The sequence below is a fragment of the Ignavibacteriota bacterium genome (genome assembly GCA_016218045.1).
Taxonomy (GTDB): Bacteria; Bacteroidota; Ignavibacteria; order SZUA-365; family SZUA-365; genus JACRFB01.
In genome coordinates, this window is record JACRFB010000001.1 from 1 (window position 1) to 57671 (window position 57671).

General features: G+C 57.6%; 61 protein-coding genes (1 of these 61 running past the window's edge). 7 read left to right on the top strand and 54 right to left on the bottom strand.

Going from position 1 to position 57671, the window contains the following annotated elements:
• Positions 1-423: 423 nt before the first annotated feature.
• The 40 genes from HY962_00005 to HY962_00200 form a co-directional block, all read right to left on the bottom strand.
• Positions 424-1146: a class I SAM-dependent methyltransferase gene (locus HY962_00005; GenBank protein MBI5645285.1), complete on the bottom strand. Its 723-nt coding sequence runs from the start codon at positions 1144-1146 to the stop codon at positions 424-426.
• A gap of 30 nt (positions 1147-1176) precedes the next feature.
• A complete protein-coding gene (locus HY962_00010) occupies positions 1177-1560 on the bottom strand; it encodes a HEPN domain-containing protein (protein ID MBI5645286.1) in 384 nt (127 codons plus the stop codon).
• Positions 1550-1861, bottom strand: a complete 312-nt coding sequence (locus HY962_00015) for a nucleotidyltransferase domain-containing protein (GenBank protein ID MBI5645287.1) — start codon at positions 1859-1861, stop codon at positions 1550-1552. The genes HY962_00010 and HY962_00015 overlap by 11 nt, the downstream gene beginning before the upstream one ends.
• 117 nt (positions 1862-1978) lie before the next feature.
• Entirely contained in the window at positions 1979-3076 is a 1098-nt protein-coding gene (gene wecB / locus HY962_00020) for a UDP-N-acetylglucosamine 2-epimerase (non-hydrolyzing) (GenBank protein ID MBI5645288.1), read from the bottom strand.
• Between the two features lie 102 nt (positions 3077-3178).
• A complete protein-coding gene (locus tag HY962_00025; protein ID MBI5645289.1) occupies positions 3179-4396 on the bottom strand; it encodes a glycosyltransferase family 4 protein in 1218 nt (405 codons plus the stop codon).
• 7 nt (positions 4397-4403) lie between these two features.
• Positions 4404-5420 carry a glycosyltransferase gene (locus tag HY962_00030; GenBank protein ID MBI5645290.1) on the bottom strand — a complete coding sequence of 339 codons (1017 nt, stop codon included), beginning with the start codon at positions 5418-5420 and terminating at the stop codon, positions 4404-4406.
• 3 nt (positions 5421-5423) lie between these two features.
• Entirely contained in the window at positions 5424-6629 is a 1206-nt protein-coding gene (locus tag HY962_00035) for a hypothetical protein (protein MBI5645291.1), read from the bottom strand.
• Between the two features lie 66 nt (positions 6630-6695).
• Positions 6696-8108, bottom strand: coding sequence for a glycosyltransferase (locus HY962_00040; protein ID MBI5645292.1), 1413 nt, complete (start codon positions 8106-8108; stop codon positions 6696-6698).
• Between the two features lie 99 nt (positions 8109-8207).
• Positions 8208-10109: an asparagine synthase (glutamine-hydrolyzing) gene (asnB, locus tag HY962_00045; protein ID MBI5645293.1), complete on the bottom strand. Its 1902-nt coding sequence runs from the start codon at positions 10107-10109 to the stop codon at positions 8208-8210.
• A gap of 93 nt (positions 10110-10202) precedes the next feature.
• Positions 10203-11648, bottom strand: coding sequence for an O-antigen ligase family protein (locus tag HY962_00050; GenBank protein MBI5645294.1), 1446 nt, complete (start codon positions 11646-11648; stop codon positions 10203-10205).
• A 36-nt stretch (positions 11649-11684) separates the two neighbouring features.
• Positions 11685-12785: a glycosyltransferase gene (locus HY962_00055; protein MBI5645295.1), complete on the bottom strand. Its 1101-nt coding sequence runs from the start codon at positions 12783-12785 to the stop codon at positions 11685-11687.
• Positions 12778-13929, bottom strand: coding sequence for a glycosyltransferase family 4 protein (locus HY962_00060; GenBank protein ID MBI5645296.1), 1152 nt, complete (start codon positions 13927-13929; stop codon positions 12778-12780). Before HY962_00060 ends, HY962_00055 begins: the two co-directional genes overlap by 8 nt.
• A complete protein-coding gene (locus HY962_00065; GenBank protein ID MBI5645297.1) occupies positions 13926-14990 on the bottom strand; it encodes a glycosyltransferase in 1065 nt (354 codons plus the stop codon). Before HY962_00065 ends, HY962_00060 begins: the two co-directional genes overlap by 4 nt.
• 221 nt (positions 14991-15211) lie before the next feature.
• Entirely contained in the window at positions 15212-15862 is a 651-nt protein-coding gene (locus HY962_00070; GenBank protein ID MBI5645298.1) for an FkbM family methyltransferase, read from the bottom strand.
• 275 nt (positions 15863-16137) lie between these two features.
• Entirely contained in the window at positions 16138-16953 is an 816-nt protein-coding gene (locus HY962_00075; protein MBI5645299.1) for an FkbM family methyltransferase, read from the bottom strand.
• 144 nt (positions 16954-17097) lie between these two features.
• Positions 17098-18213 carry a glycosyltransferase family 61 protein gene (locus tag HY962_00080; GenBank protein ID MBI5645300.1) on the bottom strand — a complete coding sequence of 372 codons (1116 nt, stop codon included), beginning with the start codon at positions 18211-18213 and terminating at the stop codon, positions 17098-17100.
• Positions 18214-18252: 39 nt separating this feature from the next.
• On the bottom strand, positions 18253-19674 hold the full coding sequence (locus tag HY962_00085; protein MBI5645301.1) for a hypothetical protein: 1422 nt from the start codon (positions 19672-19674) through the stop codon (positions 18253-18255).
• A gap of 73 nt (positions 19675-19747) precedes the next feature.
• Positions 19748-20617 carry an N-acetylneuraminate synthase family protein gene (locus HY962_00090; GenBank protein ID MBI5645302.1) on the bottom strand — a complete coding sequence of 290 codons (870 nt, stop codon included), beginning with the start codon at positions 20615-20617 and terminating at the stop codon, positions 19748-19750.
• 39 nt (positions 20618-20656) lie between these two features.
• Positions 20657-21700 carry an acylneuraminate cytidylyltransferase family protein gene (locus tag HY962_00095; protein ID MBI5645303.1) on the bottom strand — a complete coding sequence of 348 codons (1044 nt, stop codon included), beginning with the start codon at positions 21698-21700 and terminating at the stop codon, positions 20657-20659.
• Between the two features lie 62 nt (positions 21701-21762).
• The gene (locus HY962_00100) at positions 21763-22707 is read right to left on the bottom strand and encodes a glycosyltransferase (GenBank protein MBI5645304.1); all 945 of its coding nucleotides are present in this window, start codon (positions 22705-22707) and stop codon (positions 21763-21765) included.
• Positions 22708-22772: 65 nt separating this feature from the next.
• Positions 22773-23561 carry a hypothetical protein gene (locus tag HY962_00105; protein ID MBI5645305.1) on the bottom strand — a complete coding sequence of 263 codons (789 nt, stop codon included), beginning with the start codon at positions 23559-23561 and terminating at the stop codon, positions 22773-22775.
• Positions 23562-23579: 18 nt separating this feature from the next.
• Positions 23580-24641: a glycosyltransferase family 2 protein gene (locus HY962_00110; GenBank protein ID MBI5645306.1), complete on the bottom strand. Its 1062-nt coding sequence runs from the start codon at positions 24639-24641 to the stop codon at positions 23580-23582.
• A gap of 51 nt (positions 24642-24692) precedes the next feature.
• Positions 24693-26186 (bottom strand): hypothetical protein, encoded by a 1494-nt coding sequence (locus HY962_00115; GenBank protein ID MBI5645307.1) that lies wholly within the window; start codon positions 26184-26186, stop codon positions 24693-24695.
• Complete coding sequence (gene pseI, locus HY962_00120) at positions 26162-27220, bottom strand: pseudaminic acid synthase (GenBank protein ID MBI5645308.1); 1059 nt, start codon at positions 27218-27220, stop codon at positions 26162-26164. The genes HY962_00115 and pseI overlap by 25 nt, the downstream gene beginning before the upstream one ends.
• A complete protein-coding gene (locus HY962_00125; protein MBI5645309.1) occupies positions 27217-27702 on the bottom strand; it encodes a GNAT family N-acetyltransferase in 486 nt (161 codons plus the stop codon). The genes pseI and HY962_00125 overlap by 4 nt, the downstream gene beginning before the upstream one ends.
• Before the next feature lie 37 nt (positions 27703-27739).
• Positions 27740-28771, bottom strand: coding sequence for a UDP-2,4-diacetamido-2,4,6-trideoxy-beta-L-altropyranose hydrolase (gene pseG, locus HY962_00130; protein MBI5645310.1), 1032 nt, complete (start codon positions 28769-28771; stop codon positions 27740-27742).
• Positions 28768-29940: a UDP-4-amino-4,6-dideoxy-N-acetyl-beta-L-altrosamine transaminase gene (pseC, locus tag HY962_00135; protein ID MBI5645311.1), complete on the bottom strand. Its 1173-nt coding sequence runs from the start codon at positions 29938-29940 to the stop codon at positions 28768-28770. The genes pseG and pseC overlap by 4 nt, the downstream gene beginning before the upstream one ends.
• On the bottom strand, positions 29937-30950 hold the full coding sequence (gene pseB, locus HY962_00140; protein MBI5645312.1) for a UDP-N-acetylglucosamine 4,6-dehydratase (inverting): 1014 nt from the start codon (positions 30948-30950) through the stop codon (positions 29937-29939). The genes pseC and pseB overlap by 4 nt, the downstream gene beginning before the upstream one ends.
• Before the next feature lie 35 nt (positions 30951-30985).
• Complete coding sequence (locus HY962_00145; GenBank protein ID MBI5645313.1) at positions 30986-32278, bottom strand: ABC transporter ATP-binding protein; 1293 nt, start codon at positions 32276-32278, stop codon at positions 30986-30988.
• Between the two features lie 43 nt (positions 32279-32321).
• Entirely contained in the window at positions 32322-33170 is an 849-nt protein-coding gene (locus HY962_00150; GenBank protein MBI5645314.1) for an ABC transporter permease, read from the bottom strand.
• Positions 33167-34144 carry a glycosyltransferase gene (locus HY962_00155; GenBank protein ID MBI5645315.1) on the bottom strand — a complete coding sequence of 326 codons (978 nt, stop codon included), beginning with the start codon at positions 34142-34144 and terminating at the stop codon, positions 33167-33169. Before HY962_00155 ends, HY962_00150 begins: the two co-directional genes overlap by 4 nt.
• Positions 34141-35271 carry an NAD-dependent epimerase/dehydratase family protein gene (locus HY962_00160; GenBank protein ID MBI5645316.1) on the bottom strand — a complete coding sequence of 377 codons (1131 nt, stop codon included), beginning with the start codon at positions 35269-35271 and terminating at the stop codon, positions 34141-34143. Before HY962_00160 ends, HY962_00155 begins: the two co-directional genes overlap by 4 nt.
• Positions 35268-36218: an SDR family oxidoreductase gene (locus HY962_00165; protein ID MBI5645317.1), complete on the bottom strand. Its 951-nt coding sequence runs from the start codon at positions 36216-36218 to the stop codon at positions 35268-35270. The genes HY962_00160 and HY962_00165 overlap by 4 nt, the downstream gene beginning before the upstream one ends.
• Before the next feature lie 2 nt (positions 36219-36220).
• Entirely contained in the window at positions 36221-37036 is an 816-nt protein-coding gene (locus tag HY962_00170) for a hypothetical protein (protein MBI5645318.1), read from the bottom strand.
• Entirely contained in the window at positions 37033-38631 is a 1599-nt protein-coding gene (locus HY962_00175) for a hypothetical protein (protein MBI5645319.1), read from the bottom strand. Before HY962_00175 ends, HY962_00170 begins: the two co-directional genes overlap by 4 nt.
• A gap of 17 nt (positions 38632-38648) precedes the next feature.
• Entirely contained in the window at positions 38649-39338 is a 690-nt protein-coding gene (locus tag HY962_00180) for a nucleotidyl transferase AbiEii/AbiGii toxin family protein (GenBank protein ID MBI5645320.1), read from the bottom strand.
• Complete coding sequence (locus HY962_00185) at positions 39319-39588, bottom strand: hypothetical protein (protein ID MBI5645321.1); 270 nt, start codon at positions 39586-39588, stop codon at positions 39319-39321. The genes HY962_00180 and HY962_00185 overlap by 20 nt, the downstream gene beginning before the upstream one ends.
• Positions 39589-39857: 269 nt before the next feature.
• On the bottom strand, positions 39858-40415 hold the full coding sequence (gene rfbC / locus HY962_00190) for a dTDP-4-dehydrorhamnose 3,5-epimerase (GenBank protein ID MBI5645322.1): 558 nt from the start codon (positions 40413-40415) through the stop codon (positions 39858-39860).
• A 63-nt stretch (positions 40416-40478) separates the two neighbouring features.
• Positions 40479-40892, bottom strand: a complete 414-nt coding sequence (locus tag HY962_00195) for a DUF86 domain-containing protein (GenBank protein ID MBI5645323.1) — start codon at positions 40890-40892, stop codon at positions 40479-40481.
• Complete coding sequence (locus HY962_00200; protein MBI5645324.1) at positions 40885-41292, bottom strand: nucleotidyltransferase domain-containing protein; 408 nt, start codon at positions 41290-41292, stop codon at positions 40885-40887. Before HY962_00200 ends, HY962_00195 begins: the two co-directional genes overlap by 8 nt.
• Positions 41293-41470: 178 nt before the next feature.
• Here HY962_00200 and HY962_00205 point away from each other — a divergent pair, with 178 nt between their 5' ends.
• Positions 41471-41866 (top strand): four helix bundle protein, encoded by a 396-nt coding sequence (locus HY962_00205; protein MBI5645325.1) that lies wholly within the window; start codon positions 41471-41473, stop codon positions 41864-41866.
• Positions 41867-41919: 53 nt separating this feature from the next.
• Here the strand turns inward: HY962_00205 and HY962_00210 are convergent, their stop codons facing one another.
• The 4 genes from HY962_00210 to HY962_00225 all read right to left on the bottom strand — a co-directional run bounded on the left by HY962_00210 (position 41920) and on the right by HY962_00225 (position 44447).
• Positions 41920-42555, bottom strand: coding sequence for an N-acetyltransferase (locus HY962_00210; protein MBI5645326.1), 636 nt, complete (start codon positions 42553-42555; stop codon positions 41920-41922).
• A gap of 103 nt (positions 42556-42658) precedes the next feature.
• A complete protein-coding gene (locus tag HY962_00215; protein ID MBI5645327.1) occupies positions 42659-43222 on the bottom strand; it encodes a hypothetical protein in 564 nt (187 codons plus the stop codon).
• On the bottom strand, positions 43209-43451 hold the full coding sequence (locus HY962_00220) for a hypothetical protein (protein MBI5645328.1): 243 nt from the start codon (positions 43449-43451) through the stop codon (positions 43209-43211). The genes HY962_00215 and HY962_00220 overlap by 14 nt, the downstream gene beginning before the upstream one ends.
• A gap of 96 nt (positions 43452-43547) precedes the next feature.
• Positions 43548-44447: a Gfo/Idh/MocA family oxidoreductase gene (locus HY962_00225; GenBank protein ID MBI5645329.1), complete on the bottom strand. Its 900-nt coding sequence runs from the start codon at positions 44445-44447 to the stop codon at positions 43548-43550.
• A gap of 131 nt (positions 44448-44578) precedes the next feature.
• Here HY962_00225 and HY962_00230 point away from each other — a divergent pair, with 131 nt between their 5' ends.
• Positions 44579-44977: a four helix bundle protein gene (locus tag HY962_00230; GenBank protein MBI5645330.1), complete on the top strand. Its 399-nt coding sequence runs from the start codon at positions 44579-44581 to the stop codon at positions 44975-44977.
• A 100-nt stretch (positions 44978-45077) separates the two neighbouring features.
• Here the strand turns inward: HY962_00230 and rfbA are convergent, their stop codons facing one another.
• From rfbA to HY962_00255, 5 genes are all read right to left on the bottom strand, one after another.
• Positions 45078-45947 carry a glucose-1-phosphate thymidylyltransferase RfbA gene (gene rfbA, locus HY962_00235; GenBank protein ID MBI5645331.1) on the bottom strand — a complete coding sequence of 290 codons (870 nt, stop codon included), beginning with the start codon at positions 45945-45947 and terminating at the stop codon, positions 45078-45080.
• A 94-nt stretch (positions 45948-46041) separates the two neighbouring features.
• Complete coding sequence (locus HY962_00240) at positions 46042-46614, bottom strand: hypothetical protein (GenBank protein ID MBI5645332.1); 573 nt, start codon at positions 46612-46614, stop codon at positions 46042-46044.
• Between the two features lie 323 nt (positions 46615-46937).
• Entirely contained in the window at positions 46938-48122 is a 1185-nt protein-coding gene (locus tag HY962_00245; protein MBI5645333.1) for a DegT/DnrJ/EryC1/StrS family aminotransferase, read from the bottom strand.
• Between the two features lie 80 nt (positions 48123-48202).
• A complete protein-coding gene (locus HY962_00250) occupies positions 48203-48514 on the bottom strand; it encodes a four helix bundle protein (protein ID MBI5645334.1) in 312 nt (103 codons plus the stop codon).
• A complete protein-coding gene (locus HY962_00255; protein ID MBI5645335.1) occupies positions 48433-49410 on the bottom strand; it encodes a GDP-mannose 4,6-dehydratase in 978 nt (325 codons plus the stop codon). The genes HY962_00250 and HY962_00255 overlap by 82 nt, the downstream gene beginning before the upstream one ends.
• A 157-nt stretch (positions 49411-49567) precedes the next feature.
• Here HY962_00255 and HY962_00260 point away from each other — a divergent pair, with 157 nt between their 5' ends.
• Positions 49568-49951, top strand: a complete 384-nt coding sequence (locus HY962_00260) for a four helix bundle protein (GenBank protein ID MBI5645336.1) — start codon at positions 49568-49570, stop codon at positions 49949-49951.
• 39 nt (positions 49952-49990) lie between these two features.
• On the opposite strand, the gene HY962_00265 is transcribed toward HY962_00260, so the two are convergent.
• The 5 genes from HY962_00265 to HY962_00285 all read right to left on the bottom strand — a co-directional run bounded on the left by HY962_00265 (position 49991) and on the right by HY962_00285 (position 53871).
• Entirely contained in the window at positions 49991-50527 is a 537-nt protein-coding gene (locus tag HY962_00265) for a UpxY family transcription antiterminator (GenBank protein ID MBI5645337.1), read from the bottom strand.
• A 118-nt stretch (positions 50528-50645) separates the two neighbouring features.
• Positions 50646-51401, bottom strand: coding sequence for a hypothetical protein (locus HY962_00270; protein MBI5645338.1), 756 nt, complete (start codon positions 51399-51401; stop codon positions 50646-50648).
• A 118-nt stretch (positions 51402-51519) separates the two neighbouring features.
• Positions 51520-52089 (bottom strand): bifunctional nuclease family protein, encoded by a 570-nt coding sequence (locus HY962_00275; GenBank protein MBI5645339.1) that lies wholly within the window; start codon positions 52087-52089, stop codon positions 51520-51522.
• Between the two features lie 24 nt (positions 52090-52113).
• Positions 52114-53082: an electron transfer flavoprotein subunit alpha/FixB family protein gene (locus tag HY962_00280; protein MBI5645340.1), complete on the bottom strand. Its 969-nt coding sequence runs from the start codon at positions 53080-53082 to the stop codon at positions 52114-52116.
• Positions 53083-53121: 39 nt separating this feature from the next.
• Positions 53122-53871, bottom strand: coding sequence for an electron transfer flavoprotein subunit beta/FixA family protein (locus HY962_00285; protein ID MBI5645341.1), 750 nt, complete (start codon positions 53869-53871; stop codon positions 53122-53124).
• A gap of 241 nt (positions 53872-54112) precedes the next feature.
• Between HY962_00285 and HY962_00290 the strand changes: the two genes are divergently transcribed.
• The 4 genes from HY962_00290 to HY962_00305 form a co-directional block, all read left to right on the top strand.
• Positions 54113-54583, top strand: a complete 471-nt coding sequence (locus tag HY962_00290) for a hypothetical protein (GenBank protein ID MBI5645342.1) — start codon at positions 54113-54115, stop codon at positions 54581-54583.
• A 119-nt stretch (positions 54584-54702) separates the two neighbouring features.
• On the top strand, positions 54703-55962 hold the full coding sequence (locus HY962_00295) for a TolC family protein (GenBank protein MBI5645343.1): 1260 nt from the start codon (positions 54703-54705) through the stop codon (positions 55960-55962).
• 62 nt (positions 55963-56024) lie between these two features.
• Positions 56025-57641, top strand: a complete 1617-nt coding sequence (locus HY962_00300) for an efflux RND transporter periplasmic adaptor subunit (GenBank protein ID MBI5645344.1) — start codon at positions 56025-56027, stop codon at positions 57639-57641.
• On the top strand, positions 57638-57671 hold the 5' portion of the coding sequence (locus HY962_00305) for an efflux RND transporter permease subunit (protein ID MBI5645345.1). 3320 nt of this gene lie beyond the right edge of the window; the window shows 34 of its 3354 coding nt (coding positions 1-34); the start codon lies at positions 57638-57640; its stop codon lies beyond the right edge, outside the window. The genes HY962_00300 and HY962_00305 overlap by 4 nt, the downstream gene beginning before the upstream one ends.

Below are 57671 nucleotides of genomic sequence, written 5' to 3' on the forward strand. Positions count from 1 at the left end.
GAGACGTTCCCGAGACGTTCTGCAAGACGGAGCAATCCGAGTTTGTTCCCGATGAGTTTCTGTTGCGTGGTCATCGTCACACGGTCCTTTCATGTGGTGGTTGATGATACGCGTCTGTCAGATATTATCCTAACTTGTACAGCTATGGGCATGCCCACACGAGTGTTCACACATTCTGTTGATTCCTGGAGTGAGAAATTCACATCCCAGGTACTCGACTTTTGAATGCCGCCCCGCCTAGCGGGGCTCTTTGAATCGCGCGGTGCCGCGAGAATCTCACGCCTTCCGGCGTGGGTTGGTGAATGCCACCCCGCAAAGCGGGGCTCAGTGTGAAATGACGGCCTTACAGCTTTACCCCTTTACCTCTTTACGCCTTTACCTCTTTACGCCTTTACCTCTTTACGCCTTCACCCCATTACGCCTTTACCCCTTTACAAGCACCCCGACCAAATGTGTTCGTAAAAAAGGTATGGAAGAGAGAAACGGGTACAGCATGCGCGTCAGAGGACCAAGACGGCGCGCGAGATGCGGAAAGACTGTGACACTGCGGATGGAGTGTGAATAGTTCGGGAAATACGAGCGGACGCTCTTAACCGAGATTCCCCGGACGTTGGGATTGGCCGGATTGTTCACACGGAAATCATACCACACAACAGCACCTCCGCGCCGCAGAACGCGGTCGGTTTCCAAGGCCATACGTACACGCATCGACTCGTCGAGAATCGAGCTGAATACTGTGAAGATGAGAACAACGTCAAACGTCGTGTCCTCGAAAGGCAATGCCGTGGCATTCGCAGTGCGGACGTCGAAATCCGGATGCCGCTCCTTCGCTTCGGCGATGCGATCGTCGAGAAGATCCACACCCGTGATTCGATGGACCTGCACACCTGCCGTTACAAAGTCCTGCATCACACTTCCACCGCCGCAGCCGATCTCGAGCACACGAACAGCAGCCAGATCCAAACCGACACCCGCAAGCATGCGGCGGATGATATCCATGCGCTCGCGTATGATCGCCGCATTGCCCGGATTCCCGCGGCTCCATTTCCCGGCGCCGTGCCCCGCGTCATGATACCCGCGGTACACATCGGCAATACGACGGGATTCGATATTATCGATTTGTTCCTGCAAGAGAAAAGTAGGCACTTTTTGAGGCGGGTACCGAATCACCGCTATTTACAAGCGTTCAAACACGCTGCGAAAGATCGCATAGATTGTGGATGCGTCCGCGTATGCCTCATCTGCCATTTCAGCATCTGCATCCATCCCGGGGTATCGATACCCGATCGAATAGTCTGTGAGACGCGCCAAGTGTTCCCGCAATTCTTCAAACTCAGGATACACCGCGAGTAATATTTCCAGGAGTGCAGTGAGATCGTGTGTTCGAAGAACATGCATCTCCTGCTCAACGATGAGTGCCTTCATCATTTTTTCAACAGCTTGCTGACAATGAAAGCACACGGCATCGAAATTTGGGTCAATCTCAACGGCGTGCTCACGTGTTGCAGTGTGTACGTCGCGATCCGCCTTGAGCAACCATTCACGTGCTTCAGCTTTCATACAGCAGCGTGCCATGCGAAAAAATATCGCTGAGAAATGAATCACCCTCGGACATGCGGGCTCGAATTTGCTTCGGCGTGCGAACAATGAGGTCGCAGGCAAATGGTGGACGTGTGCTGATACGTATACAGGCAGCCTGTTTCGCTGGATGCAACTCCGTGTTCATGATGACAAGCATGTCGACATCGCTCTCGTTGGTGGCACGACCATCCGAGTACGAGCCAAAAAGCCAAATGGCAATAGGACTGTATTGCCGGATGATCGATCGACTGTATGCTCTAATGTCTTCGGGCTGTACCATGGTTAAATAATACTTGGTATGTCATCCAGAAACAATTCGCTCGTGAGGTAGTCCGCGTGCGCTGGCACGCGGAGGCGCGATGGCAAGTTGCGTGCGCGCGTGTCGGCTTCGACAAGCTCAGCCTGACACGCGCCACTCCCCACTCCCCACTCCCAACTCCCGAGCGCTCTCCAGCACCGCCACTACCCTCTCCGCGGCATGCCCGTCTCCGAACAACGCAGGTCGTGTTTCCGGCCACCAGTGTGTTGTGGCGGCGATGTGTACCGACCGCGCGTCGAGGTCGAGAACGCGATTCCAGCCGGCGTCGACGGTTTCGATCCACTCGGTTTCCGTGCGCAAGGTGATACAGGGGACGCCGTGAAAATACGCCTCCTTCTGTACACCGCCACTGTCCGTCAACACCATTCGCGCGCTTTGTAATGCCGACATAAAATCGATATATCCGAGCGGCGCAACAGGCAGCACGGCGGGAGGCAGTCCTAGCCCATGCGCGCGCAGTTGTTTCTTCGTGCGCGGATGGACCGGGAGAAGCACCGGAAGCGGAAGTGCGCCGAGAATGTCGAGTGCAGCACGCAAGCGACCTGCATCATCGACTGTGTATTGTCTGTGCAGCGTGGCGAGAAAATACATACCGCTCTCGAGCGCATGTGTTTCCGGATACCCGCGCCGCGCCGCGGCCGCCGCGTAATACCTGGCCGCGTCGTACATCACGTCGCCGGTCAGAACCGCGCGATTCGCCAGACCCTCGGTGTGCAGGTTCTTCAGCGCAGTGTCGGTGGGACAGAAAAGAATATCCGCAACATGATCCGTCAGCACACGATTCTGCTCTTCCGGCATGGAGCGGTTGTATGAGCGCAGGCCTGCTTCCACGTGGGCGAGCAGACGGCCCTTCTCCTTTGCCGCAAGCGCGGCGGCCAATGTCGTGTCGGTGTCGCCGTACACGAGCACAATATCGGGCCTGTACTGCTCGATGGCCGCCTCGTATCCGGCAAGCATCGCGCCTGTGCGCGCGTTTGGCGCGCCGCCTGTTATGCCGAGATTCAGATCCGCCTTTCTGAGACCCATCTCGCGGAAAAACACGTCCGACATCCCCTGGTCGTGATGCTGCCCGCTGTGCACCAGTATCTCCTCATGACCGGCCGCAGCGAGCGCCCGGGACACTGGCGCCGCCTTGATGAACTGCGGACGGGCGCCTACGGCGGTGAGTAAACGCATTGGGCGAACGTGAAATCTGGAAAGTGAATCGTTGAATGTGGAAGGTGGAAAGTGGAAAACAGACAGGAGGAGCGGTAATGTCGACGCGGGTTGATGGCCGTGTTATTGAAGCCGGAATGCGGCAGTGAGGTGGGTGATGAAGTGCGAGACGATTGTATCGCGGCTGTAGTGGCGCTCGACGGCTGCACGGCCGTTCGTACCCAGACGGGCTCGAAGCGCAGGATCGGCAGCGAGGCGACGGACGGCATCCGCAAGTCCGTCGATGTCGCCAGGGGAGACTACGAGGCCTGCAGTATTCTCCCGTACGATTTCAGCGGGCTCGCCGTCCGCAACCAGAATCACTGCCCGCGACGCCGCCATCGCTTCATACACCTTCGAAGGAACCGCCCCCGGAATGGTGGTCTTGAGCGGCACCAGGGCAATATCGGTTGCCGCGAGAATGCCGGGGACTGTGTCCGCTGAAACAGCATCATGAAAACGTACACGCGTCAGATCGCGTTTCGCCGCACTGGCGACAAGCGCCGACTTCTCCGCTCCGTCACCAAAAAGATGAAATGTCACGGGAAGATCACGCAGCAACTCCGCGGCATCGAGCACCTGGTCCAGCCCCTGGGCAACACCATGCAGACCGCAGTAGGCGATGAGACACTCACCCCGACCCTCCCCTTTTTCCGCAAACGCATATTTCGGAGCATCAGCTCTGAATATTTGCGTATCAACGCCGTTGGACAGGTGATACACGGGTTTGTCCGGCACCACGGCGGCGACATGGTCCACGATACCGCGCGCCTGCCCGGTTACCATCCAGGCGGAACGGTAGAGCCAATTCTCGAGGCGGACCCCGAGGCGGAACACAAGACTGCGCCGATCGAGACGGCCGAGCGCTGCAACCGTTTCAGGCCACAGGTCCGACACATTCACGATCAACGGCATCCGCTTGATGCGGCTCAGCCACCATCCGCTGAGCCCCAGAAACAAGGGCGGACTCTCGACGAGGAGCACGTCGGCGCGGGGCAGCAGCAATGTACCGGCGATCATCGACGAGAATACGAAGGAAAATGCACTGAGGAGGCGCGCAATAGTTCTCGTGCTGTTGCTGGGGTACATGCACACCCGCTGCACGGACACCCCGTTGCGTATTTCCTTCGACCATATCCCGCCGTATCCAGGGTACACCTTCCCCGTCGGATAATTCGGCATCGCGGTGAGGACCGTCACTTCATGCCCCCGCGATACCAGACGCTCCGCGAGTTCCGACAAACGCTTCTGCGGCGCGCCGATCTCGGGCGGATAATACTGCGTCAGAATTGCGAGGTGCATGTGGCGGTCAGCGGGATGGAGACGCTTGTACCAGCGGGCGCGGCGGCTTTCCGGTGCGTTGCAATACCTGCGTATACACATCCAGAACCCTCCCCGCGATCAGGCGCTCATCGAGATCGAGAACCGCTGCGCGTCCCGATATGCGCGCGTTTCTGCGCAACACGTCGATGAGTCCCGCGGCAAGGGCTTCCGCATCTTTCTGCGGGCACACGTGACAGCCATCCACACCGGCGACGCGGAACGCGACATCACCGACATCCGTTGCGACCACCGGCAGATCACACGCCAGAGCTTCCTTCACAACGTTGGGAGACCCCTCGTGCGCGGATGTGAGGAGCAGGACGTCGCACGCGTTCATATACAGCGGCATCTGTTCATACTGCACGCCGTGGGCGATGATCAATCGCGCATGCGGGAATGTCTCGCGCACGCGCGACATCGCCTTCTCCGCCAGCCAGTGCTGCTTTATCGGTTCCGCCGGATTTGCGGCAAATAGGACCAGATGATCCGATATCGGGAGCCGCAGTGCGGTGCGGGCCTCCTCGCGCGCAATCGGCCGGAAGTGGGCGAGATCTATGCCCGACGGCGCGAGAGTGAATGAACGCCCGGGTATGTGACGGGCAAGAGAATTCGAGACAAGGATAATCGCGTCCGCATATCGCGACACGAACATGCTCACGAATCGCAGGACCCGGCCTTGTGTCGTGTAACGACCGCTCCGACCGACCACGCCCTCGAGATCGCTTCCCCGGTACGTGACAACGAGCGGGACGGGTGCAGGCAGGGTCACCAACGCGCTCTGTCCCCACTGCGCGTGTACAAGATCATACCCGCCGTTGCGGATGCGGCTCCGCACGTCCTTTCGAATACGCGCGTAGTTCAGCGGATTGCCCCCGCCCCGGAAGGAGTACACATCGATATCGACGCCGAGGGCACGGAGTGCTTCGATGTGCCGTACCACAAAACGCGCTCGTTGGGGCTCGCTCTCAGTTGGCCATTCGGAGGTGACAACAAGGACGCGCATCTGTTATGCCCGCGCCGTGTGTCGCAAACGCGACATAAGTCTGTCCCATATGGGGATCACTGCCGGAGCGGCCAGCAGACTGATCATGCCGTAGAGAGGAGCGGAATATCGGGCGATCCCCGCCATGACGGCGCTAATGGTCCACATATACCCGATGACAAGCAGGAGCATCCACAAGGCGGGATCACGGGACGCCCCGATGGATTTTCTCCGTCGCCGCCACAACCAGAGACCCGTGATCGCACCCACCCACCACGGGAGATGAAGAAGCAGTGTTGGTGTATCCCAGCGCCCTGTATCGGACATGTACCAGGCCCGCGCAAATTTTCGCGCGTAGAGCGTGGTAAATGCAACGGGATCCTCCCTCAGCCAGTGTGTGTTAAAATCGATGATCCCGCGCAGCGATCGTTCGGGCGCATCGTAGTCCGCAAGCAATTCATCGGCAATTCTGTTTCCCTTGTTGCGTTTGAAGCCGTCGAAATACGATTGATACGCGGTGGGCATCGCCGCGAGCCCCTCCTTCCCGAGGGATCGTTGCACGAGGGTCCAGGGAAGCATGGCCAACGCCTGGCCTGCTGTGAAAGCGACAAAGGTAAAAAGGACGACGGTCAACACACGCCGTGTACTGTGGTGCGCTTGTGCGGCCGCGCATACAGGAACCAGCGCAAGGACGATGAACTGCGAGTTGGCGCGGATCAAGGTTGCGCAGCCCATGAGGAGCCCGGCGAGAAACATCATGCGGTAGCGTACCCCCGTCTCGCGCTGCAATTCCCGCGCGAAGAGCAGCAGCGAGGAGAGGAATGGGACGATAAACAGAATCGCCGCTTCCTCCATGCCGACGCCGAGGATGAATATCGGTGCGGCCGCAAGACCCGCGCCTCCCAGAAACGCCATGCGTACATTTCGTGTCAACGCGTACGCGAGCAGAGACGAGAGTACCGCCGCGACAAGAACCAGCCATGTATCGAACAGGATTTTTCCCGTCCAGTATGGCAGCCCCAGCGCCGCAGTGACGGTGTATTTTACGGCGAGATAGTACGAAAAGCCGGGCGGAACGTTGATCGATCCGGGATATCCGCGCTCGAGGACCTGATGCATCGCCGGTGTGTGGTCCTTGTTCGGGATCGTCACAAAGGTTCCTGTTGATGCCGCCACAAACAGACCGAGCGCATGCACCGCTACCGCAGAAACCGCAAGGCGCGTCAGCATACGGCGCAATGCGGCAGGGTCCGCATTGTCAGCAAAGGGAAAGGGCCACTCTCTCATCGACAGTGCTTAGTGGAATTTTATTCTTCGCGCGGCGAACAACACCATACGCAGTAAAAGCACTCCGTGACGCCATCGCTGAATGTTTGTATCGCCGTACGTGCGTTCGCGATATCGTATCGGCAAATCGACGATTTTTAATTGTTGTTTTGATGCCCCGAAGAGCAGGTCAAAATCGCCGAATGGATCGAAATCGCCGAAGTAGGAGCGATTGTCCACAATGCGTCTATAGTCCTTTTTCCACAGGACCTTTGTTCCGCACAGCGTGTCTTTCACCGGCTGTCCGAGCAACCACGAAAATGCAACGCTGAAAAATTTGTTTCCCAGGAGATTGAAGAAGCGCATGGCGCGGTCCTGCATGGGATACACGAGACGCACGCCGTTAATGAAATCGCCCTTGCCTGAAACCAGTGCCTCGTAAAATCGCGGGAGATCCTCCGGTGGAACGGTGAGATCCGCATCGAGTATCATGAGCACATCACCTTCGGCAATATCGAATCCTGCACGGACGGCGTCGCCCTTGCCCCGGCCCGGCTGTGTGATAAGCCGGCAACGCTTGCCGGGATGCCGTTCCATTTCGCGTTGTATTGCGCCGGCGGTATCGTCGGTCGAATTTCCCTCCACAAAAAGCAGCTCGGTGCCTGCGCCCATTTCCGGCACACGCGCGAAGATATTCGGAACGTTCCCCTCCTCGTTGCGCGCGGGCACAAGCACGGTGACTATCGGATCTGCCGGACGCTGAACAGGCAGCGGACGCGCCACCAGAACATTGGTGAGACACAAGTGTGTCAAGGGCCACAGTCGAAGCAGCCAGCGGTTTGCGAGCCGGGCGACCAAGGGCACAGGCAAAGGACACAAGATTTCCCTTGTGCGCCGTATGGTTTCGAAACCCGAAAGTGCGAGGAGGCCGGCAATGTCGTCGCCAGTCAACCAGTTCTGCGCGAGCACCGGTTTCGCAAGACCCAGCATCTCGGCAAGACGCAGCACTCCTTCCCAGAGCCGGCTGTACGAATTGATGATGACACGTGTGCCGGGGTGACAGCAGGGACGAAGCCGTTCGAATACCGCCTGCACGTCCCACAACTCGTTCACAAGATCCGATAGTATTATTGCGTCGAATACACCAAGATCCTCGAAGGTGTGCGCATCTGCATGATGGAATTCCAGATCCGGATGACGCAGTCGCGCGGACTCGATCATCCTGCGCGAAAAGTCGACACCAACGCCCCGCGATGGCGACACCGACGCGAGCAGGTCGCCGCGACCGCAGCCGAGTTCGAGAACACGCAGACCGGGCGCGATGTGGAACGCGTACAGGCCGGCTAGCCGAGCGTGGTAGTATCCTCCCCACCCCTTCCAACTGTGAAGGCGAGTCTCGACATCATCCCAATGCGCGGAGCGCGCCGATGTATGTGCCGCCATTGCCGGATCAAAGGCAATGGAAGCTTCATCCTTCGTGGACGCGTGTGGTGGATCGGTGATGGCGCTCAGATGCATGGGGTTTCCTCGGGGAGTGCTGTGCTACACGAGCGCCCGGCCGTGACGCCGAAGCCAGATCTCGAGTGAGAGCAGCATGAAAACTCGCTGGTAGGTTTTATATCTGCTGATTTCGACGCTCGCGGCGCGCGCTGAGCGGAATCCCGTCAGAAGTTGCGACAACCACTCGGCAGTGAACAGGCGGCCGACATGGGACGCAGGCCCCGTGAGGAGATCCAGAACCCAGTCGTGCAGCGATGCGTCAAAAAAAGTATCCAATGGAATCGCAAATCCCTGCTTCCGCCGATGCGCGATTTCTTTCGGGAGATGTTGCTCCAGCATTTTCCGCAGGGGGAGTTTCCCCTCGGAGCCATTGTGTTTCATTGATGACGGGATTCGCTGGGCCGCGCCGACTATATATTCGTCGAGCAACGGAACACGGATCTCGATGCCGGCCAGCATGCTTGTCATGTCCACTTTTTTCAGCATGTCGCCGGGGAGACTGTACCGCATGAGCCATTGACCGATGGCAGCTTTTGGATCGGACCACAGCAGTTCTTCGTATGGCTCGAAAAGGCGAAGAATGGGTTTCGCTTCGGCAAACAACTCCTTGGAGGCCGGCGAAAAGCCATTCCACAGATCGGTGTGCGAAAAATAGCAGCGCATATCGGCAAAGATCCCGGCAAGACTCCATCCCGCGTACGTTGAAGCGCGACGCAGGTGGCGGTATGGTGCTGAACCCTCCCGCACGAGATGCGTGAGCGAGCGGCCGAATCGGCTGTTCAGAAGATGCAGCAGCGGGCGCACGCTCAAGATTCGCGTGAAGTACGCAAATATCGGATACCCGTAGAAGAGTTCGTCCCCGCCATCACCCGACAACGCCACCTTGACATGCTTCTGCATTTCTCTGCAGAGGAAGTACGTGGGAATTGCGGAGGAATCGCCGAAGGGTTGATCGAAATGCGCGAGCAGACCCTCCATCTCACTGCTCGAGAAGCCCGTGTTGTTCAGGTGCAGGGTGCAATGTTCCGTGTGCACCGCGGCAGCCACATGCGCGGCGTGGATCGACTCGTCAAACCCCGCTTCTCCGAACTGGACGGTGAAGCTGCAGATGGGGTGTGGTAAGATGCCGCTCGCAACGGATGTTATGAGGGATGAATCCACGCCGCCGCTGAGTAGAACGCCCAGCGGCACATCGGCAATCAACTGCCGCCGGACGGTCAGATCGAGACACTCCTGCAACGTATTCTTCGAGTGCGCGGATGTGGTGGATTCGAAGGACCAGAAACACTGCTTCCGGAGCTGGCCGTTCTCTACGATCAATGTATGGCCGGGCAGCAGCGCCTCTATGTGTAAAAATCCGGTGGCCGGCTCTGGAATGAAGGCGAGACTCAGGTAATCGAGTATCGCCTGCACGTCCTTTGTGTCGTCTACCGCCGGGTGCCGCAGAACCGCCTTGATCTCGCTGCCAAACACAAATGCGTCTTCCGTGCGGGAAAAATAGAGCGGCTTGATGCCGATGCGGTCGCGTGCGAGAATCAGTCGATGGTGTATGACATCATAGATCGCGCAGGCAAACATGCCCTGCAACATGGGGATACACTCCGCGCCGTATTCCTCGTACATGTGCGGCAGAATCTCGCCGTCGGAACGGCCGATAAAACGGTGTCCGCGTTGTATCAGCATTGCACGGAGTGTGTCGTGATTGTATATCTCGCCGTTGAAGATCACGACGACATTGCCATCCTCCGACACATGGGGCTGTCTGCCCGCCTCACTGAGATCGATGATGCTGAGACGGGTATGGCCCAGAAAGGCGCCCGGGCCCACCCACACACCCTGCGCGTCGGGTCCGCGGTGAAGCAACGACTGGACCATGCCGTCTCCGATGACACCATCGGGCTGCCTGTGCGCATCCTGATACACGATGCCGGTTATTCCACACATCGTACGGTCCTGTCGTAATGATGAAAACCGTGGAACAAAAAATGAGCCGCACGCCGGCCCGATAACGGCAGCCGGTTGCATCCCTGAACGGGATCAGACACGGTCCTGGTCACCGGCTTCACGATAATTGGCGAGAGCGGTTGCCACCCAGAAAAATATGGCAAATGTTGTGACGCGTGTCCCTGCGTGAAGAAACATCGCCAGCGACCATCCGATCAATCCCGCCACAATGCCTCGTTGCCAGTTGTAGCGGGCATTCCGGAAAATCTGCATCAGCAGATACCCGAGTACGATAAGAGCCGCCAGACCCAGGAGTCCGTGTTCACCCAGAAGCCGTGTATATTCCGTGTGTGCGTTGATGCCTTGCACACGACCAAGCGAGCGGAGTTCACGGCCCATGCCCGGACCCACTCCGAGTATGGGATTCTCAAGAAACATGGCAATATCCTGTTCCGCAAGCACGTCACGCCCAGTCTCACCTTCTCGTTCGTACCTCTCCTCCAATGCGCCCTTCGTGAACACGTCCAGAGCCGGCAGGACGTATGTCATGAAAGGATATAATATGAGCGCTGCAATAATTGTGAATTGAATGCGTCGCTTTTTGTCGGCGAGTGAAAAGGGAATGGCCAGGCAGAAAAAGCCCAGCAGGTTGTATACACCGCCGCGGGAAAACGTCATGATGCTCTGAACGACGAGCGCGACGGCGGTGATCAGAAAGGTGAGGCGTATGCGGGCAGGGAGTCGTGCAATCATCACGGAGGAAATGAGTGCGATGGCGCCGAAGGAAAACAGAAGTGACACCTGATTCGGAGCAGCGCCGCCCGACGCAAAAAAGTTGGAGGACCGGCCGTAGTTGACGCCCACCAAAAACACGTTGTTTGCGGATATACTCCAACTGGCAAGTATCGGGAGTGTCGACCAGAAGAGCAGGATGAGCAGCGAGCGCTTGTCGAGATTGATACGGGAAAAGTGATATATACCGAGAACGGAGACGGCATGCGGTACCAGTGCATATGCGATCTGCTGGCGGGCGAGTCCGAATTCAGCGTTCACCACCGTAAGCAAGGCCGAGGGAAGCAGCAGGAGAAAAAACACGAACCCTGCGCGTATTCCCGGACGTACGGCGGGGATACGCCTCATTCCGATGAGTAAAATCAGAAACGACAGATATTCAGGAAAGAACCAGAACACCTGCGCGCTCGTTACGCGCCAAATCACCGTGGAAGAGATGGCATAGCCCATGACGGCCAGCATCCCGTCGGTTGAGCGGCTCTTGAAAACAATCAGGAGTGCGACGAGGCCGACTCCGAAACCATGCGCCGTCGCGACGGCCTCCGAAAGGTGCATGATAAGGCCGAGCGCCACGTGCCCGAGCATGAGCATCACTGTGACGAAGAAAGAATACGGAAAAGCGCCGGGCTCCTTCGCAAGACCTGGGAGCAAGGCAACGCCATCATTCTGAAGCAGTGCCTGCTGTGTCTGGCTCCCCGCCTGCTTGGGCGACGGGGTAATGCCGCGTGTGATGTGCCGGTTAAACACAGGTGTATCGCTCCGCCTGACGTTGTCGGGGACAGTTCATGAGAAGTCCGATGATGGGTGTAAGACGGACCAATATATATCACGGAGAGTTTGCACAAGACTGCAAACATTCCGGCGCATGGCAGCGGCGCGACAGCGGCGCGAGAACTCCTCGCGTGTATATGCCGAATCCATGAGAATCGACATTGCAACCGCGAGTGCAAGTTCGTCACCCGGTTGTACGACCAGTCCGAATCCATCCGGCAGAAGTGAACGCACATCACCGACATCGGTGGCGACTATCGGCAACCCGCAGGCCATCGCTTCGAGCACAACATTCGGTGTTCCTTCAACATCGGATGTGGACAGGAAAACATCCGCCTTCTCGTACCACGGGCGCATGTCCTCGGACGCCCCGGGGAACTCGACAACCTCGCGCAGTCCGAGTTCGTCGCGTCGATGAATAAGCCGTTCGCGCTCCGGCCCCTCGCCCACAATCACGGCGCGTAGGTGGTCGCCTCCATGCGCGTGCAGACGCGCGATCACATTCAGAAAAAGATCGAATCGTTTGACCGGGCGAAGGCTGCCCACCCCCAGCACCGTCACCGGCCGATCATAGCCGCGATCGCCGGGTGTGAACCAATCGGTATCGACAACATTCGGGAGAAAGCGTATCCGTTCCCGCGGCACACCCGCGATAATGGCGCGCTCGACCGCTGCTCTGCTGTTCGCGCACATGACGCGTGGCAGCCGCAGCGACAACTTCCCGAGCATCCCGCCGATGGCCTCGACTTCGTTCTGCACCTGGCTGCGTATGGCGCCGATCTCCCGGACGCCTGTCATGCGGGCGGCGAGTGCCGCATACATGTTTGTAAAGAAGTGTCCGCTCTGCAGCACTTCCGGTTGCAGTCTGCGCACTTCACGAACGATGGCGCGAAGGCGTCCGAGGCGGGACCCGTCCCCGCCGACGTGCACGATTTCGACACCCGAACGCAGAAGCGGCTCCTCCCAGAATTCACCTTCTGTAAGAGACAGTACGGAGACCTGTGCCCGTTCGGCCTGCAGCACGCGCAACATGTAGGCGAGCTGTCGTTCAGCACCCCCGCAGCCCAGTGTTCCCGCAATAAAACATATGCGCCTGTTTGACAGATCAGGCATGACGCAGTTCCCCCCATTGTTGTGATAACAACTGATGTAGCGTGGCGCTGTACGCTTCAAGCGTAAATTGTGCCGCTGTCTCGACCGCCCGTCGCGACATCTCGCGGTAGGCCTCCGTATCACCGATACAGCGCATCACCGCATCCGCAAACAGATGTGGTTCCCTCTCAGGAACGATACAGCCGGCACCGGTCGACAGGAGTAATGGAAGCACGGAGACCGGCGTGGTTATGACGGGGAGTCCGGTCGCCAGCGCTTCGAGCACGGCTTTCGGAAAACCCTCCGACATCGTGGGAAAGAGAAACAGGTGTGCCTGCCGCAAGAGGTGCAGGACATTGTCGTGTGAGAGACGTCCGTGGAAGGTCACCGCGGCATCGAGTCCAAGCGCCGCGGATATCGCTCTGTATTCCTGCAGCCGGCCGCCTTCACCAACAACCTCCGCGCGCGCGGACACCCCTCTCTCGCGCAAAACTGCAACAGTGTGAAGCAGTACATCCGTCCCTTTCCCGTGCTCCTGTCTGCCGACAAGAATCAGTCGCGGTTCGTCGACCGGAACGGATCGTTCCGGCTCCGAGGAACCGCGGAGTTCGCCGGCTGTTATTGTAGTGGAGAATATCCATCGGACCTCGGGATTCCGGCGTGACGGCGAATCGGCGCCGCCGCCGGTTGCGAGCATCACGTTACGGCCGCCTGCGACCGACTCCATAAACGCATGCCAGAAACGTTCGGCGCGAGTGCGCGTCTCGAACCAGTTTCCACAGTGCCGCACATACAACGGTTTGCGAAGAAGCCAGGCAAGCAGCATTGCAATCGAGCCGGTGTCACACGGGACGGGTGTATGTACCGCGTCGTGCGCGAGGATTTCCCGGAGGAGACGTATGATATTTTTTGCGATCCATATCGGAAGTCCAAGCTTGCGATAGCCAAGGATGGCAGGAGGCGCCTTCGACCGCACGATGCGCATCGCGTGCCCCGTGAGCGGAATGTCTCCATGCCGCGCGTCACTGTCATCACGTTCGAGGAACAGTGTCGTGGCATCGAACAATTCCGAGAGCGCCCGCATCTGTATCGGGAATCCACCATCGGAAACATAGCCGTCCTTTCCGAGGCGGCAGCGCTTGTAACTGACGACAAGCAGTTTCATGCCGGTGTGTCGCTCCGCTGCAGCAACGTAAGCAGGTCGCGCGCGAGTCCGCCGTATGTGGACTCAAAACTATACCCGTCTTCCACCTGTGCGCGCGCCCGCAAGCTCTGTTCCTCCGCAAAGGAATCGTCATCCATAAGGCGAAGGGCGCCATGCGCCAGATCGTCATCCGTGTCGCCCAGAAGCAGCCCGTGGTCCTGCCGGAGTCCCATACCATACACGGCGTCGGGCGATGCGACCACGGGAACGCCGCAGGCCATCACCTCCACGAGCCGGCTCCGGAATCCGTAGGTGCCCTCCCACGGGCACAGCACAGCGCGCATGGTGCCCAGCAGCTCCGCCGGGTGCTCGACGAATCCGGTCACATGTATCCGCGGGTCGACGGTCAGCGCCGACAACTCGTCCGGCGGATTGGCGCCGACTATCCAACATTCACAGTCCGGATACCGTTGCCAGATGAGTGGCATTATCCGGCGGGCGACCTGTGAGGCGCTTCTGCGGTTCACGTCGCTGGAGAGACTCCCCCAGAAACCGATGCGATGAGGCACGGCCGGATTATATGTTTTGGGCCACAACGACAGATCCGTGCCCATCTGCGCGAGGAATACGGGTGTGCCGTCGACACGCGGCCGCGTGTACTCGGCCTCGCCGGCATTGATTGCGATAAGCGCGGTAAAATCACGCCAGGCGGCTTCCTCCCGCATCTTGTAGCGCTGAACGCGGGATTCGATATCGCGCGCACCCGCTGCCGACAACTGCCGTCGCAGCGATTGCCACAGGACGTCGTGCATGTCGAGCACGGTGGGTACATGATTGTCCGTAAATACGCGGGACGCGCGATGCGCGTGCCAATACTCGAAAAGTACAACATCGAATGCCGTGGGATCGAGCACTGCGGCTATTCGTGCCGGCGAGAACTCCACTTCCCCCAACACGTAATTCGATGCTTTTAATCCTGTACGCTTCGAGAACACGCGGCCGGCGGCCTTATAATACAGCCGATGGACGATGCTTCGCTGCGTTTTTGAAGGCAGGAGTATTAAGCCGTCGACGTGGTGCATCCATTGTTGCCTCACATCGTCCATTCGAGCCGGTGGCGCAAAAGTCACTGCGGTCACGGAGAAAACATCCCGGAGAGCACGCAGTGTGTAGCGTACACGCTGTTGCTGTCCGGCGTGCCCAGGAAATGGCGCCACATGGGTGACTAACAACAAGTGCGGCTTATGCAACATTTCTTTCAAGGCAACTTACGACTAGCGGATTAGTATCTGGTTGAACTCTTTCAATTAGCGATGTTAAACTCTTCTATATACCTCTCCCACTCTGCAGCGCGTTCTTTTGGATAAAGAAAATAATTTGTGCTGCCTTCAGACACCCGATTGATGGCTGTGGTCCTACGTAGCACGCCTGATTCGTCGATTAATAGCCAACAATAGGCTTCAGACAACGCTGTTTGAACAGTCTCCCCGACCTCATTATTTAACACCTCAATAATCATTGTAGGACGCGATCTTCTGATGATGGTGTTCATGCCCAGTAAGACCTGAGGCTCATGAGTTTCAACATCAATTTTAACAGTAACCGCTTCTCCGTCCCTTATATTCAGGATTGAATCAAGCTTGGCAACCTGGACCATCGATGTCAACTTCAACTTCGGGTTGCCGAGCATTGCAATCGCATCACCCTCTCTGTCGTAATTTAAGCTCGCAACTCCATCATAATCTGATAATGCCATCTGATGCACGTTTACATTATTGTAGCCGTTTCCTTGTATGTTTCGGTACAATGCATGCGCGTTACTTTGTAGCGGCTCAAATGCATGAACCAAAATTCTCGGATTAGCAGCCGCTGCTGCAATGCTGTACAGTCCTGCGTGTGCACCGACATCGACAGCCAATGTTGCGGACTTGCATAGTTTCGCCCACAATTTCATGGAATGTGGTTCACCACATCCTGATAGGCCATCCCAAAACATATCGTTTGCATCTGAATAGACGTAAAACTTACACTCATCACTCACTCTCACAAAAACCCTGCCCGAGTAACGCAAACTTCTCTTAAGTCGTCGAGAAGGACGAAAGGGCCTAACACATTTGAACAGCATATTTTTCCCGGGCAAAATGTTTACCAATCGGGCTATTTGGCGTAAAATACTCATCTGATTCATAACTAATGGTTGAGACGCTATTATAATCTTTGTTACTCCAATCACTTTGATAATTTATTTTCTTCTTTACTTAACACACAGTCGTACTCGATCGCGTTGCGTGATATTTTTGAAATGGTGATGGGGTGGATACAGGATACCCTAAAATTATAGGATTGATAAACACCCAGCTCTTCAAGCATACTTGCTGCATTTACATATAGAGCGCCAGCGGAGAGTTCTGACTGCAGCACTTGTATCTCATGCACGTGTTCGCGCACTCCTGCAAACACCTGCGCGTTATAGCCCTGTGTATCCATCTTCAACATGATGCGCCGATTCGGCAGGCCCTCGGTGCATTCCTCCCATAGGTCATCCAAACGGCGCAATTCCACCTGCTCGGTTGCAACGATATCCATCCCACTGCCGACTATGTCCGTGTACTCGGGTCCTGGAGTGAGAACGCTGCAAAGCAGAGGGTTGCGTGTTCTGTTAAACGTAACCGTACCAGTCTCCTCGCCAAGAGCGCAGCACTTGACGCGCCAGCGAGCGTCACCCTGCGCCGTTTGTTGCAACCGTGAAAACAGGTCGGCCGCAGGTTCGAAGGAGATGATGTCGCCGGTGTAGCCCAATTCCCGCAGACCTTGTCCGTACTGTCCGACATTCGCCCCCACATCGAGAACCAGGTCTATGGCCCGCGCCTTCAGAACCTGCTGCAGATGCTTGCGGAACATGGCGCGATGGACGCCGCGCTGCCATAAAAACCAGTCCACGCCGCGTGGTAGTACAATGCCTCCCTTGCCGTTACGGAGAAATTCGTACCCTGCCGCGCCAATCAGCCTTTTACCAAGAGATCGTATAAAACTCGTCATGATCATGTTTTCCCGTGGCTTTGTATGCCACATTGCATATCACACTCGGGACACACGGCCCGGAGCAGGTATAGCGTGCCTCGTAGCCGCTGAGTGTCTAACACACTGTTAGATTCTAGACGGACGTTATAGTGGAGGGTCTGGAAATGCTTACTGCCGTGCCACGGCTGCGCACGCTTCAGAAACGGCGTCAAGATCGTATTCCACGTCGGCATGCCTGCGTTTGTTGACGCCCCGTACTTCCCGGTCGATTTCACCGTCGTGAAGAGCACCCATCGGCCTCACCACAACATGGTCGTATCCGAGTGACGCGGATAGGTCCGAATAAAAGACATCGGCGTTATGATTCGCCAGTTCGAGAATGCGGCACCCTGCTGGTGCGAATACCATATTGCTCAAACCCGCGCCATGAGGACCGGCAATACATTCAGCGTGACGAAACGTATTGACTTGTTCGACAAAGCTGAGTTGTGCAGGATCGATAACAGTGAACCCATGCCGCTTCACGACACGTAACAGCGCCTCTTCGTTGCGCACGGCACGCTTCACTGCCGAGGCGCGTGACACATAAATACGGCGCGCCGCGCCGCCCTTCGAAACGAGGCGTTCAAACACCGTTGTCCGCAGCCGCTCCAGATGATGGAGGGGAATACGCCACGAGACCGAATTGCAGACAAAGGATGGTATTATCGCCGTGGCCAGGCCGAGTTCCTCCGCGGTATTCACATATTGCAATTGAAAACCACGCGGAAGACACAATTCCAGCGACTCCCGCACTACCGGACCTACAGTCGCGGGATGTACTATCGTGAGGGGTTCCCCACGCGCCTCCAGAGTGTACAACCGGAGTATGCCGTCGATAAGCCAGTGATAATAATTCCGGCAGTCCGATGTTGCGATGTAGGCACTTGCACCCTCAACTCTGTGCGAAGGGCGGTGCCGTTTCCCCGCATACACAGCGGGTGGAAGATACCAGCGGTACTCGTAATCCCCATCGGCAACACTGTCTCCATATCTGTCGAAAATCCGCCCGTTCGCCGGACGGAGAACAACATCGTCGACAGCGACACTATAGACGGAGTCCTGGGCAACTCCGTGAACTATGTTTCCATGTTCCTGCGGCGAGTGTCCTGATGCGGGGCTCAACAGGTGCACACGTGAAATAGAGGCCGTTTCCGCCCCGTAGATCCGCGTGCGCGCCGTCACGAGGCGTGTCCCCATCATTCGCTCGAGAGCAACAATGGTTCCGCGGAGAATGTGTTTCATACGTTTAGGCAAGGTCCGGCCTGTGTGTGATGACAACCATCATCCACGTCCTGTGCCTGCATACGAGCGCACTATGTCGAGCAACACGGCTGCAACACGCTCGCCGGCATGGCCATCAAGCAGGTTTCCGAACACGGCACCCATATACGCCTGCCGTTTCTCGTGTAGTTCCGCCGGATTCTCCAGCGATCGTTGCAGCATGGCATGCATGTCCTCTACCGATCGCGCGATCATTGTTGCGCCACTTTCGGCAATGGGTTTGAAGTGATCGAAGTCGATGTGCCGGCTCCAGCGGTCCGCATGTGCCAGCGTACTCCCCGGAGGATCGAAGCCGATGTTGATGACCGGTTTGTCGAGCATGAGAAATTCGAGTGTGACGGTGGAGGCGGCATTGATGCTCACGGCGGCGTGATGCAGAAGACTCGTGTACATCTCCAGATCGTCATACCGTGGAGTCGCCCAGCGTTCGTCCCAACCCGCGGCGGGAAATACGACGTCGGGAAAACTGCGGCGTGAGAAGGCGCGCATTTCTTCACCGAGGCCTTTCACATATACGCGGACGACAAGTTGCGGCACATCCTTGACACCGAGCTTTTCGAGCATGCCGATAACGGTCTCGATGTGTTTTTCCTCCTCACGAAAATGAAACGTCACACCGGTGGTCCACAGAATGAACGGACGTGCCGGATCTATTCCGAGACGCGCACATAATTCCTGCCTCGGAAGTATATACTGCGGATCGAAGTGAAAATCGAACTGCGGTGTACCGGTGACATGAATAGTTTTCTCCGGGATGCCGGGATACAAGTCCAGCAATTGCCTCTTCATCGGTTCGTGCCAGACCAGATAATGGTCGTACGGGACAAAGATGCGGCTGCGCGACGTCAGATTGTCCCAGGAAAAAATAAAACCCGCCACGCGATACCCAAGGCGACGAGCAACTTTCGCCGGTAATTCGCCCGCCTGCCCATGAATATGCGAGGTATTAAAAACCAGATCCGGAGCGAGACGGCGGAAAAGATCGTCGAGTTCACGCGTGGGTCGGAAAAACCAGCTTAAGGCCTGTTCCAGGCGTGTCATACTCGAGAGAAGCGGCCTGAAGGCCAATGTGCGCAGTACCGCGCGTTTGAGCCCGAGTTTGATCCTTGCACTGGTACCGTGTGCGCGCGCATCAGCGAACTCCCACACGTTTTGCGCGACCTTGCTCCATAACCATCGAAAATGGGCATCGTGAATCAGCGCCCTGAAACGCACGATCCAGCCGCGTTCCGGATACTCTGTCAACTGCACGATTTCGTCGATATACTGTCGCGCGGGAGCGAAGAACGCTTCGTCTTCTATCACTGTCAACACGGTGAGACGCGCATGTTCGTGGAGTCGTCGCAGGACGCTGGAGTACAGAAAGTTGCGAACGGCTTCACCGCGGACGATGATCAGGACGATATGTGGGCGATGGGGCAATGGATGGGCTATGTTGAAAGTTGAAGGTGGAAAGTGCGTGCCCGCCGAAAGACTGAAGGCGCGTAGGCGGGGTTTATACGCGACGGAGGCGTTCGCGGGCAATCGATTCTTCAGGATAGACCTGTTTGATTCCGTCGCCGAGGGCATCCTCAACGGCGCGTATATAGGTGACGAGACGTTTAAATCCGCCGGGCTCGATGGATGCCGCCTGATCCGATCCCCACATGGAGCGATCGAGGGTGATGTGGCGTTCCACCGCGCACGCCCCGAGTGCCACCGCCGCCGCCGTGGTCGGGAGACCGACCTCATGCCCCGAGTAGCCCACCGGACATGGGAACACATCGCGCAGCGTCCTGATCATGTTCAGATTCAGTTGTGTGTTGGGACACGGGTAGGTACTTGTTGCATGCATAATGAGCAGCCGTTCGACGTCGAGCAAGGACACGGCGGACCGTATCTCGTCCATGGTGGACATGCCCGTCGATAACAACAATGGCTTCCCCGTCCCTCGCAATTTCTCGAGCAGGGCAGTATCCGTGACGGCGGCGGACTGCACCTTGTAACACGGAGGATCGAACGATTCCATAAAATCGACGGCCTCCTCGTCCCAGCACGAGGCGAACCAGTCAATGCCGCGCGCGCGGCAGTGTTCTGCAATGTCCTCATACTCCTCTTTCCAGAACTCCACTTTATGCCGATACTCGAGATATGTTATATAACCCCATGGAGTCTCGCGCATTTTGGACTTCTGGGCCTCGGGAACACACAACTCGGGAGTACGTTTCTGAAATTTCACCGCGTCGCACCCGGCATCACTGGCAGCATCGATCAGTCGTTTTGCGTTGTCGAGACTGCCGTTGTGGTTGATGCCGATTTCGGCGATGATATACACGGGGTGGCCGTCACCGACGGGCCGCGAGCCGATCTGCAGTGTGCGTGTCATGCTGGGGAATTTGAATGATGTGTCGCCGTTGACGTGAATTCAGAGTGTGACAGAATACGAATCCGCTGTGTTGCCCAGACGCAGGGCTGTCTCGATAAGATGCAGCGATGTAAATCGATCGTCGATATAGTAATCCGCGCCCGGCTTTCCCATGTACAGCCGGTGATACTTCACACCCCAATCCTGCATCTGGCGCTCTGTTACCGCACGCCAATCCAGACCGGTCATGGTGCCGCGCGCCGTATACAGGAATATGGTATTCCCCGCGTCGTAGAGACGGTTGACAAGAGCAATCGAATCGTGGATGGGGCCGGCGGTGTCGTACCGCATGTCGCGCACGATGGTGGCGAGTACCCCGTCGATGTCGAAGGCAAAGGTTCGTCCGCGAACATCGGGCAGCACACCCGTGCCGGCCTTCTCGAGATCGAACAGGTCGTCGATGTCGAAGAAGTGATCCATCAGGTGTCCGCGAATGCGCGTCCCCGACATCAGTCCTTGTTCGAGTATCACACTGCTTCGCACCACGTCGATGCATCCGTTGTGATAATATACACGCGGGAGTTGCTGACGCGGCATATTGTAGGGTTCACGAAGATCGGACGACATCACCGGGACGAGCATGTCCGCGTCTCCAAGAGTCCACATTTTATACGGCGTGATGGGTACCGGCGAGATGCTGCGCACCGAATCGAGACTGTTGTCGGAGGCGAGTTGCTCGATACACGCGGTGATGTCCCGCGTGTCGCGAATTGGATACGTGGGACGCAGATGGACGCAGATATCGGGAATCGCGCCCTCGTTCTCCTTCATCCATGTCAGCGTGTGATGGAAGACTTCCAGATCCGTGCTATTGTCCTGCGCGAATTCGGGCGGACGCAGGAAGGGCGTCTCGGCCCCGTATTCACGGGCGATCCGCGCATACTCCTCGCTGTCGGTGCTCACCAGCACGCGGTGAATTGCCTCGCAGGCGAGCGCCTGTTCGATGCTGTGCGCGAGCAAGGGCTTGCCCTTGAACGGATAAATGTTTTTATCACGCAGACTCTTCGAGCCGGCACGCGCGGGAATGAGGGCGAGAACGTTCATCGTGTTGGTTGGGACGGTGGGTGTGTCAGGTGTAAACGTGAAACGGATGCCTCCTTGTCACGTTATGCGAATGTCTCGGGACTGCGTCGACGCAGTCTGAGTACATATATCCACGATCTCAGACTCGATACGCGGCACGCATACCCCGGAGCTATGGTCATCATACGCAACATCGACAGCACGCCCCTCCAAAGGGACGGTGACTGCAATGCGTATTTTCTGTATCCATGCGCGAGGATGCGACGCGCCGTACGTCGTCGCGACCGGTCGGCCGCGGTGTTGCCATCGAGGAAGCGCAAGGGGAGAGCGGCGAATTCCCTGTAAAACGGCAAAGTGTCGGCATCACTTTTATTCGCACCATGCATACGGAAGGCGGCATAGACCGCCTCCGAGAGAGTGATGCCGCGCACTCGAGCCACACGCATCAGCAATTCTCTGTCCATTGTGTAACGCAATTCTTCTTGGACCGTCCGTCCCACTTCGTCGAGACATGCGGCAGAATAAAACGTCGCCACTTGATGCAGCCGGTACGAGGTTCCTGTGCTAAAATCGGCGGGTGTTCCCCCTTCCACATACGGAAGACGAGGTGATGACATGATGCAGGAGGCGCTGTCCATGTACACAAAAGCGCCCGTCACCGCTCCGCATGTCGGATCCGCCTTCCAGCGCTCGGCGGCATCGCGCAACGCGCCGGGCATCAGCATGTCGTCGCTGCCCATGAAGGTCAGAAGCCGACCCTGCGCGACGGCAAAACCCTTGTTCACCGCATGGGCCTGTCCGCGGTCGGGTTCGCTGACCGACCAGGTCAGAAGATCCCTGTACGCGGCGAGAATGTGTGGCGTGGTGTCGTTGCTGCCTCCGTCAACCACGATGCACTCAACATCGTCGTACGCCTGCAACAATACGCTCCGTATCGCCTCCTCGAGATATTCACCCTGTTGATACGATGGGATGATGATGCTGAAACGAGGGTCTCCGGGCTGTCCGGGTTGAGAAGTGTCTACCATGTCATAGGGCCAGCCCGCGCGTGGCGACAATGGGGCCACCATACGGCGGCATCGCTCGGCATATGTCATGGCACTATGTACTGCTCCCAGAAAGTCCTATCCCATTTTGCCCATGCGTGGCATCCAAACGGGAGCGCCCCACCGTTCATCGCCACCCAGTGACGGGGATTTTTTTCCACGGAGAAGCGGGAAGCGACCTCGATCGGCGCGATGGAAAAGTCGGGATCGAACAGAGGTGCACGCAACGACCAGAAGAGGTCTTCATTGAGACGATACGCCGCGGCGTAGCTTTCGGCACCCCGGCGCATCGCGCGGCGGATGCTCCAGAGTTTCCGATACTGTTTCCACTTCGGGAGTATTGCAACATCCGCGGGAAATGCGGCGCCGGGAAGAGCGCCTATTCGAGCCGGGCCGGATTTTTCGAGCACCTGCAAACACGCCGTGACACGACGGAGGCTGAATCCGCCGTTACCAACAAACACGGGCGAGCTATCATCATCCTTGTGCACGTACACGGGTGCCCCGATATAGTCGTACCCCGCGTCGCACCAGTGGTTGAGATCGTCCGCAAAAACCAGCGCGTCCAACTGGCAGATGAGAATGAACTCGTAGGCAGCAAACCTCCGATAAAAATTCGGCGTGAGTAACAGTGTGCTGTACGCGTCGATGCTGGTAAAAAATTTGTTCGGAAATACTATGGGAGAAAACGGAAAGTCGCCTGACACACAGTGTTCGGGAATAATACAAAATGTATCCCACGCCGCGAGATGCTTGCGGAGATGACGCACCGTGGGTTCTTCCAGTGGATCGATCATATCCCTATACATGGGTATCACGATTGCGGCACGTGTCATGCTGCTAACGTCTGACACTTATTCTGTGACCGACAAGTCGAAGTACCGGCGCCTGTAATCACGGTAGCCCTCGAGCTTGCCACGTATACTCGATCGCAGCAACGAGATCTGCATCCAGTGTGTCAGACCGAACACACGCAGCATGCCCGGCTGATTGCGGTTCCCGACACAGAGGTCGTACGCGGCAAACAGCCAGGCGGTGGCCGGCGACCAGTAGTTGCGCGCTGTAAACAACATATTGTTGCGCGACCATTGACGCACCGCGGCAATTGTCCGTGCACGCTCCTGCAGTCCCTGCGGGCGCGGGGTTGCCTTGTGAAGACCTGTGTACCGTGTGGAATACTCGATGTAATACCCTGCCCGCACAAAGCGCCGGCAGAGTTCGGTTTCGGAACGATAGCCAATACCGTTACTTGTATAAAATGTTGGAAAAAATCCCACTCTCCTGGCGATGTCCGTACGGAACGCCTGACACGCACCCTTCACATGGTCCACCCGGTGTTCCATCCCATACGGCAGATAATACATTCGTGTCGAGACGCGCCCCCATCGTGATATTTTTCCGGCTGCATAGGTGTAGCGGGCGATCCGATACCACCAGCGCCGCAGTCCGGAAACCCCTCTTTCGAGCTCTACTTCCCTGTGTCCGAGTCCAAGCACACCCAGTGACGGATCGCCTGCAAAACGCTCGATCATATATCCGAGAGTATCCGGGTCCAGCATCTCCCAGTCGTCGTCCATGCTCAGGATGATATCCGCGCGGGCCATACGGCAGCCGATGTTACGCGAAATAAAATCACCCTGTTCCGTTGTGATTACATATATAATTCTGGGATCACCCGCGGCGAGAGCACGCATCACCGCTTCGGTATTGTCTGTGGAGGGGCCGTTATCCACCACGATGATCTCGAAGCGCTTCTCGTTCTGCATCTGCAGCGATACAACCGCTTCTTTCAACACCTGTCCCCGGTTATATGTAGGTATAACCACGGAAAAACGAGGAACCTCGCCACCGTCCTGATTCAGACGAATGATTGTCCGGCCGTTGCCATCGTGTGTTTCGTGTAACGTATGCATCATTCTCTGCGGCGGCACTCAGACGGATGGTTTCCGGTGATGATCATACAGATGTCATCCGGTTTGTAATACGAGTCGGAGAAGTTCATCCACAGAACATCCACGGTGAGGAAATGGCGAATGGTCGTCATCACTCTCACGTGAGAGAGGATGCCCTGCTGTTGCGTCATCCAGCCCACGGAGAAGTGTTATCAGCTCCCTTCCTTCACGAATCGGAACAGCGACCTCATCGATAAGATCAATGGGCTCATCCATTCCATGTACCAAGAGCCGCCCTGCCGTTTTTCCGACTCCTGCCGCCAGATACAATCCCGTGGAGGATGCGGAGAGCACCACACGCACTGTGGGGCAGCGGAGAAGCTCCGGAAGTGTCGCGTCGGTGTATCCGAGAAGCCCCGTGTTTCCGAGTGCGCGCAGTTCCGCGCAGACCGCGGATTCACCGATCCTGTCTCCTACATGATGTTCCTTGATAAGGAAATACCACTCCGGGTTGGCGGTTGCAACAGGTAGCAGCAGGGAGAGCATGTTCCGAGTGCCTTCGACGAGCCGGGGGATGGCTTCGACAAACTGCGACAGGACCAGAACGACCGGGCGGCCGCTGCTCTGTCTGCGGAGTACGGCGTCGCGCTGCAGATCGGCCGCGATATCCGCACCCTCGAGAATTAGATCGAATTCCGCGTTACCCGTGATGTGTATGTTGGGCACATCGTCATCGGGCAGATAAGACAGGAGCATCCTTTCATCGGTCCGGTTCCACACACACACGGTGGTCGCCAGATACGGATGTTCGTGGATGGTGGAAAAACCGTGATGATAATGCAGCACGGGAAGTCCGAGTGACCGCGCGGCGGTGAGCAGCTCGCTGCAGGGTGCAAACCTTTCGTGCGTCACGACGACGGCTCTTGCGTGTACGCTCCCGAGATATCTCCCGTATGCGGTGATTCGTTGTGAGACGCGGAGCACACGGAGCCACAACGACAGCGGATTGATCCACACACCAGCGAGACTCAGGCCGCTGTGTTGTATCAGCGTCACGGTGAGGCCCATCGCGACGCGAAATGCACGGACGGCACACCGGATCGCGGCACGTTTCGACGGAGCATGATTGATATAAGAGGACAACCTCGCCGGCACACCCGCCGCGTCTGCCACTTCTCCGTTTCCGCCTTGCGGACCGAAAAGGACCGCGTCGACTCCCGCCGAGCGCGCACGCTGGGCGAGCAACTCCATCGTACCGCGGGCATTGGTCAATATCTGGTGATACGCGAGTACCACGGGATGATGGGCCGTCTCTCGGAGATCTACCGGACGTGTGAGTATGTAAGCGGCAATTTTACGTACCGCGCCTATTGTATCTCGAAACAGGCGGGTTAATCTCAAACGCAGTGGAAATGGATAGACGAGTTCCATACCCAACGCGAGCACCTCGGGATGACGATGGCGCAATGAGGCGACAGCGTCGCGATACATCAGCCAGCGATCGTACCACGACGACGTATCCGGCGCAGCAGCGCGCTGCCCGCCTACGCGCGCTCTATCATGTCCCACGATAAAGGTGTCCCTGCTTCAATATCGTACAGAGCACGTCCGCCGAGGATTGCCGCGAGATGTTTTGGCGCAATTCCGTGTGCGGGCCGAATGGAGCGGACGTTTTCCCGTGTGAATACTTCTCCGGCTCGTACGGGCGCAACGACAAAGAGGGAGCGCCGGAATGAACGGCTCGCGGCTTCCGCGTCCTGCACCGTGTAGTTGACGTGTCCTATCGCCTTCTCCGCAACACGCACCGCGTCGACCATGGCCCGGAACTCGTCGGGCTCCAAGGAAAAGGCGCTGTCGGGTCCACCGTCGGAGCGGTGCATCGTAAGATGTTTCTCGATAATTCTCGCCCCGAGCGCAACAGCGGCAACAGGCACGGCGATTCCCGTGCTGTGGTCGGAGAGACCGACCGGCACTCTGTACCTCTGCGCCAGGTCTGGAATGGTGGCAAGATGCATGTCGTCGGGTTTCGCCGGGTAAGCACTCGTACATTTCAGGAGGGCCACCTCCTCCGCCCCGGCGGCCGCGATGGCCTCCATCGCCTCGTCTATTTCCTCGAGCGTGGCGGCCCCGGTCGACATCAAGATCGGTTTTCCTGTGCGCGCGATGGTGTCAAGCAGGGGCAGATCCACAAGTTCCAGTGAAGCCACCTTGTATGCCGGGGGATCCAAGCGTTCGAGAAAATCAACCGCGGTATCATCAAATGGTGTGGAGAACGCAAGCAGCCCTGCCTCTCGTGCGGCGGCAAACAACTCGGGAAACCATTCCCATGGTGTGTAGGCCTCACGATACAGATCGTGCAGCGTACGACCATCCCATAATGTTCCCCCGGCAATCCGAAAGTATTCTTTGTCGGATCGGAAGGTGATGGTATCAGCAGTGTACGTTTGGAATTTTACCGCATCAGCACCAGAGGCCTTTGAGGCGTTTATTAAATTGATCGCTGTACCGAGATGTTGATTATGGTTGGCAGATATTTCGGCGATAATGAAAGCACGGCTAGCGCCACCAATTAAATAATGATCGATGGTGATATTATCTTTCATAACGCTGGTTTTGTAATAATAAGGTGGTTCGCTTCTTCCCCATTAATTGTGACCAGTCCATGCAACGCGTATCCGGCGAAGACAACCATCTTGAGTGAGCGCTCATTGTTTAACTTTACGAATGCATGAATGCGCTCAACTGGCGTATTCGAGAACAGCCAGTGGGAGGCTTCAGCGAAAATGGACTTACTCAATCCCCTACCGCGCTGTTCTGGGTCTATCGTAATTGATATTGTCCCTTCGCCATTGTCTATTTGACATCGAATCACTCCGATTGCTACACTATCAGAACTTATCGCCATAAGTAAAACTGTATTCTCGTCATCAATCCTTCGTGCAAGCCAGGACAGATGGTCCTCCCAGGGAATGGGTTCGGAGGAAAAAGAAGCAGCTCTGACGTCGGGATCGTTTGCCCACTCAAAGAGCAGACGCGCGTCGTCCATGGTTGCGCGGCGGTAATGGATTTGTGGATCAGAGGTCATACCGGTTGCCTGGAGTGAATGGAACAGGGCAAAAAGACTACATCATCGACGCGAGTATATCGAGCACACGCTGCGTGCCAAGGCCGTCTACGAGCGCACGCGCCTGCCGCGCGATTTTTTCCCGTACCTGCGAATCGTTCAGGAGCAGACGAAGTGCGTCAATCACGTTGGCACCATCATCGGGCGTTACAAGCATTGCCGCGCCTCTCGCGTCGATGGCGCGGGCTGCTTCGCGCTGATTCTCGGCCGTGATCAACGCCACCGTGGGCACACCCAGATACGCCAATTCCAGCAGAGTACTCCCAGCAGCAGAAACCGCAACATCCATGCCGCGCATCAGCAGCGCCACGTCGTGGTGATCCCGATGTACTGTCAGGTTCAGCCCGGCATTCGATGCGGACTGTATCCACCCCGTGTCGTGCATATATCCGCCTCCTAGCAGTACATGAACGTTTGGCAGCGCGCCCGCGTCGCGGCACAAGATCTGCACCACACGTGCCGTGATATTTGCAGGGTCACTCCCGCCCAACGTGATGAGCAGGCGCGCGGGGTGCGCGACAGGCGCTCGATCCGAGACTGGTGCGGCGAGAAAAGCCCGGCGCAGCAGTGCGTAATCCGGTCCGAGCAACAACGTGGCGTCTGGCCGGGAAGATGTATACAATACCTCGGACGCGTGGACGTTTTGATTCACTATGATATCGACCGCGTACGGCGCGGCCGCGCCCGTGTCGTCCATACACAACACGCGGTGTCCCTCCGCACGCAGTGTTTCGAAATACGAGGAATGAAACTGATATCCATCGACGACGATCCACCCGGCATGAAAGGCCGCGGCTTCACGGTGCAGCGCGGTGGCGTCCTGCTGCGATCCCGCCTCCGCTTCGATGACGTGCACCTCGGCGCCTTCGGCGAGATACTGTTCGCGCACACTGGACGGGAGTTGCGCGGAGCAGAGCAGCACGGCGCCGCCTCGATCGATCACGGCCTGGGCGCATGCGAGCATACGTATCGCATGCCCGTGTCCCATCGTTGCGCCGGCATCGGTCCTGATCGCGATGCGTAATTTCAATCCTGGTATTCCCCGACAGCGGCATGCAGGGAGGCGACAACATGATCCCACTCGTCGTCGCGCAGGGAGGGGAACATGGGCAGACTCAGGCAGCGGGCGTAATGCTGCTCCGCGACCGGACAATCTCCGGGTGCCGAACCGAGCGCACGGTAATATGGCATCAAGTGCACAGGTATATAATGCACCTGAGCGAACACGCCCCGCGTGCGCAGATTATCGTACAGCTCGCGGCGCCGCCCGCTGCGAATTACAAAGAGATGCCATGCATGATCGCGGCCGATTTTTCCGTATGGCAGCTCCAGCGGGAGGTCCGCGAGGGCGGAGTGGTAACGGTCCGCTATTCTCCGCCTCTTCTCGAGATTGTCCTGCGCGCGAGACAACTGCGAGAGACCGAGCGCGGCCTGAATATCGGTGAGCCGGTAATTATACCCCAGTTCCTGCATCTCGTAATACCATCCCCCATGCTGCTCATGCATGAGCGCTGGTTCCCGCGTGATGCCGTGCGTGCGGAGCACACGAAGCCGATGGTACAACTCCTCGTTGTTGGTTGTGATCATCCCGCCTTCACCCGTGGCGATATGTTTTACGGGATGAAAAGAAAAAACTGTAAGGTCCGCATGTGATCCGTCGCCGCAGCGGCGGTTGCTTCCGACCGTATCCAGAAACGTCGCCCCTGGCGAATGACATGCGTCATGCATGATCCACATACCGTGCTCCCTCGCGATGGCGTGTAGGGAGGGTAGATCCGCGGGCAAGCCCGCGTAGTCCACCGGGATGATACCACTGAAAGTGCCCGAAGGGGCGGACTCTATCATTGTCCTGACACGGCGCGGATCGAGAGTCCAGCTCCCCTCTTCGATGTCACAGAATGTGACGTCGCCGCCGCAGTAGCGGACGCAGTTTGCCGATGCCGCGAACGTCATCGGCGTTGTTATAACACGCGTCCCTGCGTGCACTCCCAACGCCTGGGCTCCGAGGTGGAGAGCGGCGGTACCGTTGGCAACCGCAACCGCAAAGCGGCTTCCCACATACGTCGCAAAGGCGGTCTCGAACGCATCGACCGCCGGTCCCTGTGTGAGGTACTCCGACTGCAACACCTCGATCACCGCGGCGATATCCGCTTCGGTGATCTCCTGGCGCCCGTAGGGTATGCGCATGGGTGTGTTCATGCCGTAAATCCCGGATCGACATGCAGACGTATCAGGTGGCGCAATGTTTCAACATCGAGCCATTCGGTATTGGTCCCGCTGTTGTACTGGAATCCCGCCGGCACGGCGGTGGCGTTTTTTGCGGTGCGAAAATCGTCGATGGGCCATATCGGCTGTGTCGGAAGAATGACGTAATGCGTCCCGAGGTCCCAGCAATAAAACGAATCGGATGAGGTGATCATCTCCTCGTGAATTTTTTCGCCGGGACGGATCCCCACAATTTCGGTACGGCATTCGGGCGCAATGGCCCGGGCGAGATCGAGAATCCTGTACGACGGGATTTTCGGCACGATCAATTCCCCTCCCCATGCCTCATCGATCGCGTGTAATACCAGATCGACTCCCTCGCTGAGCGGGATGTTGAATCGTGTCATCTCGGGATGTGTGATGGGAATGACGCCCGTGGCCCGCCGCGCGAGGAAAAACGGGATGACGGAACCGCGAGAGCCCATGACGTTCCCGTACCGGACGACCGAGAAACGGATGTCGCGCCCGCCCTTGATGTTGTTCGCCGCGAGAAACAGTTTATCGGAACACAGCTTGGTTGCTCCGTACAGATTGATCGGCGCAGCGGCTTTATCGGTCGACAACGCAACGACACGTCGCACACCGAGTTCCAGCGAGGCGGTGATCACGTTTTCGGCGCCGATGATGTTTGTCTTGATAAACTCCATCGGATTGTATTCCGCCGCGGGCACTTGTTTCAGCGCCGCCGCGTGTATCACGATCTCGATTCCTTCCAGGGCGCGGCGCATACGGTCGAGATCCCGCACGTCGCCGAGGAAGAAACGGATCTGCGGGTAGCGTTCGTGAGGATACATCTGCGCCATCTCGAACTGCTTCAACTCGTCCCGTGAAAAAATCACGAGTCGTTTCACGGAAGGATATCGTTCGAGAAGCGTGGCCACGAACTGCTTCCCGAAGGATCCAGTTCCGCCGGTGATGAGAATACTGCTGCCGTCGATGGTCATCGGATGTTTCCGGGTGCGGGATTAAGTGTGATACGTTACGTGAGATTCGCCGACGATTGTTCGGCCCAGGAGAGAAGGATGCTGTGAAATCCGCGTCGCGCATTCCCCCGTTTGGATGTGCTGTCCGTCACGGTGAATTGCAGCACGGTGCCGGGCGAGTGTATATCGGCGGCGGTCACACCCAGGGGGCTCGCAAAGTTCAGGTACACGACATACGTCCCGTGCCCGAGCACACGCGGCGGGATTGACACGCTGATGCGATGCCGCCCTGGCGGCAGGCTGTCGAAGGGATTGGGCAGCCGGTCGAGACTGTCGGACTCGAGAACTGTGGTGCCGTCCACCGTGGAAAGTGTGAGGTAGCCGTATAAGCCGGGTACGGGCTCGCGTGAAATGCAGTCGAGACTGAGTGTGATCCCGTCCTCTGCCTCGAACCAATCCGTCTCCGCGCCGTGCGCGTTTATCAGCGCGGCGCCCTGCACCTCGAACTGCCGCTCCTCGGATGCGGCAAACACCGCTGTCGCTCCGCCGGCCGCAGTCGATTGCTGCGACAGGTAGCGTTCCACAATCTCTTCCGAGGGCCCTGATTGCACAATCGTCCCGCCCTGCAACCACACCGCCTTCGGACAGATCTGTCTGATCGCATGCATATTGTGACTCACGAACAGCACAGTACGGCCACTTCCCGCCACATCACCCATTTTGCCGAGGCACTTCTTCTGGAACGCGGCATCACCCACGGCGAGCACCTCGTCCACCACCAGAATTTCCGGATCGAGATGCGCGGCGACCGCAAACGCGAGACGGACGTACATACCGGAAGAGTATCGTTTCACGGGTGTGTCGATGAAGCGTTCGATGTCGGAGAATGAGACGATCTCATCGAATTTCCTGGCGATTTCCCGTTTCGTCATGCCGAGTATGGCACCATTGAGGTACACATTCTCCCGCCCCGTCAGCTCGGGATGAAAACCGGTGCCGACTTCCAGCAGACTCGCCACACGCCCGCGGATCCGGATTTCCCCGAGTGTCGGAGCCGTCACGCGTGAGAGGATTTTTAACAGCGTGGATTTCCCCGCGCCGTTCTTGCCGATGATACCGAGCACTTCGCCGTCATACACGTCGAGTGAGACATCACGAAGCGCCCATATCCTGTCGTCGGAGGATCCGGACCGCGCTTGAAATTCCTTCCCGATTTTTGCGTTCGGATCCGGACGGCCGCGCAAACGGGCCCACCAGCTCTGTATATCATGCGAGAGCGTCTTCCGGCCGAGTACACCCAGCCGGTACTCCTTTCCGAGTCCCTGAATGCGTATGACCACCGTGCTCACAACTGCACCCGGTGTTGACGATGAATCGGCATGCCGTGATATATCATACGGTATCCATGAAGGTGCGCTCGACTCGAGTAAACAGCAGCACTCCCGTGACAAGAATGATCAGAATGATGCCGCCGCTCATGAGCAGGTGATCCGCGCGAAATACTCCCACACCGAGAAAGGCATACCGCATGCTCTCGATGATCGGCGTCATCGGATTTGCGAGGAAAAAGGGCAGCCACTTATCCGGCACGCTCGACAGCGGATAGACGACGGGTGTCCCGTACATGAGCAGTTGTGCTCCGAAACTGATCAGGAAGCGGAGATCCCTGTATTTCGTCGTCAAGGAGGCGACAATGATACCCAGCCCGAGCCCTAGCGCGGCCATCATCAGGAGATAGACGGGCATCATCAAAACATACACATTGGGCTCGATCCGACTTCCCGTCGCGCCGTAATACAACAGGAATGCGAGGAAGAAAACAAATTGGAGAAGAAACGCTATGAGGTTGGTGATTACGATGGAGAGCGGCACGACGAGCCGCGGGAAATACACTTTGCCGAAGATCGGGGCGTTGACGATGAAGGTGTTCGATGTTTTGACCAGGCATTCCTGGAAGTACGACCATGTGACGGTCCCGGCCATGTAGAATAATATCGGCGGCAGTCCATCGGTGGAAATCCGGGCGATGCTTCCGAACACAAGTGTGAACATCACCGTCGTGAACAACGGCTGGAAAAAAAACCACAGGGGGCCAAGAATCGTCTGTTTGTACAGCGCCACAAAATCGCGTCGCACGAAGAGAGCGAGAAGATCGCGGTAGCGCCAGACTTCGCGGAGATCGAGATCGAGGATCCCCTTTCGCGGCCTGATGAGTGTCGTCCATTCCGTTTGTGTTTTCATGCGGCATCTCCCGCAGGAAACACCCGTGCATGAACCCGCCGTTTCACCAAGGAGGGAAATGCGCGCACAAGCTCCCAGCGCACGCGGGCTGCGTGGGGTCCGAATGCACGGACGAGCGTGGAGAGCTGTGCGGCGGTGAGAAGCGTCTTATTCCTCACTCCGTTGCTCATCCATGTGCGCACAAATCGGCGAATGGCCGCGTCTCGCGCGCCGTTTTCGACGGCGGGCCACGAAGAGATGGTCCCGATTACCATTGCGGCCTCGCGCAGATGGAGTCCTGATCTGCTGCTTGCATCACGTACGGTTGCGCCATGTGTGCGAAAGTGGTTGAGCGGGTCCGCGACAAAGGCCACGTGCGCCTCCGCGGCGATGCGTGCATACAACATCCAATCGGCGCAGAGCCGGAGCGTTGTATCGAAACCGCCATGCCGGAGAAACGCCGAGCGGCGCAACAGCACGGCACTCGCATTTGGTATCACATTCTTCTGCAGGAAGTACGCAAGCAATCCGGATCCGCGCATCGAGAAATCGCCCGACCAGAGAGTAGGATTGAGATCATCCGTCCACGACTTCCAGGATCGTGTTTCATCGCCGTTCTCGTTGATACCGGTGGATTGACACCACACGAGATCCACTCCGTCGGATGATGTTGATGCTGCGAGCAGCCGGGCGATCATGGTCGGATCGCAGTTGTCGTCCGCGCCCGCGAACAGCAGCCACTCGCCTGTTGCGAGGGCGGCGCCGTCGTTCCATCTCCGATACGGCGATCCGCTGTTCTCGTCGAAGTACACGGCGCGCACGCGTGTATCGCCGGTGTAGCGCTGTATTATTTGGCGGCTGTCATCCGTCGAGGCATCATCCAGAATAATGACTTCATCCACCGGGGTGGTCTGTTGGAGAATGCTTTCGATACGCCCGGCGAGATACCGTGCGTAGTTGTAATTGGGAATGATGACGCTTACACGCTCGATCACTGATCCTCCGAAGCGCGTAGGACACCGCTCCTTTCCATCTCTTCGAAGGATTCGCGCAGTGTTTCGGTTGCAAGCGCCTCCTGCTCCGAAAACCACGCCCAATACCGCCGCAGTCCTTCCTCAAGGGACGTCCGTGGACCTCCCTGCAGCCAGGCATCACATCGCGTGGTATCCGCGATTGCGTGACGTATGTCGCCCACACGATAGCGGCCCGAAACGCGAACTCGAGGTGTGCGTCCCGCCGCTGCGCCGAGCCGATCCACCAGCGTGCGCAGTGACACGGCGTCACGGCTCCCGATGTTCATGATCGAGTACGGCGGTCTGTCCCCGACCGCAGCCCGCACAAAGGCGTCCGCGACATCGTCGACATAGACAAAATCACGCATCACCTCGCCATCCTCGAACAGCTCAATTTCGAGATCTCGAAAGAGCAGGGAACAGAAGATGCCGATGATGCCGGTGTACGGATTCCGTAGTTCCTGTCCGGGCCCGTACGCGTTTTGTATGCGCAGGATGGTGTGATGCACGCCGCTTCGTGCTGCACTATCCACGATCAACTGCTCCTGCCACCATTTGGTCAGGCCATACACCGAGGTCGGATTGCATGGGAAATCCTCCTGCATGGCGACGGGGTCGCCCGGGGATCCATCAGCGGCGATTGCGTTCCATTGCCCGCTCGACAGGCGATCGAGGGTGCGTTGGGCGGGAAGCAGCCGGCCGTCATGCACACGAAGCATCCCTTCGCCGTACACGGCGCGGCTCGAGGCGAGCACGATGCGCGACAGATGCGGCGCATGCAGCGCAAGGGCGTCCAGCAGACAGGCGGTGCCGTCCACGTTGTGTCCGACATAACGGGAGCGTTCGTACATCGACTGGCCTGTGCCGGTCTGCGCCGCAAGGTGGATGACCACATCGACATCGTGCAGTGTGTCCGCATATGCCGTCGTATCGCGGATATCGGCGCGAATGCAGCGCGCTCTGTCGGAGAGCCACGCAGGGAATGTCGTTCTTCCGGCATGCGCCTGCGCTTCGAGTACATCGATACAGGTGACCGGAACCGATTCGGGTAGCGACGCAATGATGGCGCGTCCTATAAAACCGGCGCCGCCGGTGACGAGAATACTCATCCGCGTTGTACCGGCAATTGCTTCTGGTAATAATCCACGGTGGCGCGCAGGCCGTCGTTCCAGGTCATCGACGGTTCGTAGCCGATCGCCTCGCGCGCCCGCGCGATGGCGGCAAAGGAATGCAGGACATCGCCGAGTCGAGGCGCCGCGTATTGCTGTGTGATGGATGTTCCAACGATGCCGTTGATATCCGACACGAGGCGGTTGAGCGATATCCGTTCATGGCAGGCGATGTTCATCACCGCGCCCCCCACATCGTCCGAGGCGGTCGCCGCGAGGATGTTTGCGGATACGACATTTTTTACAAACGTAAAATCGCGCGTCTGCTCGCCGTCGCCATAAATGACCGGAGCGCGGCCCGCGAGCATGCCGGTGATAAACTTCGGGATCACTGCCGAGTACTGCGAGTTCGGATCCTGTCGCGGCCCGAACACGTTGAAGTATCGCAGGGCGACGGTTTCCAATCCGTACAGTTGATGAAACACCTGCATGTATTTTTCACCCGTGAGTTTCGACACCGCGTATGGCGAGAGCGGGTTCGGGTTCATGCCTTCATGTTTCGGCAACTCGGCGCTGTTTCCGTATATCGATGACGAGGAGGCAAAGACGATGCGCTGCACGCCGAGGTCGCGTGCCGCGTTGAGCACGTTGAGCGTTCCATTGGTATTCACTTCATGTGTCGTGATAGGATCGGCGATCGAGCGCGGGACGGAGGGGAGCGCCGCCTGATGGAGAATCACGTCCACGCCGCGCACGGCCTCGTGTACGATGTGATACGAACGAATGTCGCCTTCGAGGAGTTCGATGGCCTCGCGCACATCGGCGAGATTTTCCCGCTTGCCCGTCGAGAAATTGTCGAGCACGCGTACGTGTTCGCCGCGAGCGAGGATTTCATGGACGAGGTTCGAGCCGATAAATCCGGCGCCGCCCGTGATGAGATATTTCATCGTCAGGATTCCTGTCTGTGTGTGTGGCGGAGTATGTCCGCCGGGATGGTCAATTCCCGCTCGTTGAGCAGTGCAATGGCGGCGCGCATCTGTTCCTCCGCGCCAAGGTCGGCCTTCTGGTGGTTGCGATTGATATCACGAAGCCAGGGCCGCTCCTGAAACAGCGTGTCGAGCGCTTCCAGTGACGGGGGCCCGTCGGCGAAAAACCCGAACACTATATTCAACAGTGCATAATCGCTCGGGTAATCAAGTGTCAGCCTGACATCCGCGAGAGTGCGTGGAACGGCGACCTCCACCATTCGGACATCGAATAATTCCGGGTGGCGATAGAAGTACGGTGTTACGTGTTCGCGTTCATAAGGGTCCTTGGCGTCAGCATGTGCGCGCTTCAGCGCGGCGGCGGTAAATGCCTCCGCATGCAGACCGAGAGGTATGCCGGTCAGGCGCGCATAGTCCCCGCCACTCTCGCGCAATTCCGTCACCAGACGGTCGAGCATCCACGGGAAGATACACGGGTTATCGCCCGTCAAACGGACAACAATATCAAATGTGTGGCGTGTGTTTGCGGCCGCATATCTATCGAGCACATCGGCTGCATCGCCGCGGAACACGAGAGGACCGAATTTCTCCTCCAGAACATCATCCTCCCGGCCTGTCGTCGTGGCGATAACGCTTTGCGCGATGCTGGTGCATGCACCAGCGCGTGCAATAATATGTTCAACCGAGCACCGCCCCCTCGGGGAAGGCAGCGGCTGCAGAACCTTTCGTGCGAACCTCTGTGATCCGCACCGTGCCTGTATTATTGCGCCTGCTCTCATGAGAACGTGGATGGGGAAAGTGGATTCACGCCGATGTTGCCCTTTGCTGCCGCGGGAGTGCCACTACCCGTCGCGACCGCCGGTGTGCGTTCGACTGTGTGTACCGCGGCCAGCAGAAAGCTGATCGATGCCACCGCCATGATGTCCGGATACTCCGCATAGGGTCGAAAGGCGAGCGACACTCCCACCAGAGAGAGCGAGGTTATTGCCGCCGCGACAACCGCGCTACGCGCGGGGCCGTCCGTCTGTTCCTGCACGCGACGAAACAGAACGTAGACGGCACCAAGAAGCAGCGCCGAACCCAACACGCCCCATTCCATGGCAAATCCGAGAAGGCCGGAAATGGGCCGGTGCAGGGTTGTATATCTGTTCTCCCCAAAACTCTGCCTGAGCGCCTCGTCGTACCGGGGCGAGGTGAACGGCGGCATGACGGGAAATTCGTTGTCTTCCCTGTACGGCAACGACAGCCGTTTGGCCGCAGCATGGCTGGCGTATGCGGCCGGGCCCTCGCCCAGAAGCAGCCGGACAGGATCATTCACCGCCTGGCGCAGTGCATTTGTATATAATGCGCGTTTCGGCAGGGATCGAAGATACGCATCCCAGTTGTATACAATCAGGACCAGCACGACCGCCGCGATAAAGGGAAGCAGGGCAAGTGCGGCCGCCCGCATCCGACCGGCGCGCGTCCCGCGCAGGCCGTCCAAACCCATCAGACATCCGGCAAGTGCCAGGCCCGGCAGCGCATGTGCGTTTTCCCCCATGGCAGCGGCATACGCAAGAAGCGCCGCGGCTCCCGCATGCATCCACGCGCGCGCCCTCACCGCATACACGCTCCAACCAGCGGCTGCAATGAACAGAATCATCGCGGCATAGTGCGCACCTCGAAGACTGGCCGAGTTATAGTCCGGATCAGTCCACTCCATCAGGATGGGAATATGCAGACTTGAGGCGGCGGCTTTCGAGAGCATATACAGGGGTACGCCGTATTGATCGAAGGCACCGACTGCAGCGGGATAGAGGAGCACGACACTCCCCAGGGCCAGGAGCACAAGTCCGCAGTTTCGAATGGTCAGCGTGTATTCGTCGCCGGTCCATGTGAGATACGACAGACTGTACACTGCCAGCGGCACCGCGAACATTGACGCTGCGAGCGCCAGGAACGACCACCTGTCAGTGGAATCTCCAAGGCGCAGCAGCCACACCACGCACATGTACAGTCCGATGGCAAGTACATAGCCCGCGCCCTTCTCCACAAATGCCCGGTGCACGAAGCTCCGAATATCGTGCCGTTCTGCATACAATGTGCTTATCAGCATCACAACGCCGGAGACAAAGGCGGACAGAATCGCCACGCGGTGATGCGGGCCCAGACAGGCGATGAGAAAACAGGGCACGAGTACCGACGGTCGGCGGCTCAAAAAGCCGGCGAGCAGCGCGACACCAGCCCAGATCAAACCCATGGTGAAATCGAAACCCGTCCCGATGTTCATCCATGGTGTGGGCCGAAGCAGCGTGATGGAGGCGATGTAGAGAAAGGCGGCGGTAAATACGACTGCGGAGCGAGGGAACTCACGAGAGGCCGAGAAGGCCGCCATTACACGGATGCGCCCCATTATCCGAGATCTTGAAATCCGTACAAACTCGTGAGCATGCGGGCGTACCATTCTAGCAGTTCATCATACACAAATGGTTCCTTCGTCGCCGGCCAAAGGATAGTCGCCTGTTGTACCGCTCCCAGGTTCGACTCTATCGCATATGCGGCTGTTGCGGGATCGTCGAAGATTGCATCCTTGCGCACGGCATCTGCATATACGGCGGCGAGATCGAAGGTTGCTGCATCCCGTCCGAGGAAGAACAGATCGACGAAGTCCTTCGGTTCAGCGCGGGAAGCCATCGCCGTGAGTTTGTTCGAACAAATATTGCGAAGCGTATCGATGCGGATCTCCCGACCTCGATCCATCACGGCGGTGGGGCGCGCCTCGTCAAGAGAGAGAGGATCGCGAACGATGTCGACCTTGGTCTCATCGATTCGATACGTGAGAATGTACTCGCTGCCTCGAAGACGGACTGCCCGCATTCCGAAGTGCAGGCGGAGTTCGTAATCGACCTCATGCAACGCCTCAAGATCGCGCGAGAATAGATCAATGTCGTTCGAAAGGCGGTGGTGGAGGTAAAACACTGAAAGCGCGGTTCCGCCAGTGAGAAAGAAGTGCGACCGTATCGACTGCAATGCGAGCAGTTCCACAAGAACGGCTCTTTGCTCCGGTGTTTCGTAACAGGTTTTATCCTCTCGCAGATCCATATACCTCCAATAACCGCTCCCATTTTTTCCTGTCGGCGGAACGCGCGGGCAGATCCGGCACCACTTCACGGATTTCGTCCAGCGTGAACCATACAAATGTCTCCTTGACACGTGCATACTGCAGGAAACGAAGCAGTATCCAACGCCGCAAAGACGCGTCTCCACTGAGCAGCACTTGGCGCAGTTTCTCGGCATCGCGAAACTGCGGCTGATCCCAGAATAGCGGTATGAGGTAGTTTGTATCGCTCATAATATACACAGGAGGAACGGAGGAATCGGAGACTTTCACCTTCGGAACTTCGGAGGGCAGGCCCGTTCCCCGTTCACTGTTCCGTCGCCCCTCGACAAGCTCGGGGTGACACGGGTGTTGTCTCGTGTGTCAGGCTGAGCTTGTCGAAGCCGACACACGACAGATTCAGTATGACGGCGGGTCGTCGCCCCTCGACAAGCTCGGGGTGACACAGTATTTACATCACGCACGATTTCTCGCGTTCCCCGTTAACCGTTCCCCGTTCCACGTTAACCGTCCCACACCGGCAGTGTCGTAATATCCGCGAGACGCAGTCCTGATGTATCCTTGCGCGACAGCAGGGGATCGCCGTCGAGCGGCCATTGTATACCGATATCAGGATCATTCCAAAGCACCGAACCGTCGGTCTCGGCGTGATAATACTCCGTGCACTTGTACGCAAAATCGGCCACATCCGACACGACGTAAAATCCGTGCGCAAATCCTGGGGGAATCCAGAGCTGCCGCGTATTTTCCTCGGAAAGTATACAACCGTACCATGCGCCGAAATACGGCGAGCCGCGACGGATGTCGACCGCCACGTCATACACTTCGCCGCGTGTGACTCGAACGAGTTTTCCCTGCGCATACGGATGCTGATAGTGCAATCCACGCAGCGTGCCCTTCACCGAACGCGACGCGTTGTCCTGCACGAATCGTACGGCACGCCCGACCGCCGCTGCGAACACATCATCGCGCCACGTCTCCATGAAGAAGCCGCGAGCGTCGCCGTGTTTTGTCGGCTCGATGAGGAGGACGTCCGGGAGTGTTGTTTGTGTGATTGTCACGGGAAGTTGGACACAGCTTGTGTCACGCCGAGCTTGTCGAGACGCGACGGGACGATTAGACGATTAGCAATAGCGTGTGAGCATGGAGTCGGAAAACGTCCGTAGATCGTCGAGATGATCGCGTAGTATTGCTTCGAGCAGGGTGATATCGATCTCGTCATTTTCGTGAACGGCGAGGTTTCGAAATCCGACCATGCGTTTCAGTTCTATTGCGTGACGGTTCTCGATTATCCCTCTCGTGGCAAGGACGACGAAACCATCACCGGAAGACGCCGGCACACCCAGCCGTTCTTCCGCCAGCACGTGCGCCATCATATCAACGCATGCCTGAATAGCCCGTTGGAGATTCAGGACAACGATATCTGCAGTATCAATGTTCGAGACGGCCGTCGGAACGCCCCCGGTGACTGTATCGATCCGCACGAGACAGCGCGCGACAATTCCCGCCTTTGCTGCTATGACAACTGCATCAACCATGGGCACGCGCCTTCGTTGCAGCGACGATTGCATTCATGATGATCTCAAAATCCTGATACTTCCCCTGCTCGGCGAGTCTGTACAGAGCTGTGCGCGTGGGAGAACGCGAGAATAGGCACAGACCACGACTGAGAATCTGCTGGGTTATCAGTTCTCCGGCGGTGTTCAGAACGACCAGGTCTACGTCTCCGCCCAGACGGTCAGTTAACGATGTCATGAGGTCCAACCGTTCATAGGATGATGGTATCGAATCCCGCGAGAACAAAATGGCGACGTCGATGTCGCTGTGTTCATTCGCCGATCCCTTCGCCCAAGAACCGAACAGCCATATTGCATCGACCTCGGGATGCGTGTGCACCCATTGTTGGAGGGACAATGATATTGCCTTGAGATCGGGCATTAGACGATTAGACGGTTAGACGATTAGACGGTTAGACGATTAGACGATTAGACGGTTAGACGATTAGACGATTAGACGGTTAGACGATTAGAGTGTGTAGGACGGCGTCTAACTCGTTTATTCCTAATGTGTTGTAATCCTGCGGGAACATATTGCGACATTGCGGCGTACAACTGCCATGGGACGAACATGGAAACGTATAGAGATTGTCAACGATTTGGAGGTGTACCAAAAGGCAATGGACGCGTCGATGGATATTTTTGAGTTAACGAAGTTGTTTCCGAAGGACGAAAAATATTCAATGACCGATCAAATTCGGCGATCAAGCCGATCGGTATGTGCGAATCTCGCGGAGGCATGGTCAAAACGGATGTACATCGCCGCCCTCAAACAGCGGTTGGTCGATGCCGTGGCGGAAGCTGCTGAGACACAAACCTGGCTGGAATATTCTTTCAAGTGTAACTACATGTCTGGCGATGTATCCCGCGGACTGTACACTCGCTACCGAGAAATAATCCGCCTCCTCGCCTCGATGCACTCTCATCCGGAAAAGTGGATACTTCCAAAAAAATAGCTCTCCAAAAACCCCAACCGTCTAACCGTCTAATCGTCTAACCGTCTAACCGTCTAATCGTCCAGTCGTTTACCCACCGTCAGAGCCACCGGCAGAGGCGATTCCTCATCAAGATCCAGACAGCGGAGCACGCCGGGCTCCACCTCCTGATAGCGCAGCGCGCTTTCAGGGCAGGTATAGATTCCCGTCGCATCGGGTGACACGAGGCGATGCCCGTGTCTGCTCATCCACGCGACACGTCGCGCAGGGACGCCGATCATCAGCGCGTAGTCTGGCACATCCTTCGACACCACCGCGCCGGCCGCAATAAATGCATAGCGACCGACGGTGGTCCCGCACACGATGGTTGCGTTTGCGCCGATTGAGCACCCGCGGCGCAACAGCGTCCGTTCATAGAGACTGTGCCTGTTGATCTGCGAACGTGGGTTGGTCACGTTGGTCAGCACACATGACGGACCGAGAAACACATCGTCCTCGATCTCCGTGCCGGTGTACACCGACACATTGTTCTGTATCTTGACATTATTCCCGATACGTACATCGTTGGCGATGTGTACGTTTTGCCCGAGTATACAATTGGTACCCAACCGGGCATTTTTCATGACGTGTGAAAAGTGCCAGATTTTTGTTCCATCGCCGATCTCGCAGGGCTCGTCGACGTAGGCGGATTCGTGTTTGTAGTACGACATGGCGTAGGATCAGGAACGTGAAGCCGGTGGTTGCGACGCGGAATCAGGGAGCGGCGCCGAGGCGCGCCATCTCCGACACAACAACTTTGCAGTAACGCAGCAATTAATTCGTGTGCGAAACCAGCGCCCACAGATCGTCGAGCTGGCGCACGGCTATTTCCCTCTGAAGCACATTAAAATCAAGCTCTGCTTCCGAGACAGAGCGCATAGCACGAATGTCGCGAAGGTGCTTATCCGATCCACCCTCGCGATAATACTCCAGTTTGCGAATGATGATATACTCCGGTGGAGCAAAGACCAACGGCATATCGTCGTATAGAATCGTGCGCGTATGTGCGAATGCCCACAGACGAAGCGAGTCCGTCCCGACAGGATAGATGTCAGCTTTGAAGCCGCTACTTTGGTCAATGATGTTGAAGTGTCCACGTATTGCTCTTCGTACTTCCACTTCGACGATCTCACCCGGAGGGCAATAATACCTCGATGCCGGAAACGCATCCACAAGTCGCGGAATATCATTTACCGACAATTCCATCACCACATCGATATCATTCGTCACACGAGGCTCACCATACATCATAGCGCCGACCGAGCCTGTTATCATATACGAGAGCCCCAGCGAATGAATTATTCTCACGATATCAAAGTACGATTCAATCTCCTGCATACAGGAAGGCCTTCTTCACCTCGTTATTCACCTCAAGATTCGTCCAGTCGGGATACATCGACCGAATTGCTGCTCGCTTTAATTGACGCATCGCCATGCAGAGGGCAATCCCTGCTCGCAGGCGTTCTTCGGGAGTCATGCGTCGATAGATTTCAATCTGCATGGGTGACGGCCCATTCGCTTCTTTCAATCCCGACTCGTCCACGCCATAACCCGTTGCTTCAGTCATCTACATATCTCCTTACCAAGTCCACCCACCAACCCGTTCATCGTTTTTCGTTCCCACCTGCCTCCCGCTTCGCGAAACTCCGGCGGGCAGGCCCGTTCAACGTTCCCCTTTCCGAATCCGATACACGAGCTCGATGGCCGGTCGCGCATCCTCTATGCCGAAGCCACGTCCGGAGAGTGTTTCCTGATAGACGCGGGTGTGGAGGTCGGTGAAGCCATCCGTGAAATCCACTTCCTCGCCATCGATGGTGATGGACCGCCAGGTACGGTTTTGTGCGGCCACAACTTCCGGGGGCAGATCTTCCGCTTCGACAGACAACATCCATCGCACGTCAGCATTTGCGAGTACCAGTGTGCCGGATGCGCGTGACGGTGTAAGTGTCTCGGTATGATATTCCGACACTCCTCCGAACAGCCACAGCAACAGATCAAAAAAGTGAATGCCAATATTCGTTACGATTCCACCTGAACGGCTTTCGTCTCCCTTCCACGAGTAACGGTACCAGATTCCCCTGGCTGTGACATAATGCAATGTCACGTTGTGCCGTGTGCTGGAATCCTTCGCGAGCGCGTTCTTCAGCGCGATCAGGGCGGGATGCACCCGCAACTGCAATACTGTATATACTTTCCGCCGGGTCTCCTGCTCGAGCGCCGCCAACGCGTCGAGATTCCACGGATTCAGTACGAGTGGCTTTTCGCAGATCGCATCTGCATCCGTCCGAAGAGCAAGCCGGATATGCGCATCGTGGAGGTGGTTCGGCGAGCACACCGATAAAAAGGTGACCGCATCGTCCTTGGTTCCTCGATGCAATTTCTCCAGATGCCTGTCGAATCGTTCATACTCTGTAAAAAACGCCGCCTCGGGGAAATAGCTGTCGAGCACACCGACTGCATCGTGCGGGTCCACCGCGGCGACAAGATTATGGCCAGTGTCGCGTATGGCTTTCAGATGCCGCGGGGCGATGTAACCGGCGATGCCGGTGAGGGCGAAGTTCATGGGAGAAAAGAGAAAAGAGGGAAGAGGGAAGAGAGAAATTGAAAGGACTTAATGGATTCTGGGAACCGAGATTACGGTTCGTGCGTATAATGCTAGCGGTCGACTAACGACCGGTACCACTAGGAGGGGCAATGGAAAACCGTGGATTTTCGCGCGCGCACTGTAATCTCGAGGCATGGAAAAAAGGCATTGAACTCAGCGAAGCGGTATACGCGGCAACACGAAGATTCCCAGACGATGAACGTTTCGGATTAACGTCACAAATGCGTCGCGCCGCCGTTTCTATTCCTACGAACATTGCGGAAGGGGCGGCACGATCCGGACCACGTGAGTATGCACACTATCTGTATATCGCACGTGGCTCATTGAGTGAATTGGAAACATTGATTCACATCAGCACACAACTGGGACTGCTACCATCATCGTCGGTTCTCGCGGCGAAGATGAGCGAGGTATCACGATCCTTGTCTGGGCTCATCACCTCGATCAGCCGCAAAATCGAAAACATTCCCCGTCGCCCCAAACAATGACACCGCTTCCCTCTTCCCTCTTCACCCTTCCCTCTTCACTCTTCACCCTTCCCTCTTCCCTCTTCACCCTTCCCTCTTCCCTCTTCACCCTTCGCGCCTTTCACCCTTCAGACAGCAACTCCTGCAAATATGCGCCATACGGATTCTTCCGCATCGCCTCGCCAAGAGCGCGAAGTTGATCGTTATCAATCCACCCCATGCGCCAGGCAATTTCCTCGGGGCAGCCGATTTTTAATCCCTGACGCTGTTCGATGGTTTCGATAAACATCGAGGCCTGGAGAAGCGATTCATGTGTGCCCGTATCGAGCCAGGCGGTGCCGCGGCTCAGCACGTCGACGCTCAATTCTCCCCTTCGAAGGTATTCAAGATTGAGATCCGTGATTTCCAGCTCACCTCGATGAGAGGGCTTCTGCGCCCTTGCGAATTCCGAAGCGCGTCCGTCGTAAAAGTATAAACCCGGCACCGCGTAATTGGACTTTGGCTGCGCGGGTTTTTCCTCTATCGAAAGTGCCGTTCCGTCGACTCCGAATTCCACCACACCGTAGCGTTCTGGATCACGGACGTAGTATGCAAAGATGCGCGCGCCCGTTTCGAGTGACGCCGCTGCCTGCAGCTTTCTGGCGAGATCGGCTCCGTAAAACAGATTGTCGCCCAGCACCAGGCACGATGGCGATCCGTCAAGAAAGGACTCACCGATGATGAAAGCCTGCGCAAGTCCGTCAGGCGAGGGTTGCTCCGCAAAGCTGAATGAAAGCCCCCACATTTCTCCTGTCCCGAGAAGCTCCCGGAAACGCGGAAGATCCTGCGGAGTTGAAATCACCAGTATTTCCCTGATACCCGCAAGCATCAGCGTCGAAAGCGGATAATAAATCATCGGCTTGTCGTACACAGGGAGGAGCTGCTTGCTCACGACGCGCGTGAGCGGATGCAGGCGCGTGCCGGAGCCGCCGGCGAGGATGATGCCTTTCATGGGGAGACGGGGAACGGTAGACGTGAGACGTGAGACGGGAGACGGGAGACGTGAGACGTGAGACGTGAGCCGAGAGAGGTAGGCGGCTTCCGTTTTACACGGATGCTTCGACATCGTCACGCAAATCAAGCAGGCGCGGGACAATTGTCTCGTCTTCCTTCAAGGCCGCAAGAGGTCGGAGTTCTTGCAGGATGAGCTGCCAGTCGAGGTGCGTATGCTGACGGATGATCACGCCGTGTATGTCGACCCAATCCTGCGGTCTGCTCGCGAATGCCTTGAGTATGATCAGGTCCTCGGCGCTGCAGGTGCGGAGGGCGCGGGTTGGCGAATAGGAGAAAGCACTTGATCTGTCGATGCAGCGTTCCTCGTAGGGCAGGCCCCCGAGCGCGGCATCGATGGGGATGCCATTTGTTGCTGAAATAAGGAGGACGCGATTCTGTAGTGCGAATGTGCGCGCATCTTTCAGGCGTGCCTGATACAATGAGAGTATGTAATCGATCAGCTCTTCCTCATCCCCGAATCGACAGAGAATCGTTGCGTCAACATTGCGAGTCAGTCGTGGCTCACCCCACCGGAGAAGTGCCAGCCCGCCTATAAAGCAAAATGGATGGGCGCCCTCTGTGAGTCGAGTTTGGATCTCGAATGCAGCGTCAAGCAGTTCTGTCATGCCGCGGCTTCAGATGAAATATTCGTTGTTGTTCCACGAGTCCACTCGTGCAGATCAACTCCCGTTCCAGGGATATAAGCGAGAGCAGACCGTCCATCGACCTTATAGCGGCGGCTGTATCAGCCTTCCTGATTTCCTCGCGGCGGATGCGCTCGAGTTCGGGTGCTGCGCGGCGCCATGCGTCGATCCAGTGTTGTGTATTTTCGTCGCGCTCTGTCATGTATAGTACTACTTATGGTATGTCGTTCCGTCGCGCCTCGACAAGCTCGGCGTGACACAGATGTGCTGTTTCGCTTCCCCTCTGTGGCTCTGCCCTCTGTCCCTTACCAGGCCGAGACGAAGCCGGCGACAGTGTCAACAACATACTGCTTCATCTCCGGCGTCAGTTCCGGATATATCGGCAACGCGATGATGGTTGCCGCGACATCATCCGAAACCGGAAAGACGTCGATCGACGTCGGCAGATCCTTGAAACATTCCTGTTTGTGGAACGGCACCGGATAATACACAGCGCACCCGACGTTGTGCTCCTGCAGGTGGGAGAGAAGGCCGTCACGGTTTTGTACACGAATGCAGTACTGATTGTGGATGTGCACGAAGTTGTGTCCGTGCCCTTCGTACACCGACGCGGGCAGAAGAATCCGGTTATTACCGTCGAAGGCGGTCACGCCGGGCCGCTCGGCGAGACCCGCCGCAATGAAGGCCTCGTTGTAGAACGCCGCGTTGTATCTGCGCGCCGCCGTCCACGAATCGAGATGCGGAAGTTTCACATTCAGTACCGCGGCCTGCAGGGCGTCGAGGCGGAAATTCCCGCCGATCACGGCGTGATAGTATTGCTTTTCGCCGCCGTGTACACGCATGATGCGGATGCGCTGCGCGAGATCGTCGTCGTTTGTGGTAATGACACCGCCATCTCCGTAGCCGCCCAGATTCTTGCTCGGGAAAAACGAAAAACACCCGACAGTGCCGATGGCGCCGACCCGGCGCCCGTCCTTGTACTGCGTGCCTATTGCCTGTGCAGCGTCTTCGACGACGTGCAGGGAGTATTTTTCCGCAACGGCCAGAATGGCGTCCATGTCCGCGGATTGTCCGAAAAGATGCACCGGCACGACGGCCTTGATGTCGACAAGGTCCTGATATTTTTCTATGGCGCGCTCCATTGCGGCCGGATCAATGTTATATGTCACAGGATCAACGTCGACAAAGATCGGCACGGCATGGAGACGCGACACAACACCGGCGGTGGCAAAAAATGAAAAAGTGGGAACGAGTACACCGTCGCCGGGTCCGATGCCGAGCGCCATCATGGCAAGTAGCAGCGCGTCCGTTCCGGACGACACACCAATGGCGTGTTTGGTTCCTACATACGCGGCGATATTTGTTTCCAGCGCGGTGACATCGGGGCCGAGAATGAAATACTGTGCCTCCGAAACACGCAGTACGGCCGCGTCGAGTTCGGATTTTAAGGTGCGGTACTGGGCTTTGAGATCAAGAAGAGGGACGTTCATTGCAGGGGAATGGAGTTAATGGGGTAAATGGGGGGGGAATGGAGTAAATGGGGTGAATGGGGTGAATATGTGTAGGGGTGTTAGAGATTTATTACGACACTTTTTTTGTATGCCATAAGGAGATAGGAAGCGCGATGATGTGCGGCGAAGATTGGATCGGATTCCGTTATATAACCGAGACGTAGAGCGATAGTCAGTTGGGTATCGAGTTCACTCATCAATCCACTGGTGATCGATAAGAACTGATTCAGTTCGCGGTTGCTGCTGCGGCCTGCTCCCTCGGCAATGTTGGACGGAACCGATGCTCCATTCACCCCATTCCCGCGATGGCGGCGAGATCTGCATCGACCATCAGCCGTACCAGGTCGGCGTAGGTTGTCTGGGCTTTCCAGCCGAGATCGGCGTGGGCACGAGACGGGTCGCCGAGGAGTATATCCACTTCGGCGGGGCGGTAATACAGCGGATCAGTCGTGACATAATCGCGGTAATCGAGACCGACATGCGAGAAGGCCGCGTCAACAAATTCGCGCACACTGTGCGCTTCGCCGGTGGCGATCACGTAATCGCGGGGTTCATCCTGCTGAAGGATCAGCCACATCGCTTCGACATACTCTTTTGCATACCCCCAGTCGCGTTTCGCGTCGAGATTGCCGAGGCGCAATTCCCTCGTCTTGCCGGCCTTGATACGCGCCACGGTGCCCGTGATCTTGCGTGTCACGAATTCGAAACCGCGCCGTGGTGATTCATGATTATATAATATCCCGCTGGCGGCTTTTAGTCCGTAGGCCTCTCGATAATTTCTCGTGAGATGAAAGCCGGCCACCTTGGTGATACCGTACGCCGAGCGGGGGTGAAAGTCGGTGTCCTCGTTCTGCGGCACCTCGCGTACCTTGCCGAACATCTCGCTCGATCCGGCAAAATAGAATCGGCACTCGGGCGCCACCTGCTTGATCGACGAAAGCATATAATGCGTTCCGTCGATGTTCGTGTTGAACGTCGAGAATTCATCCTCGAAGGAATAACTCACAAAACTCTGCGCGGCGAGATGATAACACTCGTCGGGCCGTACTTCGCGAATCACGTTAAAAAGACTGGGGTAGCTCTCAAGCGAGGCGGGATGCAGCCGCACCCTGTCGTACAAATGCCGGATCCGACCCAGCCGATGCTCGGGATCCTCGATTGCCACACGGCGCACAAGGCCGTGAACATCATAGCCCTTCGCGAGCAGAAATTCCGCCAGGTAACTGCCGTCCTGGCCGGTGATGCCGGTGATGAGTGCTGTGGGCATGGCGGTTGGTCGTGAGACGTGAGTCGAAAGACGTGAGACGGAATACGTGCGAGGTTTAAAAGTAGCGGCCTGTCACGAGTTATGTCGTAGAACTGGGAACATTTTTCTTGTTCCTGTAGTATAACATCTGGGAACCACACTCACTCGGAGGTAGAAAATGGATCGCGATGCGGAATGGGAGATAAGGGGACGGGGGCATGAGAAGTTGGATGTATGGAGGCTGTCCATCGATTTGGCAGAATTTGTCTGGAAATTTACATCGTCGCTGCCAAAAGAGGAGAGATACGTTCTCGTTTCCCAGATGCGACGCTCGGCTTTATCGATCCCATCAAACATTGCTGAGGGTGCCGCCCGTGTCAGCCCTGCTGAGAAGGCGCGCTTTTACACTATCGCCCGAGGCTCCGCTGCAGAACTCGAAACCCAGTTCGTGATTTCTGCAAGACTCGGCTTCGTTTCACGCGGACAGTTCGACCTCTCGATACTTGATCGGATCACAGCGATGCTCTCAGCAATGATTCGCAAGCAGAAAAGCCAGCATTAGCTCGTCTCACGTCTTCCGTCTCACGTCTTACCGTTTCCTCTACAGCGCGAGATCCGCAACAGGCACCTCCACCGACACAATCTGGTTAATCACTTCGACGCGGATTGCAACGCGCGTGCCGCCACGGAATTCGACGAGATGGCCGCGGAGGCCGCTCATCGGACCGTGCCGTACCAGCACCTCCTGACCGAGCCGCAGTGACGTGTCTTCAAGGCGCACGTCCTCCGGCCGTGTGATGGCAATGCGCAGACTGTCGATGGTACTATTGGATACGACCGCAAGTTTCCCGCCGAAACTGACGTAGCGCAACGCTCCATCAGTTTCCAACGCGGTGATGCGTTCGCGCTCATGTACAAACACAAACACATACCCGGAAAAGAGGGGACTCTCCACAACCTTCTTCCGGTCGGACCATTGGCGTACTTCCTCGCGAAGCGGGAGAAAACATTCAATCGCGCGCTCTACAAGCTGGTCGCGAATCTTCTTTTCGAAGCGCGGACGCGTGTAGAGCACGAGCCAACGTCGTCGCGCACCGCCCGCCCGTAGATCCGGAGAAAGCTCCGCCAATTCACTCACAGGAGCGATCGATTCCTGCCGTCACGCGGCGTGGTTTATGGAGAAACTCCGCGGGAGAATCGTGTACAATATCCCGCGGTTGAAAATCTATGGAGCGTTCCGGTGCTTCCGGGATACATCAGTCCTCGTTTGCAATCTGCTTGAGCAGGGCCGCCGCCTCCTTTTTGAACATGGGATCGTCTTCGTCCTGCACCTGCATCGTCGCGACGGCGGTGAGATGCGCGCGCGCCTTTGCATACTCGTCCATTTCCACATAATTGCGGGCGGCGTCGAGCCGGAACATGACAAAGCCGGGATCCAAACGAATGGAGGTTTCGAATTCCCGGGCGGCGATATCGCGATCGCCCCATCCGAGGCCAAGCGGCAGCCGCACCAAATATGGTTTGTCGCAGACTTTTGCGTGTGTGCGCGCGAGTACATAATGCGCGATTGCGAGATGATGTTTGTCTTCGTTGTTGAGGGCAATGGCCTTCTCGAGATCCGCCTTGACGTCCTTCACAAGACCAACCACGGAGAAGACGCCTTTAAAAAGGGCGATACGTCCGTTTGCTATTGCGCGCCTGAGGTAGCCCATCATTCCGGATGGATTCGCCTTTATTGCCCTGTTTGCATAGTCGAGCGATTTGGAATAGACGGCGAGCTGCTCATCTTTTTGTTCGTCGGTACCGGCGGGCATGTGTTCGGCGATATCGAGATACGCGCGGCTGATGCGCCAGAGCACCTTGTAATTTCCCGCATCGAGCGCCTCGGCCTTTTTATATACTTCGAGGGCATCTTTGTTTTTAAAGGCCTGTTCGACAAGGCGGTCGCCCTCTGCGATCAGCGCTCCGGCATCCTGGGCGGAGAGGCGCGGGAGAATCACGAGGCACAGAATCGATACAACGGGAAAAAAACGGTTTCGGATCACGCGACACCTGCCTGGATTGGGAGTGCGACACACACGGGGCGCTCGGCATGTGTGGCGGCATGCCCGCGATGCTGGCAACAGCCCATCAATCCCCCGCCTGGATATTGCGGATCACGTCACGCACGCGTGCCGCTTCCTCGTAATCCTCTTTTTGTATTGCGGCCTGCAACTGTTCCTGAAGCTGTTCGAGCTGGCGCTCGCGCGTTGCGACGTGTTCGGCCGCGGCTGCCGGTTCGTCTTCTTCCTCTTCCTCGGGAATATATCCCGCCTCTTCGAGCACCTCTTCCGACACGTAGATCGGTACGCCGTAGCGCACAGCCAGCGCAACGGCGTCGCTCGGTCTCGAATCCACCTCGCCACCGTCCACCGCATCGATGCTAATGCGCGCGTAAAACGTGCCGTCGCGCAATTCCGAGATTGTCACCTCGGCTACCGTCGCGCCGAACGCATCGATCACAGAACGCAGCAGATCGTGTGTCATCGGACGCGGCGGTTTGATGTGTTCCATTTCGAGGGCGATCGCCTGCGCTTCGAATGCGCCGATGATGATGGGTAGGCGCCGGTGCCCGTGTAATTCCTTCAGGATGAGTGCGTAGGCCCCACCACTGGAGGGACTCGTCGAGAGCCCCATGATTTCCACCTGCACACGTTGCACCGGTCTTCTCCCGTGGTCAGAAAATTATTTGCCCTGATGGGCGCGCACAGCCGCAGTCAGTGCGGGGAGCACTTCGAATACATCTCCGACGATGCCGTAGTCGGCGGCCTGGAAAATGGGCGCGTCCTTGTCCTTGTTTATGGCGACGATGACTTTCGACGACGACATGCCCGCGAGATGCTGCACGGCGCCCGACACGCCGCATGCGATATACAGCGACGGCGACACGGTCTTTCCCGTCTGGCCGACCTGTTCGGCATGCGGCCGCCATCCGGCATCGACCACCGCGCGTGAAGCGCCTGTAGCGGCACCGAGTACTCCGGCGAGATCCTCGATGAGATGCCAATTTTCCGGGGCCTGCATGCCGCGGCCACCAGTCACGATGATGTCAGCCTCCGCAACGTCGAGCTTCGCCGACGAAACTGAGACGGACGTGGCGCGCACGCGGAAGTGTTTGTCGGTAAGACCCGCGTCGAAGGCCTCGACTGCCGCAGTTGCATCCGACGGGGCGCCGGCGGAAAACACATTCGGGCGCAGCGAAAACACCTGTTTCGGCGCGTTGATCTTGACGGTCTCGAGCGCCTTGCCCGCAAACACGGGACGTGTCGCGAGGATGGCACCGCCTTCAAGACGGAGCGACGTAACGTCGGGTGCGAGTCCGCCATCGATGCCGACGGCCACGGCGGGCGCAAGATCCTTTCCAAGCGCCGTCGCCGACAGGAACACGGCATCTGCGCCTGCGGCCGCAACAGCGGCTGACACAACCGCCGCATAGGCAGTGGTGGAATACTGGTCGAGCCGCGCATCAGAGGCATGAAGCACCTTGGCGGCGCCGTAGGCGCCGAGCTGTTCGAGACCGGAGACAGTGCCGCAGGCGAGTGCGATAACGGTGGCGGAAAGTTCCGCCGCGATGTTCGAAGCCGCTTTCACAGCTTCGAAGGAAACCTTCTTTATCTGGCCATTTCGGTGTTCAACAAGAACGAGGAGTGTCATTGTGTAATACTCTGCGGATAATCGTTGGATATTCGGTTGTTATATACTTTTTGCTTCTTCGTGCAGAAGGCGGATCAATTCGGGGACGGCGGCGGCGCCTTCGCCCACGATACGGCCTGCACTTTTCACAGGCGGACGTCCGAGCGACACCACTTCGACACGTGGTGCAAGTTCGGCCGGAGCAACTTCCTCGATCGGTTTCTTTTTGGCGGCCATGATACCCTGCAGTTTCGGGTAGCGCGGATTGTTCAATCCCTTTTGCGCCGCGATGACCGCGGGCAACGTCGTGACAACTGTTTCTTTTCCGCCCTCGATGTCACGCTGTGCGGTCACAGTCCCGTCTTCGGCAATCTGCAACTCCGAAACCACTGTCACGGCCGGTATGTCGAGCATCGCGGCGAGGAGTCCCGGCACCTGCCATCCATCGTAGTCGATCGACTGGCGTCCGGCGAACACCACATCGGCATTCCTCTCCTTGAGCACATCGGCCAAGGCCCGGGCAACGCCCCAGGAATCGCGCGATGTTTCGGTCTTGATGTGGATACCCTTGTCCGCACCCATGGCAAACGCCTTCCGAATGGTTTCCTTGACCTCCTCTCCACCGACACAGAGGACGGTCACCTCACCGCCGCGCGCCTCCTTGAGCTGCAGACCGGCCTCGACGCCAAATTCGTCGTAGGGATTCAGGATATAGGTTACACCAGTATTGTCGATCTGTTTCCCGTCGGCGGCAACCGCTATTTTTGTGGTTGTGTCGGGGACGTGACTTACACACACGAAGATGTTCATGAGTTTCTGCTTGTCGTGATTGGTGAATGAAACCCTCGCGCCGGGTCATCCACTGGACGGCGCCGAGTGAACCATAGTTTGAATCGTAGGAATATAGCCCGTTCCGCTCACTTTTCCAAGGAAAAGAGGGGACCCCGGATTCCGTGTAATAAGCTGTTATTCAAGGCTTTAACAGCACCCTTCTTCGCCCTGCCGCGATGATCTGCAGTTGATCGATTCAACTTAAAAAGGGAGGGCTAAAATGCGACTTGTTTCCGCCGAATTTCCGACGTACATTTTTGTGATGACGCGTCTTCGAATCAAAATACTTCATCTCGTTGTATCGGCGGTTTTTACAACCGGATTTGCCGGTTTTCCGCTTATGACACACGTCTGTTCCGTCATGGGCACCCTGCCTCCGATGGCGGACTGCGTCATGGAGATGGAGGAGGAACCAGCGTGCTGCGCGACGGTTGCACATGATCTGCCACCGGAACTGCCTGTGCTCGCAGCACAGGAATGCTGCCACGACGTGGACCACACGCGTGTTGTCGACACTGTATCCCGGACATCATCGGATCCGGGTAGTTCACTCGTGTCCATTACCAGCCTGCATGCACCCATCGGCACAACCACAACGGATCTCAGGGAGCGTTGTTGTTGCACGCCTGACGACGGGTCGCCACCCGGCCCAGCGCCGGGACCGGTTTTCCTCCGCACGCTGCTGATCTGATCGGAATCCGCCGGCCGCGCACACACCGCGATGAACATCGCCGGTGCGCGGTTTCTGTTTGTCTCCGCGTTTGATGCGCGGCCTTCCGGCGTTTGTTTCACCCGAATTCAGGACACATCATGGAGAGATCACGATATTTTCACCTTGTGCTCGTCACGTTTCTGCTGACATTTGCAGGCGGACCGTTGCGGGCGCAGGAGACTCTGACACTCGAACAGGCGCTTTCGCGTGCGCTTCGCGAGAGTCCGCGCGTTCGCGCATTATACGAGAAGTCGCGCGCAGCCCATGCGCGTATACAGCAGGCCGAAGCGTGGGACGATCCGGTATTTGCCTTCGAGTTCTACTCGACGCCGATCATGTCCTTCAATCCGTTTAAGGACGGCCTTGAAAACGATTATTCGCTTCAGCAGATGATTCCCTTCCCGGGGAAAAAAGCATTGATGGGCGAGATGGCTGGCGCAGGTTCGCGCATGGCAACATTTGACACCGAGACTGCACGCAGAGACGTGGCCATGAAAGTCACGGAATCGTACGGAATGGCATGGAGCGCCCAGCGCCGACTCGAGGTACTGCGCGAGAGCGGGCTGCTGCTGCGGCGCATGCGGGAAAGCGCAGGTTCGGCGTATGCGACAGGGCGCGGATCGCCTCTCGAAGTACTGCGATTCGACTTGGAAAGCGAGCGCCTCGCAAACGACTCGGCCGCGGCGGCCGCCGAGTTCGAAGGCGCGATGGCAATGCTCGATGCCGCCTGCGGCGCGCCGCCATCGGCAGTGCGGCCCATCCTCGCGCGTCCGCCGGAAACCGTGGTGCCGGCGAGCGCAGAGGACGCGGCGGAAACCGCCATGATACAGCGGCCGGAACTTGCCGGAATGGAAATCGAACGCGGCATGTACGGGACGGAAGCAGCGATGTGGCGGCGTGAGATGTTCCCCGATTTTATGATCCGTGCGATGTACAAGGAAATGCGCTTCGGTATGCACGATTCCTGGTCCCTCATGGCCGGTATCAATCTGCCGATCGCACCCTGGGCGTCGGGCAAATACACAGGGCGCATTGAGGAAGCCGAGGCGCGGATACGCGCCACCGAGGCCGACATAGCCGACATGCGGGCCATGATCGCCGCCGAGGCGCGTGAGCGATGGGCGGCGGTTCATTCCCTTCAATCGCGGCTTGCGCGCGTGCGCACTGCCATGCTCCCCCTGGCTTCCCAGACCATCGATCTGCTCCTGCCCCGCCTGCAAAGCGGCTCGGCCGAGTACGTCGCGGTGCTCGACGCCTTTCGCATGAGCGCGATGACGCGGATGGAGGAGGCGATGCTGGAAGGCGAGCTGACCGCCGCCATCGGACGCCTCGCGCGGGCAATGGGGGTGCAGCCATGACACGAAATCGAATCATACGCACTATGGGCGTGCAGCGCCCCGGTAATAAAGGAATTCATGCAATGAACATCAAAATAGTTGTATGTATCATCGCCCTCGGCGTCATTGCCGGACTGCAGGGCTGCGGCGGCGGAGACAAACACACCTCACATGATGCGGAGGAGGCGCAGGCCGAGGTATACACCTGTCCCATGCACCCTTCGGTCGTGCAGAACGGGCCGGGCGCGTGTCCCGTCTGCAACATGGCCCTCGTGAAAAAATCAGCGCAGGCGCCCATGTCGGCCGAGGAGGAGGCGATGCTGCGGACGGTGTCGCTGTCGCCCGCGCAGCGCGTCATGGCCAATGTCGCGACAGTCCCCGCGCAGTACCGCACGATGAGCGGACGCCTCGAGGCACCCGGCGTGATCGATTTTGCGGAGCCGCTGCAGCGCACTGTCGCGGCACGATTCCGGGGCCGTATCGAGGAGTTGTATGTGGCCTCCACCGGCACACGCGTGCGGGCAGGTGATCCCCTCTTCCGGATATACAGTCCGGACCTTGTTGCGGCCCAGCAGGATTACCTCACGGCACGACGCGCGGGAAACGGCGAAGGCGGTTCGCCCCAGCTTGTACAAAGCGCGCTGCGCCGACTGCGCGTGCATTACGGACTCACCGAGGCGCAGGTCGAAGGGCTGGTGAAGGCCGGTGATGCGCCGGGCTCGATCCCCTATCTCTCGCCCGCATCCGGCACGGTCATCCGCAAACAGGTGACGGAAGGCCAGTATGTGGAGGAAGGCGCCGGGCTCTATGAGCTGGCGGATCTCTCCCGTGTATGGGTCTCCGTCGAGATTCCGGAAAAAGATATCCGCTTTGTCCGCACTGGTACTCCCGCGCGACTTGGCGCGGACGCCTGGCCTGGTGAATCCTTCGCGGGTCGTGTGACATTCATCGAACCGGTTCTAAATGCCGAAACACGGACCGTGCGTGTTCGAGTTGAAGTGTCGAATCCCAATGAACGGCTCAAGCCGGGCATGTACGTGCGCGCGGCCCTCGCGGCCCGCGGGCGCGAGGCGCTTGCCGTGCCCGCCAACGCTGTGGTTGAAACCGGCACACGCAGCGTCGTGTGGGTGGAGGTGCGCACAAATCAGTTCGAGCCACGCAACGTGACCACCGGCGAAAGGTCGGACGGCTGGGTGGAGATTCTCGGCGGACTCGAGGAAGGCGAGATGGCTGTCGCCACGGGGGGATATCTGCTCGACTCCGAAAGTGCGCTGCAGAATCCTCTTGGCGCAAGCACCGGGACACCGCAGCCCGTACCGCAGACACAGCGGGAAACACCGGTCTCGACGGACGCCCCGCGCGACACGCCCCCGGCCGTCTCAAAAGAACCGAAACCGGCAGGCGAAAAACAGGAGGCCGGCGCCGCCTCGTGGGGTCCGCAGGTTCGCAAAGTGCGCGTCGACGGCGAATACTTTCCGTCGTCCATCACGGTAAAAAAGGATCAACCGGTCCGTATCTTATTCGACCGGCGCGAGGACGCGAAATGTAGTGATGAAGTAGTCATCGCCGACTTCGGCATCCGCAAAAAGCTCGCGCCTTTTTCGACCACGTCCGTGGAATTCACTCCGACAAAATCCGGCACGTTCCGCATCGTCTGCGGTATGGATATGATGGAGATGAAACTCGTGGTGACGCCATGATTGAACGCATCATCGACTTCTCGGCGCGCA

Coding starts and splice junctions, on each gene's coding strand:
- HY962_00010 (MBI5645286.1), bottom strand. CDS start 1,560: ATGAAAGCTGAAGCACGTGAATGGTTGCTCAAGGCGGATCGCGACGTA.
- HY962_00015 (MBI5645287.1), bottom strand. CDS start 1,861: ATGGTACAGCCCGAAGACATTAGAGCATACAGTCGATCGATCATCCGG.
- wecB (MBI5645288.1), bottom strand. CDS start 3,076: ATGCGTTTACTCACCGCCGTAGGCGCCCGTCCGCAGTTCATCAAGGCG.
- HY962_00025 (MBI5645289.1), bottom strand. CDS start 4,396: ATGCACCTCGCAATTCTGACGCAGTATTATCCGCCCGAGATCGGCGCG.
- HY962_00030 (MBI5645290.1), bottom strand. CDS start 5,420: ATGCGCGTCCTTGTTGTCACCTCCGAATGGCCAACTGAGAGCGAGCCC.
- HY962_00035 (MBI5645291.1), bottom strand. CDS start 6,629: ATGCTGACGCGCCTTGCGGTTTCTGCGGTAGCGGTGCATGCGCTCGGT.
- HY962_00040 (MBI5645292.1), bottom strand. CDS start 8,108: ATGGCGGCACATACATCGGCGCGCTCCGCGCATTGGGATGATGTCGAG.
- asnB (MBI5645293.1), bottom strand. CDS start 10,109: ATGTGTGGAATAACCGGCATCGTGTATCAGGATGCGCACAGGCAGCCC.
- HY962_00055 (MBI5645295.1), bottom strand. CDS start 12,785: ATGCCTGATCTGTCAAACAGGCGCATATGTTTTATTGCGGGAACACTG.
- HY962_00060 (MBI5645296.1), bottom strand. CDS start 13,929: ATGAAACTGCTTGTCGTCAGTTACAAGCGCTGCCGCCTCGGAAAGGAC.
- HY962_00065 (MBI5645297.1), bottom strand. CDS start 14,990: ATGCACCACGTCGACGGCTTAATACTCCTGCCTTCAAAAACGCAGCGA.
- HY962_00070 (MBI5645298.1), bottom strand. CDS start 15,862: ATGAAATTGTGGGCGAAACTATGCAAGTCCGCAACATTGGCTGTCGAT.
- HY962_00075 (MBI5645299.1), bottom strand. CDS start 16,953: ATGATCATGACGAGTTTTATACGATCTCTTGGTAAAAGGCTGATTGGC.
- HY962_00080 (MBI5645300.1), bottom strand. CDS start 18,213: ATGAAACACATTCTCCGCGGAACCATTGTTGCTCTCGAGCGAATGATG.
- HY962_00090 (MBI5645302.1), bottom strand. CDS start 20,617: ATGACACGCACACTGCAGATCGGCTCGCGGCCCGTCGGTGACGGCCAC.
- HY962_00095 (MBI5645303.1), bottom strand. CDS start 21,700: ATGAACGTTCTCGCCCTCATTCCCGCGCGTGCCGGCTCGAAGAGTCTG.
- HY962_00100 (MBI5645304.1), bottom strand. CDS start 22,707: ATGGTAGACACTTCTCAACCCGGACAGCCCGGAGACCCTCGTTTCAGC.
- HY962_00105 (MBI5645305.1), bottom strand. CDS start 23,561: ATGACACGTGCCGCAATCGTGATACCCATGTATAGGGATATGATCGAT.
- HY962_00110 (MBI5645306.1), bottom strand. CDS start 24,641: ATGATGCATACGTTACACGAAACACACGATGGCAACGGCCGGACAATC.
- pseI (MBI5645308.1), bottom strand. CDS start 27,220: ATGAAAGATAATATCACCATCGATCATTATTTAATTGGTGGCGCTAGC.
- HY962_00125 (MBI5645309.1), bottom strand. CDS start 27,702: ATGACCTCTGATCCACAAATCCATTACCGCCGCGCAACCATGGACGAC.
- pseC (MBI5645311.1), bottom strand. CDS start 29,940: ATGAACACACCCATGCGCATACCCTACGGGCGCCAGGAGATCACCGAA.
- pseB (MBI5645312.1), bottom strand. CDS start 30,950: ATGACCATCGACGGCAGCAGTATTCTCATCACCGGCGGAACTGGATCC.
- HY962_00150 (MBI5645314.1), bottom strand. CDS start 33,170: ATGAAAACACAAACGGAATGGACGACACTCATCAGGCCGCGAAAGGGG.
- HY962_00160 (MBI5645316.1), bottom strand. CDS start 35,271: ATGAGTATTCTCGTCACCGGCGGCGCCGGTTTTATAGGACGCGCCATC.
- HY962_00165 (MBI5645317.1), bottom strand. CDS start 36,218: ATGAAATATCTCATCACGGGCGGCGCCGGATTTATCGGCTCGAACCTC.
- HY962_00170 (MBI5645318.1), bottom strand. CDS start 37,036: ATGAGAGCAGGCGCAATAATACAGGCACGGTGCGGATCACAGAGGTTC.
- HY962_00175 (MBI5645319.1), bottom strand. CDS start 38,631: ATGGCGGCCTTCTCGGCCTCTCGTGAGTTCCCTCGCTCCGCAGTCGTA.
- HY962_00180 (MBI5645320.1), bottom strand. CDS start 39,338: ATGGATCTGCGAGAGGATAAAACCTGTTACGAAACACCGGAGCAAAGA.
- HY962_00185 (MBI5645321.1), bottom strand. CDS start 39,588: ATGAGCGATACAAACTACCTCATACCGCTATTCTGGGATCAGCCGCAG.
- HY962_00195 (MBI5645323.1), bottom strand. CDS start 40,892: ATGGTTGATGCAGTTGTCATAGCAGCAAAGGCGGGAATTGTCGCGCGC.
- HY962_00200 (MBI5645324.1), bottom strand. CDS start 41,292: ATGCCCGATCTCAAGGCAATATCATTGTCCCTCCAACAATGGGTGCAC.
- HY962_00205 (MBI5645325.1), top strand. CDS start 41,471: ATGGGACGAACATGGAAACGTATAGAGATTGTCAACGATTTGGAGGTG.
- HY962_00210 (MBI5645326.1), bottom strand. CDS start 42,555: ATGTCGTACTACAAACACGAATCCGCCTACGTCGACGAGCCCTGCGAG.
- HY962_00215 (MBI5645327.1), bottom strand. CDS start 43,222: ATGCAGGAGATTGAATCGTACTTTGATATCGTGAGAATAATTCATTCG.
- HY962_00220 (MBI5645328.1), bottom strand. CDS start 43,451: ATGACTGAAGCAACGGGTTATGGCGTGGACGAGTCGGGATTGAAAGAA.
- HY962_00225 (MBI5645329.1), bottom strand. CDS start 44,447: ATGAACTTCGCCCTCACCGGCATCGCCGGTTACATCGCCCCGCGGCAT.
- HY962_00230 (MBI5645330.1), top strand. CDS start 44,579: ATGGAAAACCGTGGATTTTCGCGCGCGCACTGTAATCTCGAGGCATGG.
- rfbA (MBI5645331.1), bottom strand. CDS start 45,947: ATGAAAGGCATCATCCTCGCCGGCGGCTCCGGCACGCGCCTGCATCCG.
- HY962_00240 (MBI5645332.1), bottom strand. CDS start 46,614: ATGACAGAACTGCTTGACGCTGCATTCGAGATCCAAACTCGACTCACA.
- HY962_00245 (MBI5645333.1), bottom strand. CDS start 48,122: ATGAACGTCCCTCTTCTTGATCTCAAAGCCCAGTACCGCACCTTAAAA.
- HY962_00255 (MBI5645335.1), bottom strand. CDS start 49,410: ATGCCCACAGCACTCATCACCGGCATCACCGGCCAGGACGGCAGTTAC.
- HY962_00260 (MBI5645336.1), top strand. CDS start 49,568: ATGGATCGCGATGCGGAATGGGAGATAAGGGGACGGGGGCATGAGAAG.
- HY962_00280 (MBI5645340.1), bottom strand. CDS start 53,082: ATGACACTCCTCGTTCTTGTTGAACACCGAAATGGCCAGATAAAGAAG.
- HY962_00285 (MBI5645341.1), bottom strand. CDS start 53,871: ATGAACATCTTCGTGTGTGTAAGTCACGTCCCCGACACAACCACAAAA.
- HY962_00290 (MBI5645342.1), top strand. CDS start 54,113: ATGCGACTTGTTTCCGCCGAATTTCCGACGTACATTTTTGTGATGACG.
- HY962_00295 (MBI5645343.1), top strand. CDS start 54,703: ATGGAGAGATCACGATATTTTCACCTTGTGCTCGTCACGTTTCTGCTG.
- HY962_00300 (MBI5645344.1), top strand. CDS start 56,025: ATGAACATCAAAATAGTTGTATGTATCATCGCCCTCGGCGTCATTGCC.